This window comes from Arthrobacter sp. EpRS71, assembly GCF_001512285.1.
Classification (GTDB): Bacteria; Actinomycetota; Actinomycetes; order Actinomycetales; family Micrococcaceae; genus Arthrobacter.
Genome location: NZ_LNUV01000001.1, coordinates 393,830 through 438,978 on the forward strand (window position 1 = coordinate 393,830; position 45,149 = coordinate 438,978).

Below are 45,149 nucleotides of genomic sequence, written 5' to 3' on the forward strand. Positions count from 1 at the left end.
GCGTCGTAACGGCGGCGCAGCTGCTCCCACGTGACATCCGTACCCACAGCGACGCCGGTCCGGAAGCGGGTGCCTTCGGCCTTCATCTGCTCCAGGCGGCGGTCAACTTGTTCCTTCTCCATTTTAAAGTCGGGGATGCCGTAGCGGAGAAGGCCGCCGATCTTGTCGTCTCGCTCGTACACGGCAACAGTGTGGCCCACACGGGTCAGCTGTTGTGCCACGGCAAGGCCTGCGGGACCGGAACCGACCACAGCCACCGTCTTGCCGGTGAGGCGCGTCGGCGGAAGGGGCTGGACCCAGTCGTTGTCGAAGGCCTGATCGATGATCGAAACCTCAACCTGCTTGATGGTCACCGCAGGCTGGTTGATGCCCAGCACACAGGACGCTTCGCAGGGAGCAGGGCACAGGCGGCCGGTGAACTCCGGGAAGTTGTTCGTAGCGTGAAGGCGCTCAATCGCTTCTTCACCCTTGTCCCGCCACACGAGGTCGTTCCACTCGGGAATGAGGTTGCCCAGCGGGCAGCCCTGGTGGCAGAACGGAACACCGCAGTCCATGCAGCGGCCGGCCTGGCTCTTCAGGACGCCCTTTTCCTGGGCTTCGTACACTTCTTTCCAGTCCATGATGCGGACGGGAACGGGACGGCGTGGCTGCGTTTCGCGCTGCCGGACTTTCAGAAATCCGCGTGGATCAGCCACCGGTTACCTCCAGGATTCGAGACCATACTTCTTCGCCATCGGGGTCAAGGCCCTCTTCGATGGCGTCGAGACGGGTTTGCAGGACTGCGGCGTAATCGCGCGGCAGCACTTTGGTGATGCGGGCGGCGGTGTCGTCGAAGTTCTCGAGCAGACGGCCCGCCAGGACGGATTCGGTTTCCTCAACATGCTTGGTGAGCAGGCCGTGAACAATGTCGCGGTCCTCGGCGTGGAGCTCCAGGAGCTGGAGTTCACCGGTATCAAGGGCCATCTTGTTGACGCGCTCAGGCTGCAGGTCCAGCACGTATGCGGTTCCACCGGACATGCCGGCACCGAAGTTGCGGCCGGTGCGGCCGATGATCAGCGTCTGGCCACCGGTCATGTACTCGCACCCGTGATCGCCAATACCTTCGACGACGGCGGTGGCACCGGAGTTGCGCACCAGGAACCGTTCGCCAACTTGTCCACGAAGGAACATTTCACCGCTGGTGGCGCCGTAACCAATGACGTTGCCGGCAATGACGTTGCGTTCCGCCTGGAACACGTTGGTGCGGTCCGGGCGGACGATGATGCGACCACCGGACAAACCCTTACCGACGTAGTCGTTGGAGTCGCCAAACATGCGCAGCGTGATGCCGGCAGGCAGGAACGCGCCGAGGGACTGGCCCGCGGTGCCATTGAGCGTGACGTCGATCGTGTCAGTGGCCAGGACATCAATGCCGAACGTTTTGGTCACCACGTGGCCCAGCATGGTACCCACGGAACGGTCCGTGTTGATGACGTCCAGGGTGATCTTGACCGGCATGCGGTCGCTGAGCGCTTCCTGGGCCATGGTGATCAGCCGCTGGTCAAAGTGCTTGTCCAGCTCGTGGTTCTGGCCGGTCATGTTGCGCAGCGGCACGTCGTCGTCGAACTCCAGCCCGTGCAGGATGGGGTCCAGATCCAGGCCTTCGGCCTTCCAGTGGTTGATCGCTTCGCGGGTGTCCAGAACCTCGGCGTGGCCGATTGCCTCTTCCAGGCTGCGGAAACCGAGCTCGGCGAGGATTTCCCGGACTTCTTCTGCGAGGAACTCGAAGAAGTTGACCACGAACTCGGGCTTGCCGTTGAACCGGGAGCGAAGCTCTGGGTTTTGCGTGGCAACACCGACGGGGCAGGTGTCAAGGTGGCAGACGCGCATCATGATGCAGCCGGAGACAACCAGCGGAGCAGTCGCGAAGCCGTACTCTTCGCCACCCAAAAGGGCGGCAATGACAACGTCGCGGCCGGTCTTGAGCTGGCCATCCACCTGAACCACCACACGGTCACGGAGACCGTTGAGCATCAGGGTCTGCTGGGTCTCGGCGAGGCCAAGTTCCCACGGCACACCCGCGTGCTTGAGCGAGTTCAGCGGCGAGGCGCCGGTACCGCCGTCGTGACCTGAAACAAGTACGACGTCGGCCTTCGCCTTGGTGACGCCGGACGCCACCGTGCCGATCCCGACTTCCGAAACCAGCTTTACGTGGACTCGTGCCGAAGGGTTGGCGCGCTTGGCATCGTAGATGAGTTGCGCGAGGTCTTCGATCGAGTAGATGTCGTGGTGCGGGGGCGGGGAAATGAGTCCGACGCCCGGTGTTGAGTGACGCGTCCGGGCTACCCAGGGGTAGACCTTCTGGGCCATCAGCTGGCCGCCTTCGCCGGGCTTGGCACCCTGGGCCATCTTGATCTGGATGTCATCGGCGTTGGTCAGGTACAAGCTGGTGACACCGAAGCGGCCGGAAGCGATCTGCTTGATGGCAGAACGGCGCTCCGGATCCAGCAGGCGGTCAACGTCCTCGCCACCCTCACCGGTGTTGGACTTGGCGCCCAAACGGTTCATGGCGATCGCGAGGGTCTCGTGGGCTTCCTTGGAAATGGAGCCGTAACTCATGGCGCCCGTGGAGAAACGCTTGACGATGCTGGAAACGGGTTCCACTTCTTCGAGCGGAACGGCCGGACGGACACCGTCCTTGAACTTGAGGAGCCCACGCAGGGTCATCAGGTTCTCGGACTGATCGTCAATGCCCTTGGTGTAGGACTTGAAGATGTCGTACCGGCGTTCGCGGGTGGCGTGCTGAAGGCGGAAAACCGTCTCCGGGTTGAAGAGGTGCGGTTCGCCGTCGCGGCGCCACTGGTACTCGCCGCCGCCAAGCAGCGGCTGGTGCGGGTGCTCGATGCCGCCTTCCGGGTACGCCATCTGGTGACGTGCCGAAACTTCGGCTGCGATGACGTCCAGGCCGACGCCGCCCAGCTGGGAGTGCGTGCCGGAGAAGAATTCATCCACGAGTTCCTGGGACAGGCCCAGGGCTTCGAAGGTCTGGGCGCCTGTGTAGGAAGCCACAGTGGAGATGCCCATCTTGGACATGATCTTCAGGACACCCTTGCCGAGGCCCTTGATGAGGTTGTAGACGCCGTCTTCGGCAGTGACGCCTGTGACGTCTCCGTTGGAGATCAGCTGTTCCACCGATTCCATGGCCAGGTACGGGTTGACTGCAGATGCACCGTAACCGATGAGTACCGCCACGTGGTGCGTCTCGCGGACATCGCCGGCCTCAACCACCAGGGCGGTCTTGGTCCGGTTGGCACTGCGGAGCAGATGGTGGTGAACGGCGCTGACCAGCAGGAGCGAAGGAATCGGAGCCCACTGCGCGTTGGAGTCACGGTCGGACAGCACAACGTACTGCACACCGCGGTTGATCGCACCGGAGACCTGCTCGCAGATCTCCGTCAGCCGTGCACGAAGTGCGGCTTCCCCACCCTCGGGGCGGTAAAGGCCGCGGACCTTCATGGCGATGCGATCGCCGTCGGGGGTTTCGATGTTCGCGATCTTGGCGAGCTGATCGTTGTTGATCACCGGGAACGGCAGGGAGATCTGCGGCTGGCGGACCTGCTTGCCATCCAACAGGTTGCCGTTGGGACCAATGGCGCACTTCAGCGAGGTAACCAACTCTTCGCGGATGGCGTCCAGCGGCGGGTTGGTGACCTGGGCGAAAGACTGCACAAAGTAGTCGAACAACAAGCGCGGTCGCTTGGACAGCACTGCAACCGGAGTGTCTGAACCCATGGCACCCAAAGGCTCTGCACCGGTACGGGACATCGGCCCAAGCAGGATCTTCAGTTCTTCGGTGGTGTAGCCGAAGGTCCGCTGACGAATGTTCACCGATGCTGCGGTGTGAACCACATGCTCGCGCTCGGGCAGCTCATTGATGTCGATCAGGTTGTCCTTGAGCCATTCGGCCCAGGGGTTGGCAGCAGCCACCTCGGCCTTGACCTCGGCGTCGTCAATGATGCGGCCCGCTTCGGTGTCCACCAGGAACATCTTGCCCGGGGCAACGCGGCCTTTCTTGACCACGTTGGAAGGCTCAACCTCGATCACGCCAACTTCGGAGGCGAAGATGATGAGGCCGTCTTCGGTGATCCAGTAACGTCCCGGCCGCAGGCCATTGCGGTCCAGGGTGGCGCCAACGAGGCTGCCGTCGGTGAAGGAGACAGCCGCAGGCCCATCCCACGGCTCCATGAGCAGGGAGTGGTACTCGTAGAACGCACGGCGTGCGGGATCCATGGTGGCGTGGTTCTCCCACGCTTCCGGGATCATCATCATGATGGAGTGCGTGATGGGGCGGCCGGACAGCCAGAGGAGCTCGGCTACTTCGTCGAAGGACGCCGAGTCCGAGGCACCGGGGGTACAGATCGGGTACAGCTCCTCGGGGACTGAGCCCAGCAGCGGGCTGGCCAGCTGCGACTGGCGGGCACGCATCCAGTTGCGGTTGCCCTTGACCGTGTTGATCTCACCGTTGTGGGCGATGGTGCGGAAAGGCTGTGCCAACGGCCACGACGGGAACGTGTTGGTGGAGAAGCGCGAGTGGACGATTGCGAGCTTCGTCTTGAAGCGCTTGTCCGAGAGGTCCGGGTAAAACGGCTCCAACTGGGCGGTGGTCAGCATGCCCTTGTACACAATGGTGCGCGAGGACAGCGACGGGAAGTACACGCCGAACTTGTTCTGGGCACGCTTGCGGATACGCCATGCACGGGAGTCCAGCTCGTTGGACTCCAGCTGCTCACCGCTGGCGGAGGCGAAGAACGGCTGGGAGAAGTACGGCATGCAGGCCCGCGCCATGGCACCTACGAGGTCTGCGACCACGGGAACTTCACGCCAGCCGAGAACCGTCAGGCCCTCGTCAGCTGCAAGCGCTTCAATGCCGGCCTTTGCCGTCTCGGCTTCGCGGGATTCAGCGGGAAGGAAGGCAGTGCCCACCACATACTGGCCCGGGGCAGGCAGTTCGAATTCAGTGACGGCCCGGAAGAACTCGTCCGGAACCTGCATGAGCAGGCCCGCACCGTCGCCGGTACCTTCATCGGCGCCCACGGCGCCGCGGTGTTCGAGATTGCGGAGAGCAGTCAGAGCCGCTTCCACGATGTCGTATCCCGGTTCCCCGCGAAGCGTGGCAATAATAGCCAGGCCGCAGGCGTCCTTCTCCTTGTCAGGGTTGTAAAGACCCTGAGCCTCCGGGAGCGCGGCAAAGCGCTTGAACGGAGACATGGCACCCTGAGGTTCGATATTTTCGGACCAACCGGGGTTATGAAGATGGGTCATGGGAGACGTCCTTCCTCGAGATCGTGCGTATGGAAGGGACAACGTTGGCCCCACCTTGCCTGCCCTGTGACGGGCACAACAAAGCGCTAGTACTTGGAATTGTAGGCCAGCCGATCCAGCGCAACGAACAGTTACGCAGACCTCTGGCCCCGGCTTGACCAGTGAACATCGGTATGCTGCGATCCGGTTTCCGGGGTGCCACGACGCTGTGGACTGGGCCCTACGAGCGGTGACTCTGTTGCCCCTTTACCGAACGCGACTACTTGGTGTCGTCTGCCTTCGGTGTGGATTCGGGGGCCTTCCTTGCGGCAGGTTCGGCAGATGTGGAATCCGTAGATGACACGCTGTCCTTCTCCGGCTTCCCTGCTGTTACCCGCGGCTCGTCAACGTGGCCCGAATCGCTTTGGTTATCAGGGAGATTACCACGCGAACCAGCATCTGAGACAGATGCGTCCACATCATGACTGGTGACGCTGGTCACCGAAGCAGGCACTTTTTCCTTGGTTTCCTCCGGCTCGCGCCCCGCCAAATAAGGGGTGTCAGGGACCGGGCGACCCTTCATGCCAAGGAGGAAGAAGACAACCAGCGCGGCAATGAAGACAAAGATGCTGGTCCACACATTGAGCCTGGTGGTGATGCCAAACAGGTTGATCTGTTCGGCATCATCGATGCGCAGGGCCTCAATCCATACACGGCCCAAGGTGTAGTACACGGCGTAGAGCCAGAAGAGCCGGCCCCAGCGGAAGTTGAACTTCTTGTCCAGCAGCAAGAGGATGGCCACGCCTGCAAGGTTCCACAGCATTTCGTAGAGGAACGTGGGGTGGAAGAGAGTGCCAGCAGCCATGTCCGGCGGGAAGTTCGCGTTGGCAGGATCAATCTCCAGCCCCCATGGCAGGGTGGTGGGCGCGCCAAACAGTTCCTGGTTGAACCAGTTCCCCAGACGGCCGATTGCCTGGGCCAGCAGGAGCCCGGGGGCAGCTGCGTCCAGGAAGGCTGTCAGCTTCAAGCCGGCACGGCGGCAACCGATCCACGCGCCCACAGCGCCGAGGATCACCGCACCCCAGATGCCAAGCCCACCTCGCTGGATCTGCGGAATCAGCGAGAGGTCCCCTGTGCCGTCAAAACCCGGACCGAAGTACGCATCCGGAGAAGAGAACACGTGGTAGAGACGGCCACCGATGATGCCGAAGGGAATCGCCCAAATGGCAATATCCCACAGGCTGCCTTCAGGCGCGCCGCGGCGCTTCCAACGTGCCGAGGTCAGCCACAGGCCAACAATGATGCCCGCCAGGATGCAGAGGGCGTAGGCATGAATGCGTAACGTCCCCCACGGCAGCGGAATGTCGAAACCGGACCACGACGGGCTCGGGATACTCAAGGGGACCATTGCCGCAGCGTGGAGGACGGTCTGCATTCGCTTCGCTGTTTCCTTTTCCTAGGCTTCTGCAGCTGCGCGGCCCAGGCCGGCGCTGAGGTTCTTGGTGAGCTGTCCGACGGCGTCCACGCCGCCATCGCGGAGGGCCGCCACCAAAGCGGTGCCGACGATCACCCCGTCCGCATAGGCAGCGATTTCACGCACGTGATCCGGGTTGGAGACGCCCAATCCGACACAAACGCGCTCGGCGCCGGCCGCATGGGCGCGGGCCACCACGCTTTCTGCACTACTGCTGACGGAGGTACGTGTTCCGGTGACACCCATGATGGAGACAGCGTAGACGAATCCACGGCTTGCCTTGACCGTCATGTCCAGCCGCTCCGGGGTGGACGACGGTGCCACAAGGAACACCCGGTCCAAGCCGTACTTGTTGGAGGCTTCGATCCACTCATGAGCCTCGTCAGGAACCAAGTCAGGGGTAATAAGCCCTGCTCCCCCGGCCTCGGCCAGGCGGCGGGAAAACTCATCCACGCCCATGCGCATGACCGGGTTCCAGTACGTCATGACCAGAACCGCAGCATCCGTAACGGCCGTGATTCCTGCAACCACGTCAAAGACGTTGGCAACGCGGAAGCCGTTGGAAATCGCTTCGGTGGTGGCGGCCTGAATGACGGGGCCGTCCATCACGGGATCGGAGTACGGGATGCCGATTTCGATCAAGTCAGCGCCATTGCGGGCCAAGGCTATGCCGGCCTCAATGCTCTCCTGGACCGTGGGGTAGCCCGCGGGAAGGTAGCCCACCAGGGCGGCGCGACCTTCTGCTTTTGCGCGATCAATGGCGGCTGCGGATTTGCTGGCGAATTCTTCAGTCATCAGTTCTGGTCCTCGTTGACATCCACGGCTGCTTCGTTGGTGCGCTCCGTTGGGCCCTTGGGCTTCCGCGTGGACAGCGTGGTGCCCTTGACGTGCCCTTCCTCGTCCAACATGTTGAACCAGGCAGCGGCGGTCTCCACGTCCTTGTCTCCACGCCCGGACAGGTTGACGATCACCGTGACGTCCGAGGGGTTCTCCTTGCCCTGCGTGAGCCGGTGACCAATCTTGATGGCACCTGCCAGAGCATGGGAGGACTCGATGGCCGGGATGATGCCCTCGGTCCGGCAGAGGAGGCTGAACGCATCCATGGCCTCGGTGTCGGTGACGGCCTCATACGTGACGCGCCCAATGTCAGCCAGGTAGGAGTGCTCCGGACCAACACTGGGGTAGTCCAAGCCGGCGGAGATAGAGTGCGACTCAATGGTCTGGCCGTCTTCGTCCTGCATCAGGTACGAACGGGCCCCGTGAAGTACGCCAGGGCGGCCCAAGGAGATGGCTGCTGCGTGGCGGCCCGTCTCCACGCCTTCGCCTCCGGCTTCGAAGCCGTAGATCTTCACTGATGCGTCATCAAGGAACGCGTGGAAGAGGCCGATTGCATTGGAGCCTCCACCGATACAAGCCGCAATGGCGTCGGGAAGCTTACCGGTTTGCTCAAGGATCTGGCTGCGGGCTTCCTCGCCGATCACTTCGTGGAAGTAGCGCACCATCGCAGGGAACGGATGTGCGCCGGCAGCGGTACCCAGCAGGTAGTGGGTGTGCTCCACATTGGAGACCCAATCCCGAAGGGCATCGTTGATGGCGTCCTTAAGTGTCTGCGAGCCGTTGGTCACCGGAACCACCGTTGCGCCCAGCAGCTGCATACGGGCCACGTTCAAGGCCTGTCGCCGGCAATCCTCGGCACCCATGTAGACCACACACTCGAGGCCCAGGAGGGCTGCGGCCGTGGCGCTGGCTACGCCATGCTGGCCGGCACCTGTCTCAGCGATGACGCGGGTCTTGCCCATGCGCTTGGCGAGGAGTGCTTGGCCCAGGACGTTGTTGATCTTGTGGGAGCCAGTGTGGTTGAGGTCCTCGCGCTTGAGGAAGATGCGTGCCCCACCGGCATGCTCGGAGAAGCGCTTGGCTTCGGTCAGCAGCGAAGGCCTGCCGGAATAGTTCTTGTTGAGATCCTTGAGCTGCGCGATGAAATCGGGATCAGCTTTGGCTTTCTCAAAGGTGTCCTGGACTTCGTCCAAGGCGGCGACGAGCGACTCGGGCATCCAGCGTCCGCCATAGCTGCCAAAGTAGGGCCCCGATGCATTCCGCAGCGAAGGGCCACCTTGGAGGAATGCGTCCGCCGCATTCTCTTCTGAGCCGGCTGTTGGCGCGTCGACCATCAGTCTCACCGTCCTGTTCCAGTTAGTTCATTGGGTAGTTCCACGTGCCACAAGGCAGCCGCAGGCTAATGCCCGGGCTGCCTTGCAACTAATCGCCGTGATTCAGTGTCTGCCTCAGTTCCTGACGGCAATGGCGGCAGCTCCGGCTGCCTTGAATTCGGTAATGCGTTCGCGCGGCGTGGAGTCGCTGACCAGCGCCTCCCCCACCAGGATGGCGTTGGCGCCGCCTTCAGCGTAATGCGCAACGTCCGCGGGACCCCTGACCCCGGATTCGGCCACGATCACGGACTCAGCCGGAATCAAACCGGCCAATGATCCGAAAACGGAACGATCGACGTCGAGCGTTTTGAGGTTGCGGACATTGATGCCAATGATCTTCGCCTGCGCTGCCACTGCGCGTTCAATTTCTTCTTCGGTATGCGTTTCCACCAGGACGTTCATGCCGAGCTCGTGGCTCAGAGCACTGAAGTCAGCGAGCTCCGAGTCGGAGAGCGCCGCGACAATCAGCAGGATGAGGTCAGCACCATGGGCACGGGCTTCCCAGATCTGGTACTCGTCAACAGTGAAGTCCTTGCGCAGCAACGGCGTTTCGACGGCGGCGCGCACGGCGTCGAGGTCCGCCAGAGAACCGCCGAAGCGGCGCTGTTCGGTGAGGACGCTGATCACGGAAGCCCCGCCGTCGGAATACTGCACAGCAAGCGACGCGGGATCGGCGATGGACGCGAGATCACCCTTGGAAGGGCTGCGACGCTTGATTTCGGCGATGACTTTGAGGTCGTTGCGGATGGATGACGGACCGCCCAAGGCTGCCCATGCATCACGGGCCGGAGCAGCGTTAGCGGCGCGCTCCTTCAGCTCCGCGAGGGACACGAGGCCGCGTCGGGCCTCCATGTCCTCCTTGACGCCAACAATAATGTCATCAAGAACGGTCACGATTAGTGACCGTTGTTCTGCAGCTTGCTGCCGCCAACTCCGTAGCCTGCCTTGCGCATGACGAAGCCCACGATCAGGCCGATAACCATGACCACCAGTCCGCCGACGAAGATCGGGGTGCTGGCGATGACAAACGCGATGGAGGAAATCAGGGCGCCGACCAGCATCACAAGTACGCAGGTCCAAGCAGCCGGGCTGTTTCCGTGGCCGATGGCGTCAGCGTGGCTGGCCATGGTGGATTCAGCTTGGTTTGCGGACACTGTGGTTTTGCTCATGTGAAATCTCCTCAGGATGAATACTGCTTACATTCTGCCATTTATTGACGACGGCCGGGACATCGCCGGACGTCGGGACACGTGGTGTCCGGCTTTGTTGCGCCGGGCCCACTCGAAAGTCCGATGTGTCTGCCTACGTGGGGTCTTCCCCGCGCGAAAGGCTGTCCCAGCTGTCGATCTCGTCAACTGGTTCGTTGCTGCTCTTCTTGCCCCGGGTCCCGGCGTCATACTTGGTTCGCGAGGTCCAGTGGCGCCCCGCCACCGGCAAAACCACAGCACAGACCGCCAGGAGTGACCCGGCAATGATGGCAAGCACCGGGAACACCGTTACTGCAGCATCGGCCTGCCCGCCGGAGACTCCCGTGGCGGCGGCGATGGAACCTTGTGCGGCTCCCAGCGGATCAAGTATCACGGTGAATGCCGCGAGGATAATCCCCGCAGCGGACAACACAATGAGGACTGCAATGATCCAGCGCGCTATCTTTCCGGCGATGGATGCAGCCAAGCCGCCCGCCAGAGCGACGACGGCCAATGCTGTCACCGCGGTGGCCGCTTTGCTTCCCTGGACATGGAGGTCACTGTTGGAGGCACCAGTGGGGTCCAGCCGGACCTCAATCCAGGTCTGGGTAGTGGCTCCAAAAACTGCCAGGGCGAGGATGGTGGTGGCAAGAACAAGAGTGGACTTTCGCGCCCAACGCGGCGACTGCCTCGCGGAAGGCGCCGCAGATGCCGTGCTCATGAGGCCGGGGTCCCGTCGTCGGACACGTCCACGTTCGGCACGGTGTTCGCGGAAATGTTCTGCAGCGAACCGGCTGTGTGCACGGCCCGAAGGGGCGCGGCTGCCTTGTTCACCGTCTCGAGAGCTTCCGAGGGCTTATGGGAATCGGCCACAATGCCACCGCCGGCCTGAACATACGCGCGGCCTTCACGGAGAAGTGCGGACCGGATGGCGATGGCCATGTCCATGTCTCCGGCGAAGTCCAGGTAGCCAACCACGCCACCGTAGATGCCACGGCGGTGAGGTTCGAGTTCGTCGAGCAGCCTCAGTGCACGCGGCTTGGGCGCTCCGGAGAGAGTGCCTGCCGGGAACGTGGCCTTGAGGACGTCGTAGGCCTTGGCATGGGGTGCCAGCTCGCCAACCACGGTGGACACCAGGTGCATGATGTGGCTGAACCGCTCCACTTCCATGAACTGTGTAACGTCCACGGTTCCGGCCACGCAGACCTTGGAGAGATCGTTGCGTGAGAGATCCACCAGCATCAGGTGCTCAGCGCGCTCTTTCTGGTCGGCCAGCAGTTCGGTTGCCAACGCCTTGTCCGCCTCGACGGTCTTGCCGCGGGGCCGCGAACCGGCGATGGGGTGGGTGATGACTTCCTCACCAGTGACGGTGACCAAAGCTTCAGGCGAGGAGCCTACGATCGAGTACTCGCGGCCGTCCGCGTCCTCCAGGCTGAAGAGGTACATGTACGGGCTGGGGTTGGTGTTGCGCAGGACGCGGTAAACATCCAACGGGTCCGCGGCGCACTCCATCTCGAAACGCCGGGAGATCACTACCTGGAAAACTTCGCCGTCAACAATGGCTTCCTTGCCGCGGTCGATCGCTTCCAAGTACTTCGATTCATCCCAGCGTTCCTGGACGCTGGAGGCGAAGTCCAACGCGGCGGTTTCAAGAACGGAGACGGGCTGGGCAACCGGCGTGCTGATGTGTTCCAGCATCCCCTTCACCCGGGCGACGGCGTCGTGCCAGGCATCGTCCACTCGCTCGGTGCTGTCATCAAAGTTGATCGCATTGGCAATCAGGAGGACGGTACCATCCACATTGTCGTGCACCGCCATATCGGTGACCAGGTTCAGTGCCATCTCCGGCAGCTGGAGGTCGTCCTCGGGCGGAGACGTCAGACGCTCCCAGTGGCGCACCGCTTCCCAGCCCAGGAAACCAACCAGGCCGGAGGTAAACGGCGGCAAGCCTTCAAAGCGATCCGTCTGCAGCGCGTCAATGGTCTCGCGTACGGCGTCAACCGGGTTTCCGGAGACCGGCACGCCCACAGGCGGCTGTCCGATCCAGTGAGCTTCGCCGTCCTTGGTGGTCAGCGTTGCGCGTGACTTCGAACCAATGAAGGAGTAGCGGGACCAAGCGCCGCCAACCGCCGCTGATTCCAACAGGAAGGTGCCCGGTTGTCCTTTGGCCAGCTTCCGGTACAGGCCGATGGGGGTCTCGGCGTCCGCCAAAACCTTGAGTCGGACAGGAATGACACGGCTGTGGACGGCGAGTTCGCGGAACTCTTCCAGGCCCGGGCTGATGCTTCCAAGGTCCTGCATGGCTATGTTCTCCGCCTTATTGTCTGAGGTGGTGCGTCAGTGGAAAGTGGTGGGTGCCTTATTCGCGGTGGCCCGTTACGACGGTGAAGTCGCGACCATCGAAGCAGGTCCGGGTTCCGGTGTGGCAGGCTGCGCCAATCTGGTCCACACGGATCAAAAGGGCATCGCCGTCGCAGTCAAGGGCAACAGACTTCACGAACTGTACGTGTCCGGAGGTGTCGCCCTTGCGCCAGTACTCCTGACGGGAGCGGGAGTAGAACGTGACCCTCCCGGACGTCATGGTGCGGTGGAGTGCTTCGTCATCCATCCAGCCGAGCATCAGGACCTCGTTGGTGTCGTGTTGTTGCACGATAGCTGCCACAAGACCGGAAGAATCCCGTTTCAGGGCGCTGGCGATCTCCTGCGGCAAAGGGCTCGCGGGCTCGCTTGAGGACTCCGCGGCAGGAGTTGGGCTGGGGGCGGACTGCTCTGACATCAGATCAAGTCTAGTGCCTTTGACGGGAGCCGGATTCTGCGGCGGTTCCACTGCGCAAGAGCGCTCCGATCGTGCTAGTTTCACAAGTGATGCATTTCGTCGAACCTTCCCGAGAAGTACTGGCCGAAACCCTGCTGGCGGCCGGGCCTGACTCCCCCACGCTCTGCGAAGGGTGGTTGACCCGGGATCTTGCCGCGCACTTATACCTGCGGGAGCGGAAGATCGCCGTGGGCTTGGGGCTCCTGATTCCCAGCTTGGGCAAGGCTTCCGAAAAGGCCACCTCCAAGCTGGCAGAGAAGCTGAAAAGCTCAGATGCCTATGCGGAGCTCGTCAAAACCTTCCGAGCCGGCCCACCAGCGCTCTCCCCGTTGAAGATCAAAGCCCTCGATGAGACGTCAAACCTCATTGAGTACTTTGTGCACACTGAGGACATTCGACGTGCAGGTGACCGGTGGGCGCCCCGCGCCCTGGATGAGGCCTATTCGGATGCCCTTTGGGACGAACTCATCAAACGGGCTGCTTTCCTCTACCGCGGCGTGGACCTCGGCATTGTGCTGGTTCGGCCCACCGGCCCCCGGCACGTAGCCAAACGTGCTCCCGTCTCAGTTGCAATCGTTGGCGAGCCCGGCGAGCTGCTCATGCATGCGCATGGGCGCACCAGCCAGGCCCTGGTCACCTTCGAAGGCCAGCCGGACGCCGTCGCGCTGTTGCAGTCCGCGGACATCGGCCTTTAAGTAGCAACGCGGGGTCACTTCTGGCCCTTCCCGAGGGAAATAAGGGGCCAGAAGTGACCCCGCGTTACTTTAAGGCTCAGCGAACCTCGAAGCCCGCCTCACGGATCGCGGTCTTGACTTGGGCGATCATGTCATCCGGCCCAAAGTGGAACACCGACGCCGCCAGTACTGCGTCAGCGCCTGCCTCTACGGCGGGCGGGAAATGCGCAGGCACCCCGGCCCCGCCTGAAGCGATGATCGGAATGTTCACGGCGGCACGAACCAGACGGATCAGTTCGAGGTCGAAACCATCCTTGGTGCCGTCGGCGTCGATGGAGTTGAGCAGGATTTCTCCCACACCCCGGTCGGCTGCTTCTTTGGCCCAGGCGATGGCGTCGATTCCAGTACCGGTTCGGCCACCGTGGGTGGTTACTTCAAAACCCGACGACGTCGGCTGGTCACCGTCGCGGGTACGGCGCGCGTCCACGGAGAGAACCAGCACCTGCGAGCCAAAGTGACGGGTGATCTCGTCAATGACGTCGGGCCGGGCAACGGCAGCTGTGTTGATGGACGCCTTGTCCGCACCAAAGCGCAGGAGCTTGTCCACCTCTGCCACACCGCGGACGCCTCCGCCCACGGTCAGCGGTATGAACACTTCCTCGGCGGTGCGGCGTACGACATCGAACGTGGTTTCCCGGTTACCGGAGGACGCCGTGACGTCCAGGAACGTCAGTTCGTCAGCCCCGCCATTGTCGTACCGGTGCGCGAGTTCCACCGGATCACCGGCGTCGCGAAGGCCTTCGAAGTTGACGCCCTTGACGACGCGGCCTGCATCGACATCCAGGCAAGGGATGACGCGTACGGCTACGGCCATGTGCTGCTCCTAATCAATTCTGAACTCTGCACGTTGATGCGCGTTGTGATGATGCTGCGCCGGATCAGATCCGGCAGGCGTGGATGCTGCTGACCAGGATGGCACGCGCGCCGAGGTCGTACAGTTCGTCCATGATGCGGTTGGTTTCCTTCTTGGGAACCATGGACCGCACGGCAACCCACTCGGAATCCCGCAACGGCGACACCGTGGGTGATTCCAGACCCGGGGTCAGGGCCGCTGCGGCTTCCACCAGGTCCTTCCGGATGTCGTAGTCCATCAGCACGTACTGGCGTGCCACGAGTACACCCTGCAGGCGCCGGATGAGGATTTCGATTTCCTTGGCGGTGCCATTGGCCGCACCACCCGAACCGGAGCGGCGGATCAGCACGGCTTCGGATTTCAGGATGGGATCGCCAAAGATTTCCATGCCGGCGGCTTTGAGGGTGTTCCCGGTTTCAACGACGTCGGCAATAGCATCCGCGACGCCCAGACGTACGGAGGATTCCACGGCACCGTCAAGGCGGACAACCTTGGCATTGACGCCGCGCTCAGCGAGGTAATCCCGCAGGAGGGCGTCGTAGCTGGTGGCGAGGCGCTTGCCTTCAAGCTGTTCGACGCCGGCAAAGTCGCCAACGGGACCCGCGAAACGGAAAGTTGACGGGGCAAAGCCCAGCGGAAGTATTTCCTCGGCTTCCACCTTCGCGTCGAGCAGGAGGTCCCTGCCGGTGATGCCGACGTCCAGGGTTCCCTGACCGACGTACACGGCGATGTCGCGGGGGCGGAGGAAGAAGAATTCAATGTCATTGTCCGGGTCAACCATGACCAGTTCGCGGGTATCGCGGCGCTGGCGGTAACCGGCCTCGGACAACATTGCCGAGGCGGCTTCGGACAGGGATCCCTTGTTGGGGACTGCTACACGGAGCATTGGGGGACTTTCTTGTTGGAATGGAGGTTTTCAGGCACCTTGGCCACGCAGGGGGCTCCGCAACAGGCAAGCGGAGTGGCGTGGCTATAGATGCTTGTAAACGTCTTCCAGGCTGAGGCCCTTGGCGAGCATGAGGACCTGCAGGTGGTACAGCAACTGGGAAATCTCCTCAGCGGCGGCTTCGTCCGATTCGTACTCTGCGGCCATCCAGACTTCGGCGGCCTCTTCGACCACCTTCTTGCCAATGCCATGGATTCCGGAGTCCAGTTCGGCAACCGTGCGCGAACCTGCCGGGCGGGTCGCTGCTTTCTCACTCAGTTCTGCGAACAGCGTCTCGAAATTCTTCACGCCCTCCAGACTACTTGCTCCGGGGCAACCACCGCTTGTTGGGGCGTTGCATGACGAAGGGGATGTGAGTGAAGACACACTCACATCCCCCACAACAGCAAGCGCTTCTAGCTGAACTGCTTCAGTGTCACAGCCGTGGCGAGGGCAGCGGTTACTGCTTCGTGGCCCTTGTCTTCCTTGGAGCCCGGAAGGCCCGCCCGGTCGATGCCCTGCTGTTCGGTGTCGCAGGTGAGGACGCCGAAACCAACCGGCACTCCTGTGCGAACGCTGACGTCGGTGAGTCCCGACGTCGCGGCCTGGCAGACGTAGTCGAAGTGCGGCGTTCCGCCGCGGATAACCACACCGAGGGCTACGACGGCGTCGAAGTGCGGCGCGAGCCTGGCCGCGGCAACCGGAAGCTCAAAGCTTCCCGGAACCCGGAGCAGCGTTGGTTCGGCGATGCCGGCTTCCTTGGCTGCGCGAAGGGCACCGTCAACCAGTCCGTCCATGATCTGTGTGTGCCAGCTCGCGGCCACAATGGCGAGCTTCAGTTGGGAAGTTTCTTCCGGGTTAAGGGTGGTGAGGTCAATAGTGGGCGCGCCGTGTCCGCTCATGTTTACTGGGAATCCGTTCGGTCTTGGTTGTTGTCAAAGGGGTGGGGTGCCGACGTCTTGCCGTTGGTGACGGGCTCGACGTCGAGGGCAAGCCTGTGGTCCATCCGGTCTTTCTTGGTCTGCAGATAGCGGAGGTTTTGTTCGCGGGAAGGCACCTCGGTGGGCACCATCTCCACAACCGTGACTCCGGCTTGGGCAAGGCGGTTTTGCTTGTCGGGGTTGTTGCTCAGCAACCGGACCTCGTGGAGTCCCATTTCCGCCAGAATCTGGCCTGCCGCCGTGTAGGAACGCGCGTCAACTGGCAAACCGAGCTGCTCGTTGGCCTCCACGGTGTCAAAGCCGGCTTCCTGCAGCGCGTACGCCTTGATTTTGTTGGCCAGCCCGATGCCCCTGCCCTCTTGGCCGCGCAGGTAGAGCAGTGTCCCGCCCTCTGCGTGGATGAGCTCCAAGGCAAAGGCCAACTGCTCTCCGCAGTCACAGCGGTAAGAACCGAACACGTCACCGGTCAGGCATTCCGAATGCAGCCGTACCAGCGGCGCGCGGCCGTCCTTGGGCGGGTTGGGTGAACTCACGGCAAGGTGCTCATGGCCGGTCTCAAGGTCCGTCCACGCCTGTGCCACGAAATCCCCAAAAGCCGTAGGCAGTTGCACGATCGGTCCACCGCTGACTGGGTGCGGTCCGGGGCCAGTGTGGTCACTGCTGCGTGTGGTCGATGCGGTCATCGCTTCTCCTCGTCCTCCTGTGAAACATGTGCCGCCCGGGACTCTACCGCCTCAACATATGACACCAGGTCCTCGATGGAGATGAGGGGGCATCCATGGTCAGCGGCGAAGTCGCGCAGGCTGTCCAGCCGCATCATTTCACCGTCATCATGTACCAACTCTGCGATCACACCCACCGGAGCCAGCCCGGCGAGACGACACAGGTCCACGGCAGCCTCCGTGTGACCTGGGCGTTCACGCACTCCCCCCTTAACCGCCCGCAACGGGAAAATATGCCCGGGGCGGGTGATCGAGGCCGGAGTGCTGCTTGGATCCGCGAGGATCCGGGCCGTCAATGCACGGTCAGTGGCCGAGATTCCGGTGCTGACACCGATCGCTGCATCGCAGGAAACAGTGTAGGCGGTGCCTTTGGCGTCCTCGTTGATCTCCACCATGGGCGGCAGAATGAGGGCGTCCGCCCGCTCTCCCTCCAAGGGAACGCAGATGACGCCGGATGAATAGCGGATGGTCCATCCCATCAGCGCCGGCGTTGCGTGTTCGGCAGCGAAGATGATGTCGCCTTCGTTCTCACGATCCTCGTTGTCCACCACGATCACGGCTTGGCCTGCGGCCATGGCAGCGATGGCCGATTCAACAGGATCGAGCCCGGTTCGTCCCGCGCCGGCCGGAGTTGTCTTGGCAGGAGCGCTCATCAGTTGCCCCCCTGCCGGGGCGCGAAGGACAGAAGGCGTTCGGTGTACTTGGCCAGCACATCAACTTCGATGTTCACCCGGCCTCCCACCGCTTTGGCACCCAGGCCTGTTTCTTCCAGCGTGGTGGGAATCAGCCCCACTTCAAACCACGGTGCCGCTTCGGCGGCAGGACTGACAGCGGTCACGGTCAGTGAGACACCGTCGACGGCGATCGAACCCTTCTCGGCGATGTAGCGCGCCAACGTGACTGGCACACCGAACCGGAGCCGGTCCCAGTTTCCCAGCGGCTCACGTTCCAGCAACTCACCAACACCGTCCACATGGCCCTGGACGACATGCCCGTCCAGCCGTCCGCCGGCGGGTACGCAGCGTTCCAGGTTGACAGCGTCGCCCGCCGCCAGCCCACCGATGGTGGTCCGGACCAAGGTTTCGCCCATGACATCCACGCTGAAGTCCTGGCCGTCGATCTCAGTGGCTGTGAGGCACACCCCGTTGACGGCGATGGAACCACCCAGAGGCAATCCTTCCGCCGTGGTGGGGGCTTTGAGACGCAGTGTTGCGCTGGTATCGCCGTCATGTTCAATGCCCAGCACAGTGCCTTGCTCAGCAATGATTCCCGTAAACATCAGTTTCCTCCTGTGAGATGGTCCGCAGCTTCACTGTGAGAAACCACATTCTGCGAAACCGAATTCGTGATGGTGCTGGCGGCACGCCGCGGGGAACGCAGGTGCAGCCGAAGGTCGTTACCGAGAACCCGGACAGCGCCGCCACCGGCGTCGTCCCAAGACCAGCGCTGGGCCTCTGCCAGCGTGGTGATACCGAGGTCGTTGAGGGCCGGAGTTCCGGATCCAAGCAATGTGGGTGCCAGATAGACGATCAGTTCGTCCACCAGGTCCGCTGCAAGGAACGTACTCAGAATCGAGGAGCCGCCTTCCACCATGAGGTGCCGGACTCCCTGTTCGAACAGGGAGTCCAAGGCTTCCGCAGGATCGCGGGTTGGCAGGTGGACGAAACGCCCGTCCGTTCCGCGGACTGCAGCATCCGCGGGGACTTCCCGAAGGCCCATGACCACGCGGAGGGGCTGGTGGGCGGCAAGCCCGCCGTCGGGTGCCCGGGCCGTCAGGCGCGGGTTGTCGATCAGCACTGTGCCGGTGCCCACGAGGATTGCGTCGATGAGTCCCCGCAGTCCGTGATTGTCGGCAAGTGACTCCGGACAGGAGATCCACTGGCTCGTGCCGTCCACAGCAGCAATTCTGCTGTCCAGGGTCTGGGCGATATGCAAGGTAACGAAGGGACGCTTTGCTGCAACGGCGTCGAACCAGTCACGGTTCAGGTCCAGCGCCTTCCCGCGTTCCAGCCCGGAGCTGACCTCAACACCGGCGGCGGTGAGAGTCCGCGCACCGCCCGCGGCGGGGTCATGGGGATCGTCGACGGCGTAAATCACCCTCGCGATTCCCGCGTCAATGATGGCTTGGGCGCAGGGCCCGGTTCGACCCACGTGGTTGCAGGGCTCCAGAGTGACAACCATGGTGGTCCCGGCGGTGTCGATGCCCTTCTTCCGGGCTTCGGAAATAGCATCGGCTTCAGCATGGGCCGTTCCCGCGCCTCGGTGATAACCGGTGGCCAGCTGCTCGCCCTGCGGACTGAGGATGACCGCCCCTACCAACGGGTTGGCTCCCCGGGGACCGGCAAGGGCAGCCTTCAGGGCGGCCTCCATGGCCGTAGTTTCCGCTGCGGTGTAGGGCGAGTTGGTGAAGCTCACTGGACAGCTCCCGCGGAGACGGTTGCCACTGGCGGCCCGGCATCGGGGCCGGTGCGTTCGCGCTTTTCGGCCCGCCACCACACAAAGAACCCGGTCAGGGTGAAGAAGCCGTAGAACAAGTACATCACTGCGCTGGCGTAGTAGCCCGCACTGAACAGCAGCGGCACGCCCACAATGTCAACGGCCACCCAGATCAGCCAGAATTCGGTCCACCCACGTGCCATGCCATATGTTGCCAGCAGCGATCCCATAAAGGTCCAGGCGTCGGCCCAGACGGGCGGGTAGGAACCCAGCGAGTCGAACAGGGGCGTCAAGGCCGCTGTGCCGGCCACCATGGCGCCAATCAGCGCTATCCGGACCTTGGTGCTGGCCCAGCCTGGGACGATTGCCCGCCCTTGGGCGCTCGATTGCCGGCCCTGCTGCCAGCGGTACCAGCCATAGACGGCCACAGCGATGAACATGATCTGGCGCGCGGCCTGTCCCCACAGCGTGGCCGGCGCTGCTGCGCCAAAGACGTTGCCCAGGAATACCGTGAGCAGGAGGATGTTACCGACAATGCCGACTGGCCATGCCCAGACTTTACGGCGCATACCGCCGAGGGCGCTGAGTAGCCCAAAGATGTTTCCAAGCACTTCGCGTAAGACAAGAGCAGATCCTCCAACGGGGATCTGTGCTTCGAAGAGCCATCGCAGTAAGTCCATGCCGTTCCTTCCCAGTAAGCCGCGATGACTCCGGGGGTGTACGACAGCGCAATGCCGGGCGTCGCAAAAGCGTCGCCCAAGGCATGACTGTACGTGCTTCTCCCATCCAGACTTTAACTGTCGGTACCGGAATTTCACCAGTTCAACCGTCTGCCACCGAACATCCAATTTCTTGGAAGCCAGTGGCTCGCGGGTCGCGGACTATAACCGCCGGTTCGGACTTACACCGACCCCGGAGCACGTATGTGTGTTGTTATTCTGCCACAACTACAAAGATGGCCCGGCTATTCCCGGGCCATTTTCGTAACATGTGGTGACGGCGTTCAGGAGTTTGTGCGAGCAGCGGCCTGACCCGCTGCACGGAGCCGATCGATCGCCGCTGCGGGATCCTGATGCCCGTAAACTGCCGAGCCCGCCACGAAGACGTTCGCTCCGGCTTCAGCCGCCCGCACGATGGTTTCCTCAGTGATGCCACCGTCCACCTGGATGGCGACGCCAATGCCCGAGCCCTCGATAGCTGCCCGCGCACGCCGGATCTTGGGCAAGGTGATGTCCAAGAATGACTGTCCCCCGAATCCGGGCTCCACCGTCATGATCAAGAGCATGTCCAGTTCGCTGAGCATGTCCAGGTAAGGCTCAACGGGCGTGGCCGGACGCAGGGCCATACCGGCTTTGGAGCCCCTGGCGCGCAGTTCGCGCGCCAGCTTCACCGGCGCCATGGCAGCTTCGGCGTGGAACGTCACCGAAGCGACGCCGGCGTCCGCGTAGGCAGGTGCCCAGCGGTCGGCGTCGGAAATCATCAAATGCGCGTCCAGCGGAACCGGGCTGACTGCTTGAATCCTTTGCACCACTGGCAGGCCCAGCGTCAGGTTAGGGACAAAATGGTTGTCCATGACGTCCACGTGGACGGCATCCGCATTGCTGATCCGCTGCAGTTCCGCCTCAAGGTTGACGAAATCCGCTGACAGAATGCTCGGGTTGATACAGCACTGAGACAAAGCAGCCCCTTCGGGTCGGTGGTTGTTGTGGCCCTTGCGGCTACGGCTTCTTGCGGATGATTGCCATGAACATGGCATCCGTTTGGTGAACGTGCGGCCACAACTGGGCCGTGAGCTCGTGACCGGCGTCAAGAGTGTCGGTCAGGCTGACGTTGTCCAGCGCCTGCCCGGCATCGAGCAGTTCAAGGTCCGCACGTTTGGCCAGCACGTCAGTGACAACGGCTGTGGTTTCGGCCGGATGCGGCGAACACGTCACGTAGGCCACCACGCCGCCGGGCTTGACGGCATCAAGCGCGGACTTCAACAAGTCACGCTGCAAGGGGCCCAGGTCCCCGATGTCCTTGGGTGAGCGGCGCCACCGTGATTCCGGTCGCCTCCGCAAGGCACCAAGGCCACTGCACGGTACGTCCACCAGCACGCGGTCAAAAGTCTCAGGCTGCTCTGCACCCACTTCGCGGCCATCGCCGGTCCGCACAGTCCAAGCTTCGTCCGGCACAGCGGACAGTGCTTGCTGGACAAGTTTCGCCCGGTGCGGTGCCGGCTCGTTGGCCAGGAGTGTGGCGCCGTCGCGGTAGGCCAAGGCAGCCAGGAGCGCGGCCTTGCCACCTGGGCCAGCGCACAAATCCAACCATCGCTCGCCCTGCGCAGGAGAGCCGCCCAGCTCGACTCCGGCCAAAGCACGGGCCACCAGTTGGGATCCCACGTCCTGGACGCGTGTGGTACCGCGCCGGACCGATTCAAAACGTCCGAGGTCCCCGCCGGCAGACAGAGCTGAATCCTCTACCAACTCACCGGCTGTGGCCCCATTCTCGAATGCCTCATCCAGGTTTCCCAGATCAGGCAACGCCACGAGGTTGACCACCGGGGCCGCGTTATCGGCCTCCAAGAGGGCGTCAATCTCGGTTTTGGGGCGCCCATGGTTCACCAAGGATTGACGAAGTGCCCGGACAATCCATTCCGGGTGGGCGTGGCGCAGGGCAGCGATCTTGGTCTCGTCGGATTCGCCATCCAGCAGAATCTCCAGCCACTCCCCCATGCTGTGGGCCGTCACCTTGCGAAGTACTGCGTTGATGAGGGCGGAGGGGCCGGCTCCGATGACCGCGCGCGCCAAGCCGACAGTCTGGTCCAGCGCCGCATGTGCGGGAACGCGCATGGAAAGCAACTGGTGCGCGCCAATCCGCAAGGCATCCAGGATGGCAGGATCCAGTTGTTCCAAGGGACGGTCCACGCAACGGGCCAGGATGGCATCGTAGGTACCTTGGCCACGCAAGGCCCCGTAGCTCAACTCAGTGGCAAAGCCGGCATCCCGACGGTCCAGGCGGTGCTCCCGGATACGTGCCGGCAGCACAAGGTTTGCGTAAGCATCTTCCGAAGCAACGGCGCGGAGCACTTCGAAAGCCACGAGTCGGGCAGGATCAGCGCGGCGCGTACGCTGCGACGGAGCGTTAGTGGTGAAGCCCCTCTGCGGTCCTCTGTTTCGCTCCCGGCCTTGGGCGTTGCGTTTGCTGTCGCCGCCGGCACCGCGATTGCCCTGTGAGCCTCGGTTTCCTGCCCCGCCGCCGTCCCGGCTCCCGCTGTTGTTGGGGCCTCGCCGGCCGGACTCGCTCATTCGAATACCACTCTCTCGGGTGTTGCCAAGCCGCGCGCCCAATCGGCAGACGACATCATTTTCTTACCGGCCGGTTGGATCCGGCCAAGCTCCACTGCATGGGATCCTGTGCCCACCAGGACTGATTTGCCATCCACCCGGAGGTGTCCAGGGTGAACATCCTTGACGTCGGGCCGGAGCGCTACTGGCTCCAGTTTGATCCGCTGGCCCTCCAAGGTGGTCCAGGCTCCGGGTTCAGGGGTAACACCGCGCGCACGGCGGTTCAAGGCAAGGGCAGGCTGCTGCCAGTCCAGGCGTGCGTCATCGAGGGTCAGCTTGGGGGCAAGGGAGATCTCCCCCTCCTGCGGCTGAGGAGCAGCCTGGCCGGCGTCGATTGCCGACAGCGTCTGGCTCAGCAGTACAGCACCGCTGATGGACAGCCGCTCCAAGAGATCACCTGCGGTGTCCCCGGGGCGAACTGTCTCAGTAAGTGTCCCGAAAACGGGACCGGTATCCAAGCCTTCTTCGAGCTGGAAAGTAGCAGCCCCGGTGACGTCGTCGCCCGCGATGAGGGATCGCTGAACGGGCGCAGCACCGCGCCATGCGGGGAGGAGCGAAAAGTGCAGGTTGACCCAGCCGTGCTTTGGGACATCCAAGGCAGCCTTGGGAACGATGCCACCATAAGCAACGATTGCGGCGACGTCGGGTGCGAATTCCGCGATTTTGGCTGTGGTCCCGGCATCAACCTTTGCTGCGCGAATGACCTCGATGCCGAGCTCCATGGCTCGTGCAGCCACCGGAGAAGGAGTCAGGACGCGTTTGCGACCCACCGGCGCATCCGGCCGGGTGAGGACAGCAACGATCTCGAAGCCCGCTCTAACCAGAGCATTCAACGACGGCACAGCCACAGCAGGGGTTCCTGCGAAAAGGACCCTCACTCGGGAACTCCGAAGCTGCCGCCCCCGAAGCTGGATCCCACGGAATGAGCGCGCTGGGAGGTGGTCTGCTCCGTAATAGCGTGGTAATTGGCGTTCCGGATGGCCCGGAGGGCGGCCTTACGGTCATCGCCTTCCAACCTGTCCGTGTAGAGGACCCCGTCAAGGTGATCTGTCTCGTGCTGGAAACAGCGGGCCAGCATGCCCTCTGCCTCCACCGACACCGGATCTCCGTTCAGGTCCACGCCGGTAACCTTGGTGGCTTTGAAGCGGCGCACCGGGAAGCCCAAACCGGGGATGGACAGGCAGCCCTCTACTTCGTCCGGCTGGAAATCTTCACTGTTCTCCAGGACCGGGTTGATGATGTGGCCTTCCACTCCCCCGATCCGGTAGGTAAACACCCGCTGGCTGACGCCCACCTGCGGGGCAGCGAGGCCGGCTCCATCAACGTCTTCCATGGTTTCCGTCATGTCAGCTACCAGCTTGGCGAGCTCCGGTCCGAAATCGGTAACGGGGTCAGCTACGGTGCGCAGCACCGGGTCCCCGATGATTCGGATACTCAAAATTGCCATGTGCTGTCAGTCCTCACGATCGTCAAACCAGGTTCCGGGTGTTGCGGAGCCTAAGCCAGTTTAGTTGAGGTCATGGCTCCCGCAGGTGCTGCGCCGGCTGATGCGAAGACCGGCGGAGCAACAGGCAGCAACGGCTGCCCGGCCGCCACAACGTCCGCAGACATTTCCCACACCCTCCGAAGAGCGCAGAACTTCCACCAATGGTGTTTGAGTATCTCCGGGTTGGCCCGCTGCGGCCTGACTTCGGTCTCGCCGATGGCTACTGCAAGCAGCATCGGGCTATCACCGTATTTCCACGGCTCCCACTCACCTGCGACCGGATCCACGAGGCTTTCTTCGGCCTTCATCCCCGCCGCGAGCTGCATGACCACTTTGTCATCCAGTGCTTTCACCGTCCCGTCCCGGGTGGTGCCTTTGGTTTTATAGTCAATCAGGCAGATGCGGCCGTTGATCCGTGCCACAAGGTCCAACGTTCCGGCGTACCCCACTGTCTTGTTCCAAACAGTGATCTCCGGCGCAAGGGGCTCCACCCGGTAGAGCTCCCACCACTCATCAAAGCGGGCAGCAAATGCCTGCTCGCCGTGGGCTGCTAGGTCCTCCCTGCACTCCTCCAAACGGTGCGGCCGCCCCATGGCCCGCAAAGCAACCTGTTCGCAGTATGTATGAACGCGATCCCCGCGTGCTGCAGCCGCATCCCGGTAAACCTCGGCGGCCTTGGAGGCTTTGTTGATTGCCTGACGGATTTTGGCCGGACTCCCAAGAATGGAAGCAAGCTCAGGATCTGCAGCCAGGCTGCTTGCTCCCATGTAACTGAACCACCCATCCAAGGCATGCGCCTGTTGTCCGATCACCGTGGTGATGGACGGCACGGAAAAATGCTCAGTTGTGGAACGGGCGTACATCCGGCCGTAGTCAGTAGCGTGGGCAAGCAGTGGAGCAGTCATACAAAGACTGTGTCACAGAGGACCGACAGAATTCATCCGCGGAAAGATCAGCGCGAGCTGCTCCGGGGAAAGCCTGGCGAGCTTGCCTGCGAGGATGGGTGAGGTCAGGGCCAGCTCCCCAAAAGGCAAAGCGGGGCTCGCGTCAGCCGAAGGCTCATCCGATTCGTCGTGTTCGTGCATGCTGATGGGTGCCGCGACCATGTTGTTCGTGACGCCAAACGCGTCATGAGGAAGATCACCGCAGGACTTCGGCACAGTTGGAGGGCAAAAGAAAAACCCCGCTTGAACCGGGCCGATTACTCGAGCCGATCAGTCCAAACGGGGTTCATTCATGTCAAACCGGTGGTGGGCGATACTGGGTTCGAACCAGTGACCTCTTCGGTGTGAACGAAGCGCGCTACCACTGCGCCAATCGCCCGGTGCATAGAAAACACTAACGGACCATTGCCGGAATGCAAAACGGATCACGGCGTCCTGCCCGGCGCCGAAGTCCGAGCGAACTACAACGGTGGAATTACAGCGATGAAACTTCGCCGGAACCGCGTAAATACAAGGATCCAGCCACCTGCATCATCGAAAGCAGGCTACCGATTTGGAGTTTGCAGCAACCTCCTATAGAGTTTTTACTCGTCGGAAAGCGACGGAATGCCTGAGAGGCTGCCCGCCGAAACGACACTGCGGACGTAGCTCAGCTGGTAGAGCACCACCTTGCCAAGGTGGATGTCGCGAGTTCGAATCTCGTCGTCCGCTCGCAAGGCACTGTCAAGGCAAGAATTCCTCGGAATCCTGCTTACACGGTGGGTTGGCCGAGAGGCGAGGCAGCGGCCTGCAAAGCCGTATACACGGGTTCGAATCCCGTACCCACCTCGGTGAAAACCATGTCTTCCAGCATTTGGCTGGATGCATGGGCGATTGGCGCAGCGGTAGCGCGCTTCCCTGACACGGAAGAGGTCACTGGTTCGATCCCAGTATCGCCCACCAGAACAAGGCAACTTGTTTGTTGTTGAAGGCCAGGCATCTGCCGGGCAGACAACATGTGCGGACGTAGCTCAGCTGGTAGAGCACCACCTTGCCAAGGTGGATGTCGCGAGTTCGAATCTCGTCGTCCGCTCTCCTATTGAAGGACCCGGTAACGGGCGATTGGCGCAGCGGTAGCGCGCTTCCCTGACACGGAAGAGGTCACTGGTTCGATCCCAGTATCGCCCACCACAACAAGGCAACTTGTTTGTAGTTGTAAGCCAGGCATGTGCCCGGCAGACAACATGTGCGGACGTAGCTCAGCTGGTAGAGCACCACCTTGCCAAGGTGGATGTCGCGAGTTCGAATCTCGTCGTCCGCTCCAGAATAAAAAAAGCAGCTCTCCGGAGCTGCTTTTTTTATGCCCGGATTCGGCGAATTCTCAATTCATTATGGGAAGTAACCGGTACCCCTCGGAAGAAGTCGCTTTATCTCATGTGATTCGGCTCGCATAATGTACTGCGAGCTCATCACCGTTCCACGCCAACCGGCAGGAGTACCCCCATGAACCAACAGATTGCTTCCCAGTCTGTCCTGAGGCGCAAGCCAATCGACGATATCGAGGAAGAAAACAAACACAGCGGGCTTTTTAAGAGTCTTGGCCTCTGGCAACTCACAGCGATTGGTGTGGGCGGAATTATCGGCGTCGGCATCTTTTCGCTGGCCGGACTGGTAGCCCACGGCAGCGACAGCAGCCCGGGCGTGGGTCCCGCTGTTCTCTTCTCATTCCTGATCGCCGGCCTCGCTTCGGCCGCAGCGGCGTTGTCCTACGCCGAGTTTGCAGGCATGATTCCCCGTGCCGGATCCGCCTATACCTACGGCTACGTGGCCTTGGGAGAAATCATCGGCTGGTTCATCGGCTGGGACCTCTTGCTGGAATACATCGCCATTGTGGCAGTGGTGGCAATCGGCATCTCCGGCTATTTTGATGCGTTCCTTTCCGGAATCGGAATCCATATGCCTACCTGGATGACGTCAACGGCAGATGAGGGCAAGGGCGGCATCATCAACCTCCCCGCCATCCTCGTCTGCCTCCTGGTGACCTGGATCCTCAGCCGCGGCACCAAGGCGTTTGGCCGCTTTGAACTGGTGGCCGTTGCCATCAAGGTCATCCTGATCCTGTTCATCATCGGCCTGGGCATTTTCTACATCAACACCGAGAACTACAACCCGTTCATGCCCAGCGGCTTCGGACCGGTCCTGGCCGGGGCAGCAACTGTCTTCTTCGCGGTCTTCGGATACGACGCCATGAGCACCGCGGCGGAAGAGGCCAAGGACGGCAAGAAGCACATGCCCAAGGCCATCATCCTGTCGCTGATTGTGGCCATGCTGCTGTACGTCGCCGCAACACTCGTGCTCACCGGCATGCAGAACTACAAGGACATCGATCCCACCGCAGGTTTCGCTTCAGCGTTCACCGGCGTCGGATTGCCTGTCATCGCCACCATCATTTCGGTCTTCGCGGTCCTGTCCATCCTCACCGTGATGCTGACCTTCCTGCTCGGCGTCACCCGCGTGTGGTTCTCCATGAGCCGTGACGGCCTGCTGCCGGGCTGGTTTGCCAAGACTGACAAGCATGGCACTCCGCAGCGCGTCACATGGATCGCCGGTGTTGCCTCGGCGTTCCTTGCCGGCGTCTTCCCCATCAAGGAAGTTGCCGACCTCACGAACATCGGCATCCTGGCTGCCTTTGTGGTGGTCTGCATTTCCGTGATCGTTTTCCGTTACACCAAGCCCAACGCGCCGCGCACGTTCCGCCTGCCCTTCATGCCGGTGGTGCCCGCCTTCGGCGTCCTGGCATCGGCGTTCCTCATGTTCCAGCTTCACTGGGAAACCTGGGTCCGGTTCGGCGCATGGCTGGTCATCGGCCTGATTATCTACTTTGCCTACGGTCGCCGGCACTCCCTCATGAACCCCAACAGCCCACGCCACCAGGTGGAAAGTAAGCCGTTGGCGTAGTTTGCCCACAGGCGTCCACTGAACCCTTGGCACCTCGGAAAACTGGTGTTAGGGTCGGACGCGGAGGAGCGATCTGGCTCCGCGATGGAAGGGAGGTGCCCGTGGGTTTAATTGACGACCTGAAGGGCAAGGCTCAGGGTCTCATTCAAGGCAACGAAGAAGCCATCAAGAATGGCATCGACAAGGCCGGGGATTTTGTGGATCAGAAGACCGGCGGCAAGTACGCCGGCCACGTCGACAAAGTCCAGAATGCCGCTTCCGATTTCGTGGCCAAGAACGACGGAAAGCCTGGAACGGCTCCCGTCACGGATGAGCCGAAGCAGCCATAGCTGCCTGAGCCGCCGCACCAGATACGTCAAGGGGGCACCGGTCCCGCCGCGAGGCGACACCGGTGCCCTTGGCGTTTAATCAGAACCTTGGCGTTCAGGTACTTTTGACCTTATGCCTTCAGCTTCCACTCCTGCCGTCCAAAGCCGCGCCCCCAAGGAGAAGCTGGCCCCGCCCATCACGGCGGGCATCGTCACCGCGCTGGTTGGTTTCACGTCCTCGTTCGCTGTGGTCCTTGCGGGCCTGAAAGCTGTGGGCGCACACCAAGGGCAGGCATCCAGTGGCCTGCTGGCGCTCACCCTCACTTTTGGACTGGGCATCCTCTGGTTGTCGTGGCGGTCCCGGATGCCCGTAACGCTCGCATGGTCCACGCCCGGTGCGGCGCTGCTCGCCTCCGCCGGAATGGTCGACGGCGGCTGGACGGCCGCTGTGGGCGCGTTCCTGATCGTCGGGGTGCTGATTCTCCTCACCGGCCTGTTGCCCGTCCTGGGAAGGATCATGGCGAAGATCCCTACTGCGCTGGCGCAAGCCATGCTCGCAGGAGTACTGCTCCCCTTATGCCTTGCACCCTTCAAATCCTTGGGGTCGGCTCCCTTGTTCATCGCGCCGGTGATCTTGTGCTGGGTTGTCCTGATGAAGTTCGCACCACGATGGTCCGTTCCGGCATCACTTTTGGTAGCCCTGGCAGTCATCGGCATCCACAGTGTTTCCACCGGTGTTCAGATACCGGGAGACAGCCTTCTGCCACGGCTGGAGTGGACCACACCCGTCTTTACCGTGGAAGCTGCGGTGGGCCTGGCGCTGCCCCTGTTCATCGTGACCATGGCGTCTCAGAACATTCCCGGAGTCGCCGTCCTCAAGTCCTTCGGTTACACCACCCCGTGGCGGCCGTCCATGCTGGTGACCGGCGCCGGAACCATTGCGGGGGCACCATTCGGTGGCCATGCGATCAACCTGGCCGCACTCAGCGCAGCCCTGGCCGCTGGCGAGGAGGCCGGCAAGGACCATGGCAGGCGGTGGATCGCCGCATTCGTCTCAGGCATCGCTTATCTGGTGCTGGCCGCTGCCTCCACTGCCCTTGTCACCGTGGTGGCTGCCGCCCCGCCCGGACTCCTCGAGGCCGTGGCCGGGCTCGCCCTCTTGGGAACATTGGCGTCATCCATCTCCTCGGCACTGGCTGTGGCGGAGGAACGCATACCAGCCTGCATTACTTTCCTGCTGGCAGCGTCAGGCTTGAGCGTCGCCGGCGTCGGCGCTGCTTTTTGGGCGTTGGCAGGCGGCATCCTGGTTCACTGGATGCTGAAGAGCCGCGACGCTGTTCAGAAGGCCTGAATCGCGCGGTCAGCGCGAATCAGGCGGGACTCATCTTTCAGGCAGGCTCGTGGTTTTGGGCCTCACGTGCCAGAGCCGTCAATCTGGACACTGCACGGTAGTACTTCTTCGTGTAGCCGCCAGTCATCATCTCCTCGGTGAAGAGCTGATCGAACGGAACACCGCTGGCAAGGATCGGCACATCTTTGTCGTAGAGCCTGTCCGCTAGAACCACGAAGCGGAGCGCTACAGCCTGCTCGGTAATGGTCTCCACGTCGCTCCACACCACAGCTTCCACGCCCGAAATGAGCTGCCGGTAGCGGCTGGGGTGGACTGCGGCCAGATGGTTGACGAGAGTGCGGAAATCATCAACGGCCACGGTCTTTCCGTCGAACTCGGCGCGCATCCGGTGCTTGAGCTCTTCGGTCTTGAGCGGCGCGGGGGCCGCTGGCAAACCCCTGTGACGGAAGTCTTCGCCGTCGATCCTGACGACGTCGAACTGATCGGCGAGAACCTGTATTTCGCGCTGGAAGTCCACAGCTGCGAAGCGCCCTTCACCCAGGGAACCGGGCAGGGTATTGGACGTCGCTGCCAGTTTCACACCGGCGTCGGCCAGTTCGCGCATGAGCCTGGACATGAGCACGGTGTCGCCCGGATCATCAAGTTCGAATTCGTCGATGCACACCAGCTTGTAGCTGCTCAACGCTTCCACGGTCTTGCGGAAGGACAGTGCACCCACAAGGTTGGTGTATTCGACGAACGTACCGAAGGCCTTGGGCCCCGGCGACCTGTGCCAGAGAGATGCCAGGAGGTGGGTCTTACCCACACCGAATCCACCGTCGAGGTAGATGCCTGCCCTTGTTGCCGGGGCCTTTTTGGCGAACAACTTCTTGAAAAGACCGCCGCCGTCCTCAGAGCCCACTCCATCGGCGAAAGCCGACAGCAGCTTCACGGCGTTGGCTTGGCTCGGCTGCGAGGGGTCGGGCCGGTAGCTGTCGAACGATACCTCTCCGAATCGCGGAGACGGGTAGAAACCTTTGAGGAGTTCCTCCACGGAGACTGCCGGTGTGCGGGCAGCCAGTTGTTCGATCTTTACCACGGTGGTCCGTTCCTTCGGTTTTAGGTCCCCAGCAAGAATACCGGCATCTGACACTCGGAAACGGTCACGTGACCAAGCCCATGTTTCACCGTATGACCGCAGGGAAGCATTCCCCGCCGCCCGTGGTTAGTGTTGGAGCACGCCCGGCCGGCACCTGCACCACCTCCTGCGGCCTGGCTCCGACCGTTGTCAGTGAAAGGCCATCACCATGTCCTACCCAGTTGAACAGAACGAAAAGTTTGCAGCATACGCAAACCCTGAACGCCTTGTGTCCACTGAGTGGCTCGCGGCAGCCATTGCCGACGGCGCCATTGCCGGCGGCAAGCTTGTGGTTGTGGAGTCCGACGAAGACGTTCTCCTTTACGAAACAGGCCACATCCCGGGAGCCGTCAAGATCGACTGGCACACCGACCTGAATGACGAGGTCACCCGCGACTACGTTGATGGCGCCGCCTTTGCGGCCCTCGCTGCCTCCAAAGGCATTTCCCGCGACAGCACCGTGGTCATCTACGGCGACAAGTCCAACTGGTGGGCTGCCTACGCACTGTGGGTCTTTACGTTGTTCGGTCACCAGGATGTCCGCCTCCTCGATGGTGGCCGCGACAAGTGGATCGCCGAAGGCCGCGAGCTGACCACCGATGTCCCGCGGCCGGCCGTGGGTGAATACCCCGAGGTGGAGCGGAATGATGCCCCGATCCGCGCGTTTAAGGAAGACGTCCTGGCCCACCTGGGCAACCCCCTGATTGATGTCCGTTCCCCTGAGGAATACACCGGTCAGCGCACGCACATGCCGGCCTACCCGGAAGAAGGCGCACTGCGCGGCGGCCACATTCCCACGGCCGCGTCCATCCCGTGGGCTCGCGCCGCGGCTGAAGACGGCACATATCGGAGCCGTGAAGAGTTGGAGGCCCTGTACCTGGGCGAGGCCGGCTTGGAGCCCGGCGCTGACGTGGTGGCATACTGCCGCATCGGCGAACGTTCCAGCCACACTTGGTTCGCACTGAAGTACCTGTTGGGCTTTGACACCGTCCGTAACTACGACGGCTCATGGACCGAGTGGGGCAACGCTGTGCGGGTTCCCATCGTCAAGGGCGCTGAGCGCGGTTCCGTTCCTGCCTCCCTCGTCCGCAACTAGCGTCAGCCGCAACCAGTCCGCAGGCACAAGGAGTCCGTAGTGTTCCGGCACACAAGCTGCATTGGCCGCTGTTGTGCGTAAGCTGGAAGTGATGAGTACCAACACTTTGCCCACCGCCCTGGCGGAAATCGTCGATGACTTCCAAGCACTGACGGAGCCTGACCGCCTGCAGCTCCTTCTCGAATTCTCGAGAGGCCTTCCGGAGCTTCCGGAGCGCTTGAAGGACCACCCTGAGCTGCTGGAACAGGTTGTGGAGTGCCAGTCACCGTTGTTTCTGACCATCGAGTCAGAGAAAAATCCCGACGGCGGCGCCCGCGCCTACCGGCTCTTCTTCAAAGCCCCTCCGGAAGCACCCACAACCCGGGGCTTCGCAGGGGTGTTGCACGAGGGCTTGGATGGTTTGACGGCTGAGGAAATCCTTGCCGTTCCGGACGATATGCCGGAATTGCTGGGCCTGACCCGGGCCATCACTCCCCTGCGCATGCGGGGAATGACGGCCATGCTTGGCCGGATCAAGCGGAAAGTCGCAGCAGCCAGCAGGCTCGAAAGCTGACCGTTCCGGAATCTGACCGGCTGGACAACTGAAGGGCACCACCACAGCGATGGCCAAAAAGATGGCTTCACAGGGAACGCCGGCAACTGCAGTTCTTGCAGCGGCCGGCGTTCCCTTTGTGCTGCACCCCTACGCCCACGACCCAGGCACATCCAGTTACGGACTGGAAGCAGCGGAGGTCCTGGGCATCGAGCCCGAACGGGTTTTCAAGACCCTCATGGTGGAGGCTGAAGGCCGCTTGGCGGTGGCAATCGTTCCGGTTTCCGGGAATTTGGATCTGAAGTCGGTAGCTGCAGCTCTTGGAGTCAAGAAAGCCGGCATGGCGGACCCCAAGGCTGCGGAACGGCGCACGGGATACGTCCTGGGCGGCATATCCCCCTTGGGACAGCGGCAGAGCTCCCCCACTGTGCTTGATGCGTCCGCCCTGAGTTTTAGCGCCATCCTCGTCTCAGGCGGCCGCCGGGGCCTGGATCTTGAGCTGGCCCCGGCTGACCTTATCCGGCTCACTCAGGCCGTCACTGCTCCCATCGGCACCACTGACAAGCATTAGGCCCGCCCTGAGCCACGTGGCGCCGGACTCTGGACCCGGCTGCTCATGCAGGCCCCGCCAGGGTGTTGGCCGCCTTCCCCGGGTTGTTCCGCGGAGCCAGCTGTCTCTGCAACCAGGCGCGGACGAGGCGCTCCCACCGTTCCGGATCGACGTTCCACTCTTTGGTGTGCCGGGCGCCGTCGAAGGGTTCAAACGTGACCATGTCAGGATTCTTTTCCGCGAGGCTGGCGGACGGCCCGAAGGGCACGTAGTCGTCATCAACGCTGTGGATCAGCAAGGTGGGTGTCCGCAATTCAACGGCGCGGGCTTCCCAGTCCATGGCCTTCAGGTCCACAGGCGCGGACAGTCCGGTCAGCCTGCGCCCCAGCGGATGGGTCAGCATCATCTGCCCGTAGCGCCCCACGTTGTAGGGAATCCTGTTCATCTCGGCATGATGGGCCATCACGTTGACCCAATTGATGACCGGGGCGTCCAGGACCAACGCCCGGATGAGGTGGCGGTGTTTGGACAGGTCAGCTGTTTGCAGGCTGATCGCCCCGCCCATGGACCAGCCGAACAGAACTATCTCCTGGGCACCGCGGTCCACTGCGAATTCGATCGCAGCCTCCACGTCGCGCCATTCCGTGGAACCCAGGCCGTACCGGCCGTCGGGCGCGGAGGGGGCTAAACCGTCATTGCGGTAGGAGATCAGCAGGCTGTCCATCCCCAGCTCGCGTGCGGTGCGGACTGCCCGCAGCCCTTCCAAGCGCGTTGCGCCGCGGCCATGGACCATGATGGCGCAGACAGGCGCTGCAGCCGATGCTTCGGCACGGATCAGCCACGCAGGCGCGTTTCCGCCGTCCACCATGATGTCCACGTCCTCGGCAGCGAGGCCGATCGCAGCAGGATCCGGGTACGTTGCCCCGCTCCACCATGCGCGGCGGGCCTCTGAGAGGTCGCCGCTGTACACTTCCTCAACTTCACGCAGCACCGTCTGCTCAGCGGGCGAATACGACACAATCCGGCCGATCCTGGCGTGACCTTTGCCGCCCGAGAAAAACAGGCTGAACACGCCGTCAATGGTGCTGTCCGGCGTTGCAGCCAAGATCACCTGAGGTCCCTTGTCCCCGCGGATGACAGCAAGCACTTCCTGGTCCTCGTGCCTGGCGGCAGGGGTGATGACACGGCGGGCAAAATACACGGCGAGCGCCGAGGACCCGGCCCCCACCAAACCGGCGATTGTGCCGCCTGCCAGGAAGCCTGCGATGGCCCATTTGGTGCGGAGGGAGAGTTTCTTGTCTGCAGCGTCGCTCGCTGGCGGGGTTGTCGATGCCATGGTTCCATTGTTGCTGCTCCCGGGCACTGGCTGGTGCAGGCGTGGGCCGCGCGGCGTACTCGTCCGGGAATCCTGACGCGCGTTTCAGACCCGAAAAGTCTGCGGACTGCCCTTGGCCGGGACTACGCTGTAGCCATGAGTGATCCCATCGTCATCCTGACTGAAGAGCCCCTCGGCCCCGACGACCGCGTTAACATCGCCAAGCTTCTCGACGGCGGTGATGCTCCCCTTGTTGTTCTGGTTCCGTCCAACACTGAACGACACCTTCTGGTGGATTTCCTGGAGAATCTGTCGCTGCTTGATATTGCCAAGGCGTTCCGGGAGCTCACTGCTCAGCACCCGGACCCTGAGGCTGAGCGCGCGGAGGCCTCCCAGACGCTGGCTGCATCGCTGGCGGCGTTGGCCGGCTTGGGTGGAGGCGTGACGGGGGAAGTCTTCGACGGCGGTGCCGTGGCCGGCTTGGTGGCGAAGGTCCGGGCCGTGGATGCTGCCCAAGCGGTGGTCATTACCCGTCCCCATGCCATTGCGGACACGTTCCATACTGACTGGGCCAATAAGGCGCAGGATCAGTTGGGCCTTCCGGTCCTGCACCTGTACGCGGGCTCGGGATTTATCGGCGACTCGTAAGCGTTGCAGTAGACATGAACACTCCTGACAACATCAGCAAGACAACTTCTGCGCCCGAGGGAGCTGCCGTTCCCGTGGAAAAGAGCGATGCTCAGTGGCGTGAGGAGTTGACGCCCGAGGAGTACCGGGTGCTACGGCAGGCAGGCACCGAACGGCCTTACACGGGTGAGTACTGGGACACCCACACGGAAGGCGTCTATCAGTGTCGCGCCTGTGGCAGCCAGTTGTTTACCAGCCGGGAGAAGTTCGATTCCCACTGTGGCTGGCCGTCGTTCTGGGCGCCGCTTGCAGAGGGCACCGTCCGGTATCTTCATGACCGCACCATGGGAATGGATCGCGTGGAGGTACGCTGCGCGAACTGTGATTCCCACTTGGGGCACGTTTTCGAGGGTGAAGGCTATGGAACGCCCACGGACCAGCGGTTCTGCATCAACTCTGTTTCACTGCGTCTGGTGAAGCCCGAAGAAAATTAGGCCTTCCCGGACGGGCTGGTGCTCGGCCCCGCCCGTCCGAGAGGTTTCCTATGCCGCGACTGGACCTCAACCGGTCTCCACACACCCAATGGCCAAGAGTTTCTTATGCTCGAGGCAATTTTAGATTAGCGATGCTTTTTGCTTGCTACGCTCGGCCCAGAAGCAATCACTCCTTCGAAAGGGCCGAGCTCCATGACTACTATCACCACCGCCATCGCCCAGCGTGTCACTGCCGACAACGCTGAGTGGATGTCCTTGAAGGCTGCAGCCGCCGCCCTCCAGGCACATCAGGAACAGGACGGTTCCATTGCCGATGCTGACGTCCACGCCGAGGCGGCAACCCTGGTTTCCACGGTGACCGACGCCATCACGGCCCTGGCACCGCACTTCCCTCACGATGCCCGCTACCTGGAGCTCCTGGTGGAAGACTTCGGCCGCTGGGTTGAGGAAGGCTTCGGAGTACCGGACTTCCTGGACTCCCTTCAGGCGTTCCAGCCCCAGGAACAGCGCGTTGACGGTCTGCAGCACCTTGTGGTTTTCCCCATGTACACGCAGAACGGCAGCACCAGCAGGTTGGTGGAAGCAGTCCTGATCGAGGTTATCTGGCCTGAGTTCATTGGCGGCCTGGAGGCAAACGAATACTCCAACAAGCTCTTCGTCCCCATCCGCTTTGTGGACTTCACTCCCGGCTATGACACCAACTCGGCCGTGCTCTTTCCGGAGACGGTGGCAGTCCGCGAGACGCCCACCTTCACCTGGGGCGCCATCTTCGCCGACCGTGAAGCCGCCCGTTTCCGCCGCGTCCTCAAGGCAGCTGCCGCAACCACCTCCTTGGAACTTCCCGAGGACGCAGCGCAACTGATCGAAGACCAGGAGCTGACCCAGCGCACATTTGTCATGTGGGACCTGATTCACGACCGCACCCACATGCGCGGAGACCTTCCCTTTGATCCGTTCATGATCAAGCAGCGCATGCCGTTCTTCCTCTACTCACTGGAGGAGCTGCGCTGTGACCTGACCGCTTTCCGCGAATCGGTGCGCATTGAAAAGGACGAAGAAGCCGATCCCGATGCCCGCAAGCATGCCAAGCTGGTTCAGTATGCGGTGATTTTCGACCGCATTTTCCGGTTCGCCATCACCGGCAACCGCGTGCGCAACTACGACGGCCTGGGCGGCCAACTGCTGTTCGCCTGGATGCACCAGCACCACGTTCTGCACTGGACGGACAGCAAGCTCTCCATCGATTGGGACGAAGCTGCCGCGGTTGTGGTGGAACTCGGCGCCAAAATCGAAGAATTGTACTGGCGCTCGATCGACCGCCCCAAGGCTGCCCACTGGCTGGCCGCATACGAGCTCATTTCCAGCACGGTAACTCCCCACCCGGCATCCGTATGGGCCAAAGGCCCCGAGGCGCTACCCTTGGACGGTCCGCCCCGCGGCCTCACGGACCAGGTGCTGGACGACGAATTCCCCCTGTCCATGTTCTACGAAGCACTGGAGAAGAAAATGCGCCCCGTCATTGAGTCCACCACCGGCATCACGGGCGCGACTGCCGCCTGATGACCACACTGACTATCCTCGTGACCGGCGGAAGCAGCGCTTCCGGCATCGCCGTGACGCGCGCGTTGGGGGCCGCCGGTCACAGGGTGCTCACAGTGGGCTCGAATGACGCCCGAATCACGGCGGCTGCGAGCGAAGCCGGCCACGCAGCAACTCCTTTGGTCTGCGATCTCACCGGCCTGGAGTCCGTTCGGGAGCTTGCTGCCACCGTCAGTGACCTCGGCATTGAGCGCATCGACGGCGTGATCCACCTGGTGGGCGGCTGGCGGGGCGCGAAGGGCATTGAAGACCAAACGGACGAGGATTGGGAGGCCATGGAACGCAGCGCTGTTACCACGCTCCGTAACGTCTCCCGGGTCTTCTACAGCCACCTTGAAGCATCTCCGCACGGCAGGTTCGCCATGGTCTCATCAACCACGGCAGCTTCACCCACGGCCGCGGCCGCCAGTTACGCCGCAGCAAAGGCAGCCGCGGAAGCCTGGACCTTGGCGGTAGCCGACGGCTTCAGCCGCGCGCAATCCGGCAACGCCGGAAACCCGGATGCCCCCACGGAGCAGCACAGCGCGGCGGTGATTTTCGTGGTGAAAGCTCTCGTCGACTCCGCCATGCGGGAAGCCCATCCCGAAAGGCGATTCCCCGGCTTCACTGACGTTGACGATGTGGCGACTGCCGTCGTCGGACTCTTTGAACAACCCGCCGCCGACCTCAACGGCCAACGCATCCTGCTGGCCACCTAGAATCCTGCCCGCCCAAATAGACTTGAAAGCGTGAATGAACAAGTGACGAGCACAACAGAGGCAATCCACAGCGCCACGGACACCCCGGGCCCAGTTCAACTGCAGGAACCTGTTCAACTGCGTGATCCTGCTCAACTGCATGATCCTGCGGTTCGCGGATTCGCATCCGACAACTATTCCGGCGTGCACCCGGAGATCCTCGCAGCCCTGGCAACCGCCAATGGCGGGCACCAGGTCTCCTACGGCGAGGATGTGTACACGGCACGGCTGCAGGAGGTGCTGGAGCAGCAGTTCGGCCCGGGCATCGAGACGTTCCCGGTCTTCAACGGCACTGGCGCCAACGTCCTTGCCCTGCAATCACTCCTTCCCCGGTGGGGTGCAGTGATTTGCGCCTCCACGGCACACATCAACATGGATGAGAACGGTGCGCCTGAACGGGTGGGCGGGATCAAGCTCCTGCAAGTCCCCACCGAGGACGGCAAGCTCACCCCCGAACTGATCGACCGCGAGGCCTGGGGCTGGGGCGACGAACACCGCGCCCAGCCGCTGGTTGTGTCCATCACCCAAACCACTGAACTCGGGACCTGCTATACGCCGGATGAAGTGCGGGCCATTGCCGACCATGCGCACTCCAAGGGCATGAAGCTCCACATGGACGGTGCCCGGCTGGCGAACGCCGCCGCGTACCTGGACGCCCCCCTCCGGGCCTTCACGCGCGACGCCGGCGTGGACATCCTCTCCTTCGGTGGCACCAAAAACGGGCTTCTTTTCGGCGAAGTAGTGGTGGCGCTGAACCCGGAGGCGGCTGACGGCCTGAAATTCCTGCGCAAGATGAACATGCAGCTCGCCTCGAAGATGCGCTTCATCTCAGCCCAGTTCATTGCCCTGCTGGAGGATGGCCTGTGGTTGCGGTCCGCCGCCCACGCCAACGCCATGGCCGCGCGCCTGCGGACGGCCATCGAGGGAATCGACGGCGTGGAACCTACCCAGGCAACGCAGTCCAACGGGGTCTTCGCCGTCCTTCCCGAAGGCGTCGCGGACAAGCTGCGGGAGTCCTTCGCTTTCTACGACTGGGACGCCGCCCGCCGTGAAGTCCGGTGGATGTGCTCCTTCGACACCACGGAGGAAGACATCGATGCCTTCGTAGCTGCCATCAGGCGCGAGCTGGCGTAACACACAAGACGTGCACCCCGGGGCGGCGAGCCTGCACAGATTCGCCGCTCCGGACGCATAATCTGCGATGGTGAACGCCCTCGCACAGGTTCCCTCGGAGTTTCTCTTCGCCTTGGGATCACTACGAAAAGCACAGTGCCGCAGCGAACTGCGCCTTGACGAGATCCCCGCTCCCGCCCGCCTGGCCCCCTACGCAGTCGCCTTGGGAGCCGAGGTTTTCAGCCCCACGGCAGCAACCCGCCAGGTTCCCGTCCATGGACCTGCGGCCAAGGCTTTTGCCGCCAACCAAGCCGGCAGTCAGTCAAGTGAAGAGGACGACGAACTGGCCACCGGCCGCTTCATCCTCCTTTACGACCCCGACGGCTCGGCCGTCTGGGAAGGGGAATTCCGCATCGTCACCTACATTCGCGCCCAAATGGACGCAGAGATGGGTAACGACTCCATGCTTGGCTCCGTTGCCTGGACCTGGCTTGTGGACGCCCTGGAGAACCACGCGGCCCCCTATCGCGCTGCCGGTGGCACTGCAACGCGAATCCTTTCCGAAAGCTTCGGCACACTGGCAGAGCGGCCGGACACCATAGACATCGAGCTCCGGGCGTCCTGGACACCGGCCAGCCAGGACGTACAGGCCCACCTCGAAGCCTGGTCCGACATGGTGTGCACCTTCGCGGGGCTGCCACCTCTGCCACCAGGGGTCACGGGCCTACCCAACAGGAGACTCAATTGAGTGTGAGACATGCGCAGGCGGGTACCCACCAGGGACCGGAAACACCCCGCTGCGGCCGGAATCGGTAAGCTTAAGCCACCATGACCCCTGAATATCCGGAAAACACCACGGCCGGCGACCCGGTTGCTGATCCCACCACCCACATCAAGGTAGACGGCTTCGATAGTCACGTCCCTGAAATCATCGATCTCGACACTCCCCGTGAAGGAGTACCCCAGGTCATCGACACCCCATCCGGGCTGGAGCGGTGCGCAGCCGCCATCGCGGCCGGAACAGGGCCGGCCGGAGTGGACGCGGAACGCGCGTCCGGGTTCCGCTACGGCCAGCGGGCGTTCCTGGTTCAGATCCGGCGCGAAGGCGCCGGAACCTGGCTGATCGATCCCGAACCCTTCGATAACCTGGACATCATCAACGACGCCCTTCGCGGCGTCGAATGGATCCTGCACGCCGCCTCCCAAGACCTCCCTTGCCTCTCCGAGCTCGGCATGTGGCCGGACAAACTGTTCGATACCGAACTTGCAGCCCGCCTCGCGGGACTGCCCCGGGTTGGCCTTGCAGCAGTCATTGAACAACTCCTCGGCTTTGGCCTGGCCAAGGAACACTCCGCAGCCGACTGGTCCACGCGCCCACTGCCGGAGCCCTGGCTGCGTTACGCGGCCCTGGACGTCGAAGTCCTCGCAGAGCTCCGTGAGGAACTTATCGAGCTGCTGGAAGCCGACGGCAAGCTCGCATACGCCGAACAGGAGTTCGCTGGCATACTCGCCGCGGGCCTGTCGGCCCCGAGGGTGGATCCCTGGCGGAAGACCTCCGGGCTTCACCAGATACGTGACCGCCGCCAGTTGGCAGCCGTTCGTGAATTGTGGCTCGAAAGGGATCAGCTGGCCCGCAAACGCGACGTCGCGCCCGGCCGCCTCATCCCCGATTCGGCGCTGGTAGCCGCAGCCAAGGCCATGCCGACCACGGTGCCGCAATTGCTGGCCACCAAAGGATTCCACGGACGCTCCGCCCAGAGGGAAGCCCCACGCTGGCTGCGCTGCATTACCAACGCACGGACTCTCACGGATCTCCCGCCCCTTCACCTGCCCACCAATGCGCCGCCGCCACCCAGGGTGTGGGTGGACCGGGATCCGGAGGCCGCGGCACGCCTTGCCACCGCCAGGCCGGCCCTGCAGGCAGTAGCGGATGAGCTGAAGCTGCCGGTGGAGAACCTGCTGACGCCGGATTATTTACGGCGGGTGGCCTGGCGGCCCCCGGCTGATGTTTCCCTGGAGTCTGTCGCTGCGGAACTGAGGTCCCTGGGCGCCCGGGAGTGGCAAATCTTTTTCGCGGCTCCGATTCTCACCGAAGCGTGCTTGAACCCCGCTCCGCTTCCCGCTAAAGAGTCCAAGGCAAAGGAAACCAAAGCAGCCAAGGACGTGCAAGCTTCCGGCGATGACGGCTAAGCACCCCCGCGTTGAGGCCTGTCCCTGCGAACTGTGGTTCGCAGGGGCAGGCCTTTCGCGTTCTCGGAGTCATGGGCACCTGGCGCGGCGTTGACCTTGCCAGCTAAGTTACCCACGAGTAACATTGCATCAATGCCAGCCGAAACACCCGCGACGCGGGATTCGGCGCCGTGTCTCAACGAGGAGTTAATACATGAGTCCATCACGCAGTGCTCAGAGGAACGTCCGCGACGTCGTGTTCGTGGATGGTGTTCGCACGCCCTTCGGCAAAGCCGGCGAGAAAGGCATCTATGCGGGCACCCGCGCCGATGACCTGGTGGTGAAGTGCATCCGCGAGCTGATGCGGCGGAACCCCTCCCTGCCCGCGGAACGGATCGACGAGGTTGCCATCGCCGCCACCACCCAGACCGGGGACCAAGGGCTCACCATCGGCCGCACGGCGGCACTACTGGCCGGACTCCCCCGCACGGTACCCGGCTTCGCCATCGACCGTATGTGTGCAGGTGCCATGACGGCAGTTACGACGACGGCGAGCGGTATCGGTTTCGGCGCATATGACGTTGTCATCGCAGGCGGCGTGGAGCACATGGGCAACCACCCCATGGGCGCAGGCGCCGATCCCAATCCACGCTTCATGTCCGAGCGCCTGGTGGACCCGGCTGCCTTGAACATGGGCAACACGGCGGAAAACCTGCATGATCGCTTCCCGGCCATCACCAAAGACCGCACTGACTCCTACGCGGCGGCCTCCCAGGCCAAGCTCGCTGAAGCCTACGCCAAGGAGCAAATCCAGCAGGACCTCGTCCCCGTCGCCACCATGAAGCCCGGCCAGGGCTGGGCCCTGCACACCACGGACGAGCCTCCGCGTCCCGGCACCACTGTTGCCGACCTGGCCGAACTGCGGACCCCCTTCCGCGCCCATGGCCGAGTGACTGCGGGCAATGCCGCAGGGTTGAACGACGGAGCCACTGCCGCTGTTCTCGCTTCCGCCGAAGCCGCCGAGGAACTAGGCCTTCCGGTCAAAATGCGCCTGGTCTCCTACGCCTTCGCCGGTGTTGAACCGGAGGTCATGGGCATCGGTCCGGTACCTGCCACCGAAAAGGCGCTCAAGAACGCAGGGCTGGGCATCGAGGACATCGGACTCTTCGAAATCAACGAGGCCTTCGCCGTCCAGGTCCTCAGCTTCCTGGACCACTTCGGCATCGCCGATGACGACCCCCGGGTGAACCGCTACGGCGGGGCGATCGCCGTCGGACATCCGCTTGCTTCCTCGGGTGTCCGCCTGATGAACCAGCTTGCGCGGCAGTTCGAGGAAGATCACTCGGTTCGCTACGGCATCACCACCATGTGCATTGGATTGGGCATGGGCGCCACGGTGATCTGGGAAAACCCCCACCACGCCGACTTCCAATCTTTCACCGCTGACCAGGCCACCACGGCCACCACCGAAGGAGCCGCCGCATGAGCGCCGCCGAATTCCAAAAACTCGCCGCCCTTTTCCCTGATGAAGTGGTGACCCACTCCTACGTCCAGGACATCCAACTGCCCGGCGGCGCCGGAACCTTTGCTCTGATCACCCTGGACAACGGCCTTGACCACTCCAAGCCCACAACACTGGGCCCCAACACGCTGGTGGAACTCGGCGGCGTCTTGGAGAATCTCAAGGAGCGGGCTGCCCGGGGAGACATTGTGGGTGTGGGCGTCACGGGCAAGCCGTACTTCCTGGTGGCAGGTGCAGACCTGTCGGCTGTCAAGACACTCAAGGAACGCGAGCACGGGCTGTGGATGGCTCAGCTTGGCCATGCCGTCTACAGCACCCTGGCAGACCTGGGCGTTCCGAGCTTCTCCTTCATCAACGGACTGGCTTTGGGCGGCGGGTTGGAAATCGCCCTGCAGTCCACCTACAGGACCGTCTCCACAGGCGCAGGCGCCTTGGCCCTGCCTGAAGCGTTCATCGGCCTTGTACCAGGCTGGGGCGGCGTCTACATCCTGCCGCGCCTCATCGGCCCGGAGAATGCCGTCAAGGTCATGATCGAGAATCCCCTTAGCAACAACCGGACCCTCACCGGGCCACAAGCGTTCGAGCTCGGCATGGCCGATGCCATGTTCGAACCCGCCGACTTCGTGGAACAATCGCTCGCATGGGCGGCCCGGGTCATCTCCGGAGAGATCACGCCAGAGCGGAAGAACGCTGTTGACGTCACAGATGAGGCCGTCACCGACCGATGGACAGCGGCCATATCAGCAGCCCGGGCTTTCGTGGAGTCCAAAACCTCCAACGCCTCCCCCGCGCCGGGCAAGGTCCTCGATGTCATGGAAGCCAACCGCACCATGACCCAGGCCGAGTCGGCCGAACTCGAGTGCGAGACTCTCGCAGGGCTGATGCAAACCGATGAGTTCCGCTCCACGGTCTACGCGTTCCTGGACCTCGTCCAGAAGCGCTCCAAGCGCCCGGCGGGTGCGCCCGACCGTAAGCTTGCCCGGCCGGTCACCAAAATCGGCGTGGTGGGTGCAGGCCTCATGGCCAGCCAGCTGGCACTGCTGTTCGCCCGGCAGCTCAAAGTCCCCGTGGTCATGACGGACATCGATCAGGCACGCGTGGACAAAGGCGTGGCGTATGTGCACGCCGAAGTGGACAAAATGCTGGCGAAGAAGCGGATCAAACCTGACGCCGCCAACAGGACAAAAGCGCTCATCACAGGATCGGTCTCCAAAGAGGCCTTTGCCGACGCCGACTTCGTCATCGAAGCAGTCTTCGAAGAGTTGCACATCAAGAAGCAAGTCTTCGCCGAGGTTGAAGCGATCGTTTCCCCCGAGTGCATCCTGGCCACCAACACGTCCTCCCTGTCCGTCACAGCCATGGCCGAAGACCTCAAGCACCCTGAACGCCTGGTGGGCTTCCACTTCTTCAACCCCGTAGCTGTCATGCCGCTCCTGGAGATCGTGCGGGCCCCCAAGACCGATGACGCCGTCCTTGCCACCGCCTTCGAGCTGGCCAAGGGACTCAAGAAGACCGCCGTGCTGGTCAAGGATGCTGCGGCCTTCGTGGTCAACCGCATTCTTCTCCGCCTCATGGGGGAAGTCATCGCAGCGTTCGACGAAGGCACCCCGGCAGAGGTTGCGGACAGCGCCCTGCGTCCCGTGGGCCTTCCGATGTCGCCGTTCACCTTGAGCGCCATGGTTGGCCTGCCGGTGGCGCAACATGTCCAGGAGTCGCTGCACGCCGCGTTCGGCGAGCGGTTCCCGGTCTCGCAAAACCTGCAGAAACTCATCGATAACGGCGTCAAGAGCCTCTGGGCTCCTGGACCCGATGGATCACCTGTCATCCCGGCCGAGACGCTGGCCCTCATGTCCTTCGGCAACACCCCATCCACTGGCGAGGAAGTCCTTCGTCGCACCCAGGACGCCTTGGCCGAAGAAATCGGGCTGATGCTGGAAGAGGGCGTCGTAGCAGGACCTGAAGACATTGACCTCTGCGTCATCATGGGAGCCGGATGGCCCATGTTCCTGGGCGGCATCACACCGTACCTGGACAGGGTGGGCGCCTCCGAGCGGGTCAACGGCAAGCGCTTCCTCGCCCCCGGCGTCGCCTCCGCGCCTGCCTGATCCGTCCCTCTCTCACATCCCACGCCCTTAAACCGGAACGCTCTCTCACTTGCCAAAGGAAAGTGAGAGAGCATTCCGATTTAAGGGCTGTCTTGTGAGTGAGGGACGCCTGTTGGTCCCTCTAAGTCAGGCTGGTTGTGAGTCAGTCGGTGATTGAAGAGAGCAGGAGCTGCCATGACTGTTGGGCCGCGTGGTATTAGCCGCGATGAGATCAGGGATTTGGTGCATGAGTATTACGTGCAGC

Annotated in this window: 43 protein-coding genes, 7 tRNA genes and 1 riboswitch (1 of these 51 cut by a window edge); of the genes, 22 read left to right on the top strand and 28 right to left on the bottom strand. The window is 62.7% G+C overall.

All coding sequences use genetic code 11. The features are described from left to right. From AR689_RS01760 to hisI, 10 genes are all read right to left on the bottom strand, one after another. A protein-coding gene (locus AR689_RS01760) for a glutamate synthase subunit beta (protein ID WP_024820589.1) crosses the window boundary here: on the bottom strand, positions 1-695 show its 5' portion. It extends 763 nt beyond the left edge of the window; 695 of the gene's 1,458 nt are visible here — the first part of the coding sequence; the start codon lies at positions 693-695; its stop codon lies off the left edge, out of view. Further along, positions 688-5,301, bottom strand: a complete 4,614-nt coding sequence (gene gltB, locus AR689_RS01765) for a glutamate synthase large subunit (RefSeq protein ID WP_062065924.1) — start codon at positions 5,299-5,301, stop codon at positions 688-690. Before gltB ends, AR689_RS01760 begins: the two co-directional genes overlap by 8 nt. A gap of 259 nt (positions 5,302-5,560) precedes the next feature. After that, positions 5,561-6,715, bottom strand: coding sequence for a prolipoprotein diacylglyceryl transferase (gene lgt, locus AR689_RS01770; RefSeq protein ID WP_062065927.1), 1,155 nt, complete (start codon positions 6,713-6,715; stop codon positions 5,561-5,563). A 21-nt stretch (positions 6,716-6,736) separates the two neighbouring features. Then, entirely contained in the window at positions 6,737-7,549 is an 813-nt protein-coding gene (gene trpA / locus AR689_RS01775) for a tryptophan synthase subunit alpha (RefSeq protein ID WP_062065929.1), read from the bottom strand. Continuing rightward, a complete protein-coding gene (gene trpB / locus AR689_RS01780; protein WP_062065933.1) occupies positions 7,549-8,925 on the bottom strand; it encodes a tryptophan synthase subunit beta in 1,377 nt (458 codons plus the stop codon). Before trpB ends, trpA begins: the two co-directional genes overlap by 1 nt. 114 nt (positions 8,926-9,039) lie before the next feature. Then, positions 9,040-9,858 (bottom strand): indole-3-glycerol phosphate synthase TrpC, encoded by an 819-nt coding sequence (gene trpC / locus AR689_RS01785; RefSeq protein ID WP_197412781.1) that lies wholly within the window; start codon positions 9,856-9,858, stop codon positions 9,040-9,042. Positions 9,859-9,860: 2 nt separating this feature from the next. Next, positions 9,861-10,133: an HGxxPAAW family protein gene (locus AR689_RS01790; RefSeq protein ID WP_024820583.1), complete on the bottom strand. Its 273-nt coding sequence runs from the start codon at positions 10,131-10,133 to the stop codon at positions 9,861-9,863. Positions 10,134-10,266: 133 nt separating this feature from the next. Then, positions 10,267-10,872 (bottom strand): Trp biosynthesis-associated membrane protein, encoded by a 606-nt coding sequence (locus tag AR689_RS01795; RefSeq protein WP_062065936.1) that lies wholly within the window; start codon positions 10,870-10,872, stop codon positions 10,267-10,269. Further along, positions 10,869-12,452, bottom strand: coding sequence for an anthranilate synthase component I (locus tag AR689_RS01800; RefSeq protein WP_062065939.1), 1,584 nt, complete (start codon positions 12,450-12,452; stop codon positions 10,869-10,871). Before AR689_RS01800 ends, AR689_RS01795 begins: the two co-directional genes overlap by 4 nt. Positions 12,453-12,510: 58 nt before the next feature. After that, positions 12,511-12,927 (bottom strand): phosphoribosyl-AMP cyclohydrolase, encoded by a 417-nt coding sequence (gene hisI / locus AR689_RS01805; RefSeq protein ID WP_062065942.1) that lies wholly within the window; start codon positions 12,925-12,927, stop codon positions 12,511-12,513. An 89-nt stretch (positions 12,928-13,016) separates the two neighbouring features. Between hisI and AR689_RS01810 the strand changes: the two genes are divergently transcribed. Then, a complete protein-coding gene (locus AR689_RS01810; protein WP_062065945.1) occupies positions 13,017-13,661 on the top strand; it encodes a TIGR03085 family metal-binding protein in 645 nt (214 codons plus the stop codon). A 76-nt stretch (positions 13,662-13,737) separates the two neighbouring features. Here the strand turns inward: AR689_RS01810 and hisF are convergent, their stop codons facing one another. From hisF to AR689_RS01890, 16 genes are all read right to left on the bottom strand, one after another. Then, positions 13,738-14,514 (bottom strand): imidazole glycerol phosphate synthase subunit HisF, encoded by a 777-nt coding sequence (hisF, locus tag AR689_RS01815; protein ID WP_062065949.1) that lies wholly within the window; start codon positions 14,512-14,514, stop codon positions 13,738-13,740. A 64-nt stretch (positions 14,515-14,578) separates the two neighbouring features. Continuing rightward, on the bottom strand, positions 14,579-15,439 hold the full coding sequence (hisG, locus tag AR689_RS01820) for an ATP phosphoribosyltransferase (protein WP_062065953.1): 861 nt from the start codon (positions 15,437-15,439) through the stop codon (positions 14,579-14,581). 84 nt (positions 15,440-15,523) lie between these two features. After that, the gene (locus AR689_RS01825) at positions 15,524-15,787 is read right to left on the bottom strand and encodes a phosphoribosyl-ATP diphosphatase (protein ID WP_018778638.1); all 264 of its coding nucleotides are present in this window, start codon (positions 15,785-15,787) and stop codon (positions 15,524-15,526) included. Positions 15,788-15,894: 107 nt separating this feature from the next. Further along, on the bottom strand, positions 15,895-16,380 hold the full coding sequence (gene ribH / locus AR689_RS01830) for a 6,7-dimethyl-8-ribityllumazine synthase (RefSeq protein WP_014921429.1): 486 nt from the start codon (positions 16,378-16,380) through the stop codon (positions 15,895-15,897). A gap of 2 nt (positions 16,381-16,382) precedes the next feature. After that, the gene (gene ribA / locus AR689_RS01835) at positions 16,383-17,102 is read right to left on the bottom strand and encodes a GTP cyclohydrolase II (RefSeq protein WP_062065956.1); all 720 of its coding nucleotides are present in this window, start codon (positions 17,100-17,102) and stop codon (positions 16,383-16,385) included. Beyond that, positions 17,099-17,794, bottom strand: coding sequence for a 3,4-dihydroxy-2-butanone-4-phosphate synthase (gene ribB, locus AR689_RS01840; protein WP_082697737.1), 696 nt, complete (start codon positions 17,792-17,794; stop codon positions 17,099-17,101). Before ribB ends, ribA begins: the two co-directional genes overlap by 4 nt. After that, positions 17,794-18,420 (bottom strand): riboflavin synthase, encoded by a 627-nt coding sequence (locus AR689_RS01845; protein WP_062065959.1) that lies wholly within the window; start codon positions 18,418-18,420, stop codon positions 17,794-17,796. Before AR689_RS01845 ends, ribB begins: the two co-directional genes overlap by 1 nt. After that, on the bottom strand, positions 18,420-19,511 hold the full coding sequence (gene ribD / locus AR689_RS01850; protein WP_197412790.1) for a bifunctional diaminohydroxyphosphoribosylaminopyrimidine deaminase/5-amino-6-(5-phosphoribosylamino)uracil reductase RibD: 1,092 nt from the start codon (positions 19,509-19,511) through the stop codon (positions 18,420-18,422). The genes AR689_RS01845 and ribD overlap by 1 nt, the downstream gene beginning before the upstream one ends. Positions 19,512-19,552: 41 nt before the next feature. Continuing rightward, positions 19,553-20,257, bottom strand: a complete 705-nt coding sequence (gene pnuC, locus AR689_RS01855) for a nicotinamide riboside transporter PnuC (RefSeq protein ID WP_062065965.1) — start codon at positions 20,255-20,257, stop codon at positions 19,553-19,555. A gap of 89 nt (positions 20,258-20,346) precedes the next feature. Next, positions 20,347-20,502: riboswitch (FMN riboswitch) on the bottom strand. 78 nt (positions 20,503-20,580) lie between these two features. Beyond that, positions 20,581-21,255: a ribulose-phosphate 3-epimerase gene (gene rpe, locus AR689_RS01860; RefSeq protein ID WP_062065968.1), complete on the bottom strand. Its 675-nt coding sequence runs from the start codon at positions 21,253-21,255 to the stop codon at positions 20,581-20,583. A gap of 40 nt (positions 21,256-21,295) precedes the next feature. Continuing rightward, positions 21,296-22,864 (bottom strand): RsmB/NOP family class I SAM-dependent RNA methyltransferase, encoded by a 1,569-nt coding sequence (locus AR689_RS01865; RefSeq protein WP_062065972.1) that lies wholly within the window; start codon positions 22,862-22,864, stop codon positions 21,296-21,298. Then, a complete protein-coding gene (gene fmt / locus AR689_RS01870) occupies positions 22,861-23,781 on the bottom strand; it encodes a methionyl-tRNA formyltransferase (protein ID WP_062065975.1) in 921 nt (306 codons plus the stop codon). Before fmt ends, AR689_RS01865 begins: the two co-directional genes overlap by 4 nt. Then, on the bottom strand, positions 23,778-24,350 hold the full coding sequence (def, locus tag AR689_RS01875; RefSeq protein WP_062065978.1) for a peptide deformylase: 573 nt from the start codon (positions 24,348-24,350) through the stop codon (positions 23,778-23,780). The genes fmt and def overlap by 4 nt, the downstream gene beginning before the upstream one ends. A gap of 50 nt (positions 24,351-24,400) precedes the next feature. Further along, a complete protein-coding gene (locus tag AR689_RS01880) occupies positions 24,401-25,294 on the bottom strand; it encodes a cytochrome (RefSeq protein ID WP_062065982.1) in 894 nt (297 codons plus the stop codon). Between the two features lie 12 nt (positions 25,295-25,306). Continuing rightward, complete coding sequence (locus AR689_RS01885) at positions 25,307-25,495, bottom strand: hypothetical protein (protein ID WP_062065985.1); 189 nt, start codon at positions 25,493-25,495, stop codon at positions 25,307-25,309. A 142-nt stretch (positions 25,496-25,637) separates the two neighbouring features. Then, positions 25,638-25,712, bottom strand: a tRNA-Val gene (locus AR689_RS01890). Positions 25,713-25,971: 259 nt separating this feature from the next. Between AR689_RS01890 and AR689_RS01895 the strand changes: the two genes are divergently transcribed. The 9 genes from AR689_RS01895 (at position 25,972) to AR689_RS01935 (ending at position 29,929) form a co-directional block, all read left to right on the top strand. After that, positions 25,972-26,044: transfer RNA gene (locus AR689_RS01895), tRNA-Gly, on the top strand. 46 nt (positions 26,045-26,090) lie between these two features. Beyond that, positions 26,091-26,161: transfer RNA gene (locus tag AR689_RS01900), tRNA-Cys, on the top strand. A gap of 39 nt (positions 26,162-26,200) precedes the next feature. Further along, positions 26,201-26,275: transfer RNA gene (locus tag AR689_RS01905), tRNA-Val, on the top strand. A 57-nt stretch (positions 26,276-26,332) separates the two neighbouring features. Beyond that, positions 26,333-26,405: transfer RNA gene (locus AR689_RS01910), tRNA-Gly, on the top strand. Between the two features lie 23 nt (positions 26,406-26,428). Continuing rightward, a tRNA-Val gene (locus AR689_RS01915) sits at positions 26,429-26,503 on the top strand. Positions 26,504-26,560: 57 nt separating this feature from the next. Continuing rightward, positions 26,561-26,636: transfer RNA gene (locus AR689_RS01920), tRNA-Gly, on the top strand. Between the two features lie 179 nt (positions 26,637-26,815). Further along, on the top strand, positions 26,816-28,270 hold the full coding sequence (locus tag AR689_RS01925; RefSeq protein ID WP_062065989.1) for an amino acid permease: 1,455 nt from the start codon (positions 26,816-26,818) through the stop codon (positions 28,268-28,270). Positions 28,271-28,365: 95 nt separating this feature from the next. Next, on the top strand, positions 28,366-28,599 hold the full coding sequence (locus AR689_RS01930; RefSeq protein WP_082697739.1) for an antitoxin: 234 nt from the start codon (positions 28,366-28,368) through the stop codon (positions 28,597-28,599). A 112-nt stretch (positions 28,600-28,711) separates the two neighbouring features. Continuing rightward, positions 28,712-29,929, top strand: a complete 1,218-nt coding sequence (locus AR689_RS01935) for a benzoate/H(+) symporter BenE family transporter (RefSeq protein ID WP_062065992.1) — start codon at positions 28,712-28,714, stop codon at positions 29,927-29,929. A gap of 37 nt (positions 29,930-29,966) precedes the next feature. On the opposite strand, the gene zapE is transcribed toward AR689_RS01935, so the two are convergent. Beyond that, the gene (gene zapE, locus AR689_RS01940; RefSeq protein WP_062065995.1) at positions 29,967-31,007 is read right to left on the bottom strand and encodes a cell division protein ZapE; all 1,041 of its coding nucleotides are present in this window, start codon (positions 31,005-31,007) and stop codon (positions 29,967-29,969) included. A gap of 208 nt (positions 31,008-31,215) precedes the next feature. Here zapE and AR689_RS01945 point away from each other — a divergent pair, with 208 nt between their 5' ends. From AR689_RS01945 to ybaK, 3 genes are all read left to right on the top strand, one after another. Beyond that, positions 31,216-32,142 carry a sulfurtransferase gene (locus AR689_RS01945; RefSeq protein ID WP_062066000.1) on the top strand — a complete coding sequence of 309 codons (927 nt, stop codon included), beginning with the start codon at positions 31,216-31,218 and terminating at the stop codon, positions 32,140-32,142. Between the two features lie 91 nt (positions 32,143-32,233). Beyond that, positions 32,234-32,695, top strand: coding sequence for a SufE family protein (locus AR689_RS01950; RefSeq protein ID WP_197412782.1), 462 nt, complete (start codon positions 32,234-32,236; stop codon positions 32,693-32,695). Between the two features lie 49 nt (positions 32,696-32,744). Continuing rightward, positions 32,745-33,245 (top strand): Cys-tRNA(Pro) deacylase, encoded by a 501-nt coding sequence (gene ybaK / locus AR689_RS01955; RefSeq protein WP_062066003.1) that lies wholly within the window; start codon positions 32,745-32,747, stop codon positions 33,243-33,245. Positions 33,246-33,288: 43 nt separating this feature from the next. Here ybaK and AR689_RS01960 read toward each other — a convergent pair whose 3' ends face one another. Further along, on the bottom strand, positions 33,289-34,560 hold the full coding sequence (locus AR689_RS01960; RefSeq protein ID WP_062066005.1) for an alpha/beta hydrolase family protein: 1,272 nt from the start codon (positions 34,558-34,560) through the stop codon (positions 33,289-33,291). Between the two features lie 135 nt (positions 34,561-34,695). On the opposite strand from AR689_RS01960, the gene AR689_RS01965 reads away from it, so the two are divergent. The 9 genes from AR689_RS01965 (at position 34,696) to AR689_RS02005 (ending at position 44,905) form a co-directional block, all read left to right on the top strand. After that, the gene (locus AR689_RS01965) at positions 34,696-35,187 is read left to right on the top strand and encodes a hypothetical protein (RefSeq protein WP_062066008.1); all 492 of its coding nucleotides are present in this window, start codon (positions 34,696-34,698) and stop codon (positions 35,185-35,187) included. Between the two features lie 14 nt (positions 35,188-35,201). Next, on the top strand, positions 35,202-35,660 hold the full coding sequence (msrB, locus tag AR689_RS01970) for a peptide-methionine (R)-S-oxide reductase MsrB (RefSeq protein WP_062066011.1): 459 nt from the start codon (positions 35,202-35,204) through the stop codon (positions 35,658-35,660). 192 nt (positions 35,661-35,852) lie between these two features. Beyond that, positions 35,853-37,220 (top strand): DUF6421 family protein, encoded by a 1,368-nt coding sequence (locus AR689_RS01975; protein ID WP_062066013.1) that lies wholly within the window; start codon positions 35,853-35,855, stop codon positions 37,218-37,220. Beyond that, positions 37,220-37,957, top strand: coding sequence for an SDR family NAD(P)-dependent oxidoreductase (locus AR689_RS01980; protein ID WP_062066016.1), 738 nt, complete (start codon positions 37,220-37,222; stop codon positions 37,955-37,957). The genes AR689_RS01975 and AR689_RS01980 overlap by 1 nt, the downstream gene beginning before the upstream one ends. Before the next feature lie 99 nt (positions 37,958-38,056). Beyond that, positions 38,057-39,130, top strand: coding sequence for a threonine aldolase family protein (locus AR689_RS01985; RefSeq protein WP_197412791.1), 1,074 nt, complete (start codon positions 38,057-38,059; stop codon positions 39,128-39,130). 67 nt (positions 39,131-39,197) lie between these two features. After that, positions 39,198-39,857, top strand: coding sequence for a DUF3000 domain-containing protein (locus AR689_RS01990; protein ID WP_062066021.1), 660 nt, complete (start codon positions 39,198-39,200; stop codon positions 39,855-39,857). Positions 39,858-39,937: 80 nt separating this feature from the next. Next, the gene (locus AR689_RS01995; RefSeq protein ID WP_062066022.1) at positions 39,938-41,299 is read left to right on the top strand and encodes an HRDC domain-containing protein; all 1,362 of its coding nucleotides are present in this window, start codon (positions 39,938-39,940) and stop codon (positions 41,297-41,299) included. A gap of 193 nt (positions 41,300-41,492) precedes the next feature. Beyond that, positions 41,493-42,764, top strand: a complete 1,272-nt coding sequence (locus tag AR689_RS02000) for a thiolase family protein (protein WP_062066024.1) — start codon at positions 41,493-41,495, stop codon at positions 42,762-42,764. Continuing rightward, positions 42,761-44,905, top strand: a complete 2,145-nt coding sequence (locus AR689_RS02005; protein WP_062066026.1) for a 3-hydroxyacyl-CoA dehydrogenase NAD-binding domain-containing protein — start codon at positions 42,761-42,763, stop codon at positions 44,903-44,905. The genes AR689_RS02000 and AR689_RS02005 overlap by 4 nt, the downstream gene beginning before the upstream one ends. Positions 44,906-45,149 lie beyond the last annotated feature (244 nt).

Excerpts from the sequence above, each read along its gene's own strand:
- ybaK (WP_062066003.1), top strand. The coding sequence starts at position 32,745 with ATGGCCAAAAAGATGGCTTCACAGGGAACGCCGGCAACTGCAGTTCTT.
- msrB (WP_062066011.1), top strand. The coding sequence starts at position 35,202 with ATGAACACTCCTGACAACATCAGCAAGACAACTTCTGCGCCCGAGGGA.
- hisF (WP_062065949.1), bottom strand. The coding sequence starts at position 14,514 with ATGGCCGTAGCCGTACGCGTCATCCCTTGCCTGGATGTCGATGCAGGC.
- AR689_RS01790 (WP_024820583.1), bottom strand. The coding sequence starts at position 10,133 with ATGAGCAAAACCACAGTGTCCGCAAACCAAGCTGAATCCACCATGGCC.
- AR689_RS01965 (WP_062066008.1), top strand. The coding sequence starts at position 34,696 with ATGAGTGATCCCATCGTCATCCTGACTGAAGAGCCCCTCGGCCCCGAC.
- AR689_RS01990 (WP_062066021.1), top strand. The coding sequence starts at position 39,198 with ATGGTGAACGCCCTCGCACAGGTTCCCTCGGAGTTTCTCTTCGCCTTG.
- AR689_RS01865 (WP_062065972.1), bottom strand. The coding sequence starts at position 22,864 with ATGAGCGAGTCCGGCCGGCGAGGCCCCAACAACAGCGGGAGCCGGGAC.
- AR689_RS01795 (WP_062065936.1), bottom strand. The coding sequence starts at position 10,872 with ATGAGCACGGCATCTGCGGCGCCTTCCGCGAGGCAGTCGCCGCGTTGG.
- AR689_RS01845 (WP_062065959.1), bottom strand. The coding sequence starts at position 18,420 with ATGTTTACGGGAATCATTGCTGAGCAAGGCACTGTGCTGGGCATTGAA.
- gltB (WP_062065924.1), bottom strand. The coding sequence starts at position 5,301 with ATGACCCATCTTCATAACCCCGGTTGGTCCGAAAATATCGAACCTCAG.
- lgt (WP_062065927.1), bottom strand. The coding sequence starts at position 6,715 with ATGCAGACCGTCCTCCACGCTGCGGCAATGGTCCCCTTGAGTATCCCG.
- AR689_RS01980 (WP_062066016.1), top strand. The coding sequence starts at position 37,220 with ATGACCACACTGACTATCCTCGTGACCGGCGGAAGCAGCGCTTCCGGC.
- AR689_RS02005 (WP_062066026.1), top strand. The coding sequence starts at position 42,761 with ATGAGCGCCGCCGAATTCCAAAAACTCGCCGCCCTTTTCCCTGATGAA.
- AR689_RS01935 (WP_062065992.1), top strand. The coding sequence starts at position 28,712 with ATGCCTTCAGCTTCCACTCCTGCCGTCCAAAGCCGCGCCCCCAAGGAG.
- pnuC (WP_062065965.1), bottom strand. The coding sequence starts at position 20,257 with ATGGACTTACTGCGATGGCTCTTCGAAGCACAGATCCCCGTTGGAGGA.
- AR689_RS01950 (WP_197412782.1), top strand. The coding sequence starts at position 32,234 with ATGAGTACCAACACTTTGCCCACCGCCCTGGCGGAAATCGTCGATGAC.
- AR689_RS01810 (WP_062065945.1), top strand. The coding sequence starts at position 13,017 with ATGCATTTCGTCGAACCTTCCCGAGAAGTACTGGCCGAAACCCTGCTG.
- AR689_RS01885 (WP_062065985.1), bottom strand. The coding sequence starts at position 25,495 with ATGGTCGCGGCACCCATCAGCATGCACGAACACGACGAATCGGATGAG.
- ribH (WP_014921429.1), bottom strand. The coding sequence starts at position 16,380 with ATGAGCGGACACGGCGCGCCCACTATTGACCTCACCACCCTTAACCCG.
- def (WP_062065978.1), bottom strand. The coding sequence starts at position 24,350 with ATGGCAATTTTGAGTATCCGAATCATCGGGGACCCGGTGCTGCGCACC.
- ribB (WP_082697737.1), bottom strand. The coding sequence starts at position 17,794 with ATGAGCGCTCCTGCCAAGACAACTCCGGCCGGCGCGGGACGAACCGGG.
- AR689_RS01945 (WP_062066000.1), top strand. The coding sequence starts at position 31,216 with ATGTCCTACCCAGTTGAACAGAACGAAAAGTTTGCAGCATACGCAAAC.
- ribD (WP_197412790.1), bottom strand. The coding sequence starts at position 19,511 with ATGGAGGCCGCCCTGAAGGCTGCCCTTGCCGGTCCCCGGGGAGCCAAC.
- hisG (WP_062065953.1), bottom strand. The coding sequence starts at position 15,439 with ATGCTCCGTGTAGCAGTCCCCAACAAGGGATCCCTGTCCGAAGCCGCC.
- trpB (WP_062065933.1), bottom strand. The coding sequence starts at position 8,925 with ATGGTCGACGCGCCAACAGCCGGCTCAGAAGAGAATGCGGCGGACGCA.
- AR689_RS01975 (WP_062066013.1), top strand. The coding sequence starts at position 35,853 with ATGACTACTATCACCACCGCCATCGCCCAGCGTGTCACTGCCGACAAC.
- AR689_RS01995 (WP_062066022.1), top strand. The coding sequence starts at position 39,938 with ATGACCCCTGAATATCCGGAAAACACCACGGCCGGCGACCCGGTTGCT.
- AR689_RS01800 (WP_062065939.1), bottom strand. The coding sequence starts at position 12,452 with ATGCAGGACCTTGGAAGCATCAGCCCGGGCCTGGAAGAGTTCCGCGAA.
- AR689_RS01880 (WP_062065982.1), bottom strand. The coding sequence starts at position 25,294 with ATGACTGCTCCACTGCTTGCCCACGCTACTGACTACGGCCGGATGTAC.
- hisI (WP_062065942.1), bottom strand. The coding sequence starts at position 12,927 with ATGTCAGAGCAGTCCGCCCCCAGCCCAACTCCTGCCGCGGAGTCCTCA.
- ribA (WP_062065956.1), bottom strand. The coding sequence starts at position 17,102 with ATGACCGCATCGACCACACGCAGCAGTGACCACACTGGCCCCGGACCG.
- AR689_RS02000 (WP_062066024.1), top strand. The coding sequence starts at position 41,493 with ATGAGTCCATCACGCAGTGCTCAGAGGAACGTCCGCGACGTCGTGTTC.
- AR689_RS01960 (WP_062066005.1), bottom strand. The coding sequence starts at position 34,560 with ATGGCATCGACAACCCCGCCAGCGAGCGACGCTGCAGACAAGAAACTC.
- AR689_RS01925 (WP_062065989.1), top strand. The coding sequence starts at position 26,816 with ATGAACCAACAGATTGCTTCCCAGTCTGTCCTGAGGCGCAAGCCAATC.
- trpA (WP_062065929.1), bottom strand. The coding sequence starts at position 7,549 with ATGACTGAAGAATTCGCCAGCAAATCCGCAGCCGCCATTGATCGCGCA.